The organism is Streptomyces sp. NPDC002888 (genome assembly GCF_042888465.1).
Lineage (GTDB): Bacteria > Actinomycetota > Actinomycetes > Streptomycetales > Streptomycetaceae > Streptomyces.
Genome location: NZ_JBIAPU010000001.1, coordinates 340,932 through 397,204 on the forward strand (window position 1 = coordinate 340,932; position 56,273 = coordinate 397,204).

Genomic DNA, 56,273 nt, shown 5'->3' on the forward strand with positions numbered 1-56,273 from the left:
CACCAGCCCTTCGTAGGCGTCGGGGCGGCGGTCGCGGTAGAAGGCCCACGTCTGCCGCACTTCCTCGATGAGGTCGAAGTCGAGGTCGCGGACGACGAGTTCCTCCGCCTTGTCGCCGGCGACGTCCCCGACGAACTGGCCGCGCGGGTCGACGAAGTAGCTCGTCCCGTAGAAGTCGTTGTCGCCGTACTCCTCGACGCCGACGCGGTTGATCGCGGCGATGAAGTACTCGTTGGCGACGGCCGCGGCGGGCTGTTCCAGGCGCCAGAGGTGGGAGGAGAGTCCGCGGTGGGTGGCGGAGGGGTTGTAGACGAGCTGGGCGCCGTTGATCCCGAGCTGCCGCCATCCTTCGGGGAAGTGCCGGTCGTAGCAGATGTACACGCCGACCTTCCCGACGGCGGTGTCGAAGACGGGCCAGCCGATGTTGCCCGGTCTGAAGTAGTACTTCTCCCAGAAGCCCTTGACCTGCGGGATGTGGTGCTTGCGGTACTTGCCGAGGTAGGAGCCGTCGGCGTCGATCACCGCGGCGGTGTTGTAGTAGAAGCCCGACTGTTCGATCTCGAACACCGGTACGACGACGACCATGCCGGTCTCCCGGGCGAGCTCCTGCATACGACGCACCGTGGGCCCGTCCGGGACCGGCTCGGCCCAGCGGTAGTGCTCCGGGTCCTGGACCTGGCAGAAGTAGGGCGCGTTGAAGACTTCCTGGAACCCGATGATCCTGGCCCCCTGGCGGGCCGCCTCGCGGGCGTGCTCCTCGTGCTTCGCCACCATGGACTCGGTGTCGCCGGTCCAGGTGGCCTGCACCAGAGCGGCACGAACGACGTTGGCCATGAGCTGCTCCTTCGACGGGACGCCAGAGCCTCTACGCCCGTAGAAAGCAGGCCGTAGAGGCACGAACGTAAGCCTCACCGGCAGCCTTGCCAAGACCATCGCCGTTAACCCGCTGAGTCGATCCCGTTTCACACTCCTGTGGGTGAGTGCTGGTGCGCGTGAGAGCTGTGCGCCGGGTGGGGCGTCAGGCGGCGTGGCCGGCGACCCGGAGGGCGTGGACCAGGTCCCAGTGACGCTCGTCCGAGACGCCGCGCGCGGCCTCCACCAGCAGCGGGACGAGGGTCTGCGGGTCGGCGTCGGCGCTGCGGGCCGCCTCCTCGGGGGTACGGACGCGGACGTACGCGTCGAGCAGCGCACGCACCTCACGCCGGCGCCCCTGCGCGGCCAGCCCCAGGACGGCCTCCCCGATCTCCGCCGCGGGCCGGGCGACGCCCTGGCGCAGGATCTGCTCCCCGTCGGACGTGCGCCCCGCCGCGGCCAGCGCGTCCGCCGCGGCGACGAGCCGGTCCGCGGGCAGTGAGGCCGCCTCCCAGAGCAGCGTCGCCCAGTCCGCGCCGAGACCGGCGTGCTGGAGCTGCGCCGCGAGCAGCGGGAAGCGGGCGGCCGGCCAGTACGCGATCTCCACCAGCAGCGCGTGCGCCTCACCGCTGCGGCTCTCCTCGCGCAGGCGGATCAGCCGCTCCACCGTCTCGGCGGTCTCCCGCCGCGCCGTGTCGTCCACCACCGGCTCGGTCTGCCGCCCCTGCAGCCCCACCGACTCGGCCGCCCCGGCGAACCTGGCTCCCCGCGGGGTACGGCCGGTCGCGGGAGAGGGCGCGGGCAGCGTCGGTACGGTGGCCTCCGGCGGTACGACGGACGCCACGGCGACGTCCTCCTCCACCGCCCCGGCGAAGCGGGCGCTGCCTCGGCGACGCTTGCGCTGCTTGGGGACGGGGGCGGGGGCGGGAGCCGGGGTCTCGGCCTGGGCGGGGACAGGGGCGGGAGTGTCGACAGTGGCCGCGGCAGAGGTTCCGTATCCAGAGGGGTCCTGGGCGCCGAAGCCGCGTACAGCCGCGTCTTGCGCGCCGAAATCACGTGCAGCCGGGTCCTGCGCGCCGTAACCGCCGTGCCCCTCTCCACCGCGAGCCTCGGCGGCACCGGCGGCCCAGGCCGCATGGGCTGCACCGGCGGCAGCGGCCGCACCCCCCGCGCTCCCGGCGGTCCCCCGCCGTATCGCATGTGTGTCCCACACCTGCCCTTCGCCCGTCCGGCGGTCCAACTCGGCCATGCGGGAGCGGAGTTCGGCGCAGCGGGCGGTCGCCCGGTCGTGGTCGTCGCGGGCCCAGGCGTGGTCGAGACGGATCGCGTCGGCGTGGTCCTGGGTCGTGGCGGCGGCGAGCATCCGCCCCAGTTCGGCCTGCCGTTCCACCGCGTATTTCTGCTCTCGGAGCATGACGTCGAGCCGGTCGCCGAGGGCGTCGCGGCCGCCGGGCCGGGCGTCGTACGCGATGAGCGCGGCGGCATGCAGGGAGCGGGCCCGTTCCTTCTCCTGGGTGGCCGCGTGGGGCCCGTACGCCATGGCGAGGTCCTGAAGCAGCGCCTCCATGACGTCCCAGGGCGGCACTTCACGCCCGCCGAGGCAGGCCTGCATCCCCTCGGGGTCGCGCTGCCAGAACACCCCGCACCAGCCGCCGCCCTGGTCCAGGCGCGCCAGCAGACCGTCCAGGTAGTTCGCGAACTCCCGTACTTCTCCCGGGAGTTGATCCACAGCCATCGCTCAACTCCCGCCAGACGGAGCACTCCGGTCCGTAGGCAACACCAGTCGTGTTACAGGCAGGCTACGGTCAGTTTTCAACGGGTGTGCAGGAGTCTCCTTGCGGGATCTTGACCCTTGCGGAAACACCTCACACGCCCGCCGGCACGCACAGCCCCGCCAGCTCGTCCATCGACAGGTCCAGGGCACGGGCCAGGGCCGCCACGGTGAAGAACGCCGGGGTCGGGGCGCGGCCGGTCTCGATCTTGCGGAGCGTCTCCGCGGAGATGCCCGCGCTCGCCGCGACGTCCACCATGCTGCGGCTGCCGCGCGCCTCGCGGAGCAGCCGCCCCAGCCGCTCGCCGCGTTCACGCTCTTCGGGGGTGAGAGGGGTGCGTACCATGCCACCATTCTAATACCGGTATAGTAATTGGCATGGTGGAGCTGAAGACGGACACATCGATTGACGCCATGTACGAGGCGGGCCAGATCGTCGCCAGGGCCCTGACGGCCGTACGCGAGGCCGCGGACGTGGGCGTTTCCCTACTGGAGCTGGACGAACTGGCGCACGACGTACTGCGCGCCGCGGGCGCGACCTCACCGTTCCTCGGCTACCGGCCCTCCTTCGCGCCCACAGCGTTCCCGGCCGTCCTCTGCGCCTCGGTGAACGACGCGATCGTGCACGGCATCCCCACCCGCTACCGCCTGCGCGACGGCGACCTCCTCTCCGCCGACTTCGGCGCCCAGCTCGGCGGCTGGGCCGGCGACTCGGCGATCAGCTTCACCGTCGGCCGTCCGCGCCCCGCCGACCTACGCCTCATCGAGACCGCCGAGCGCGCGCTCGCGGCGGGCATCGAGGCGGCGGTCGTCGGCAACCGCATCGGCGACATCGCCCACGCCATCGGCACCGTCTGCCGCGCCGCCGGCTACGGCATCCCGGACGGCTTCGGCGGCCACGGCATCGGCCGCCACATGCACGAGGACCCCGCGGTCCCGAACGAGGGCCGCCCCGGCCGGGGCCTCCGGCTGCGCCACGGCATGGTCCTCGCCATCGAACCCATGCTCATCGCCGGCGGCACGGACGGCTACCACGAAGCCCCCGACGGCTGGACCCTCAAGACAAACGACGGCTCCCGAGCGGCCCACGCGGAACACACAGTCGCGATCACGGATTCAGGCCCGCGCATTCTCACAGAGCGGTAGCCAGGCCCATCCAGGGGCGCGGGGCTGTGCACATATGCGGCTCCGCCGCGTGGGCGCGATCAACCACAACCAACCCGCACACGCCGAACCACGTCTACCACCCCCGCCCCGGGCGCCCCTGAACATGCCCAACCCCCCGCTTCATGCCAAGGTGAGTTAACGGGCCCAACCGGTGTAGCCCGCCACGGATAGGGCACCCGTCCGCACTGCAACGCAAGTCGATCGAACGGAACGCCATGACCAGCGGCTTCACCAGCCCGGAGGGCTACGGCGACCCCTTCGGCGAATTCCTGGCTCGCTTCTTCGGCGGCCCCCGCCCCGGACCCCGTCAGATCAACATCGGCCAGCTGCTCAGTCAGCCCGCGAGGGAGCTCGTACGCGGCGCCGCCCAGTATGCAGCCGAGCACGGCAGTCGCGATCTGGACACGGAACATCTGCTGCGGGCCGCCCTCGCCGCCGAGCCGACGCGCAGTCTGCTCAGCCGGGCGGGCGCGGACCCCGACTCGCTGGCGACGGAGATCGACGAGCGGTCCGGTCCGGCCCAGCACCCGCCGGGGGAGGTCCCGCCGCCCACCTCGCTGTCCCTGACGCCGGCCGCCAAGCGGGCCCTGCTGGACGCGCACGACCTGGCCCGCTCGCGGGGTGCCGGGCACATCGGCCCGGAGCACGTGCTGAGCGCCCTGGCCTCGAACCCGGACTCCGCGGCCGGGCACATCCTCAACTCGGCCCGGTTCGCGCCCACCGGCCTGCCGCCCGAGGCGCCGGAGACCCCGCAGGCGCGGGCCGAACGGCAGCGGCCCACCGGAACACCCACCCTCGACAAGTACGGCCGCGACCTGACCGAGCTGGCCCGCCAGGGCGGGATAGACCCGGTGATCGGCCGGGACGACGAGATCGAGCAGACGATCGAGGTGCTCTCCCGGCGCGGCAAGAACAACCCGGTGCTCATCGGGGACGCGGGCGTCGGCAAGACCGCCATCGTGGAGGGGCTCGCCCAGCGGATCGCGGACGGTGACGTGCCCGACGTCCTGACCGGCCGCCGTGTGGTCGCCCTGGACCTGACGGGCGTGGTCGCCGGCACCCGCTTCCGCGGGGACTTCGAGGAGCGGCTCAACAACATCGTCGGCGAGATCCGCGCCCACTCCGACCAGCTGATCGTCTTCATCGACGAGCTGCACACCGTCGTCGGCGCCGGGGGCGGCGGCGAGGGCGGTTCGATGGACGCGAGCAACATCCTCAAGCCGGCGCTGGCCCGCGGCGAGCTGCACATCGTCGGCGCCACCACGCTGGAGGAGTACCGACGGATAGAGAAGGACGCGGCGCTCGCCCGCCGTTTCCAGCCGATCCTGGTGCCCGAGCCGTCCGCCGGGGACGCCATCGAGATCCTGCGCGGTCTGCGCGACCGCTACGAGGCCCACCACCAGGTCCGCTACTCCGACGAGGCGCTGGTGGCCGCCGTGGAGCTGTCCGACCGCTATCTCACCGACCGGCGCCTGCCGGACAAGGCCATCGACCTGATCGACCAGGCCGGGGCGCGGGTGCGACTGGGCGCGAGTACGAAGGGCACCGACGTACGCGCCATGGAGCGCGAGCTGGAGCAGCTCGGCCGGGACAAGGACCAGGCCGCCGCGGACGAGCAGTACGAGCAGGCGTCCCAGCTGCGCGACCGGATCGTCGAGCTGAAGGAGCGGATCGCCCTGGCGGCGGGCACCGACGAGGCCGACGAGGGTCTGAACCTGGAGGTGACCGCGGAGGCGATCGCCGAGGTGGTCTCCCGGCAGACCGGCGTCCCCGTCAGCCGCCTCACCCAGGAGGAGAAGGAGCGCCTGCTGGAGCTGGAGGAGCATCTGCACCAGCGGGTCGTGGGCCAGGACGAGGCGGTCAGCGTGGTCGCCGACGCCGTGCTGCGCTCGCGCGCGGGGCTCTCCAGCCCGGACCGGCCGATCGGCAGCTTCCTCTTCCTCGGCCCGACCGGCGTCGGCAAGACCGAGCTGGCCCGCGCGCTCGCGGAGGCCCTGTTCAGCAGCGAGGACCGCATGGTGCGCCTGGACATGAGCGAGTACCAGGAGCGGCACACCGTCAGCCGCCTGGTCGGCGCCCCGCCCGGGTACGTCGGCCACGAGGAGGCCGGGCAGCTCACCGAGGTGGTGCGCAGGCACCCGTACTCGCTGCTGCTGCTCGACGAGGTGGAGAAGGCGCACCCTGACGTCTTCAACATCCTGCTCCAGGTCCTCGACGACGGGCGGCTCACCGACTCCCAGGGCCGCACGGTGGACTTCACCAACACCGTCATCGTCATGACCAGCAACCTCGGCTCGGAGGCGATCACCCGGCGCGGCGCCGGCATCGGGTTCGGGCCGGGCGGCGCCGAGGCCGACGAGGAGGCGCGGCGGGAGCAGATCCTGCGGCCGCTGCGGGAGCACTTCCGGCCGGAGTTCCTCAACCGCATCGACGAGATCGTGGTCTTCCGCCAGCTCACCGGCGACCAACTGCGGCAGATCACCGACCTGTTGCTGGAGAAGACGCGGCGGCTGGTGAACGCGCAGGGCATCACGGTCGAGTTCACGGGCGCGGCCGTCGACTGGCTCGCCGAGCGCGGCTACCAGCCCGAGTACGGCGCCCGCCCGCTGCGCCGCACCATCCAGCGCGAGGTCGACAACCAGATGTCCCGGCTGCTGCTCGACGGACGCGTGACGGAGGGCAGCCGGGTGACGGTCGACGTCGAGGACGGACGCCTGGCGTTCCGCACGGGCGAGGTGCGGCCGGCTCCCGAGCTGTGACGCGCCGGTAAGCCTTTTCCCGCAGCGCGCCGGTGGGCGCTCCCTCAGGAGCGCCCACCTTTGCACGACCGCCTACGACGCCGGATACACCACCATCGCCGAGCCGCCGCCGCGCCGTACCTTCTCCGCGGCGGCCAGCCACTTGCCGCCCGGCAGTCGCTGCACACCCGTGGTCGCGCCGATCTCGGGATTGAGCTTGAAGGAGTGCCCGATGGCCTCCAGCTGTTTCTGCAGCTCGCTTCCGTAGAGGCCGGGTTCGAGCTCGGTCTGGGCCGCGTTGCGCTGGCTGGCGCGCGGCGCGGCGATCGCGTCGACGAGCGGAAGCCTGCGGTCGAGGAACTGGGTCAGGGTCTGCAGCACGGTGGTGATGATGGTCGCGCCGCCCGGTGAACCCAGCGCCACGACCGGCTTGTGGTGCTGGTCGAGCACGATCGTCGGCGAGATCGACGACCGCGGCCGCTTGCCCGGGCCGGGCAGGTTCGGGTCGTGGACGGCCGGGTTGGCCGGGGCGAAGGAGAAGTCGGTCAGCTCGTTGTTGAGGATGAACCCGCGGCCGGGCACGGTGATGCCGCTGCCGCCGGTCTGCTCGATGGTGAGCGTGTAGGCGACGACGTTGCCCCACTTGTCGGCGACCGTGAGATGCGTGGTGTTCTCACCCTCGTACGTCGTCGGCGCCGCCGTGCCGCCCGTCGAGCAGGCCGCCGGATTGCGCGGGTCACCGGGCGCGAGGGGGCTGGTGAGGACCGCGTCGTCCTTGATGAGGCACGCCCGCGAGTCGGCGTACTTCTGCGACAGCAGTTCCTTCGTCGGTACGTCCTCGAAGGCCGGGTCGCCGACCCAGCGCCCACGGTCGGCGAACGCGATACGGCTGGCCTCGATGTAGCGGTGCAGGTACTGGACGTCGCTCGCCTTGGAGAGGTTCGTCCTCTCCAGGATGTTGAGCGCCTCGCCGACGGTGGTCCCGCCGGAGGAGGAGGGCGCGATGGAGTACACCCCGAGGCCGCGGTACGAGGTCTTCGTCGGCGCCTGGAGCTTTGCGCGGTAGGCCGCCAGATCCTTCGTGGACAGGTCGCCCGGGCGGGCGTTCCAGCCCGAGGCCGGGTCCACGGGCGGGTGGTTGACGGTGTCGACGACGTCCTCGCCGATGTCGCCGCGGTAGAGCGCGCCGACGCCCTTCCTGCCCAACTCGGCATAGGTGCGGGCGAGATCGGGGTTCTTGAAGGTGGAGCCGACGACCGGGAGCTGTCCGCCGGGCAGGAACAGCTCGGCGGTGTCCGGGAAGTAGCGGAACCGGGTCTCGTTCGCGGCCGTCTGCGTGCGGAAGGTGTCGTCGACGGTGAAGCCGTCGCGGGCGATCCGCTCGGCGGGCTCGAGGACCGTGCCGAGCTTTCTGCTGCCCCACTTGTCGAGGGCCGTCTGCCAGGTGGCGGGCGTGCCCGGGGTGCCGACGCTGAGGCCGCTGCTGACGGCGTCGGCGAAGGCGAGGGGCTTGCCGTTCTCGACGAAGAGGTCGGAGTCGGCGGTCAGCGGGGCGGTCTCGCGGCCGTCGATGGTGCGCACCGTACGGGACTTGGCGTCGTAGTAGACGAAGTAGCCGCCTCCGCCGATGCCGGACGAGTAGGGCTCGGTGACACCGAGCGCGGCGGCGGTGGCGACGGCCGCGTCGACGGCGTTGCCGCCCTTCCTGAGGACCTCGATGCCGGCGGCGGAGGCGTCCGCGTCGACGCTCGCGACCGCGCCGCCGTAGCCGACGGCCACGGGAACCTTCTGGGCGAGTGTGCTCGGGGCGGCGGGTGGCGCCGTCGCACCCACAGACACCACGGCGGCCGAGACCGCCAGGACCGACAGTTTGCGTGCGACGGGGCGACGCATCCGCACCTCCAGTGAGGGACCGTCAGCGCAGCTTAATCCAAGGCCCCGCACCCGTCAGGTATCTCGAACACGGGTTTGTGTCGCGCCCGCTACCATGCGCGCCCATGAACGACGACGTGCGCAACATCGTCCTGGGCGTGCTGGCCGCCGGTGTCAGTGCCGCGCTCGGCTGGCTGGCCCGCACCTACCTCTGGAAGCGGAAGCTGCGGCGCCAGCAGGCCTTCTTCGGGCTGCCGGACAACTCCGAGTCGCTGCTCGTGGTGAACCGTGAGGCGGGCGGCGCCGAGCTGTCGGTGATGCGCCACGACGTGTTCGCCCTGCTGGAGCTCTCCGCGCTCATCAAGGACTGCAACGCCCACGCCCAGGTCGTCGGTCACGACACGGCCCGTCAGGGCTTCGGCGACCGCACGGAGTTCTGCGTCGGAGGGCCGTCGTCGAACCGCCGTATGGCAGCGCACCTCTCCTCCCTGCTGCCCGGTGTCCGGGTGAACGTGGACGCCGAGCCCGGGCCGGACCGCGGCGCCTTCCAGATCGGCAGCGAGCGCTACCGGGTCGAGTCGGGCACCACCGAGTACGTAGTGCTGGCCCGGCTGACCGTGGGCCGGCGCCCCGGGGAGCGGCCGGTGTTCCTGTTCTGCGGGCAGCGCGCGATCACCAACCAGGCGGCGACCCGCTACCTCGCCCGCCACCACGAGCGGCTGGCCCGCAAGCACGGCAACAACTCCTTCGTCCTGCTGCTGAAGGTCGTCAACTCCGAGGCGTACGGTCCCGATGTCGTCGAACTCGTCGCCGACGTGACCCGGGCGGCCCAGGCGCCGCTGCCGGAGGACTCCTCTACTCCACGCACCTCACACCGCGACTCCTGATTATCTGCACAGAGCAACAATCGTTACTCCCACGTAACTTACCGACGGGTTACCTCCGGTAAAGGACCGAGGTTACCGTCTGGTCACTTTGCATTGACACGAGTGAGGAGTGACCCGTGGGACACCAGCACCGCAAGGCCCTGCGCACGACCGCCGTGGGCGCCGTCTCGGCGACCCTCATCGCCGGTGGCGTCCTCGGCGCCGCCCCCACCGCGCGGGCGGCGGGGAGCAGCGTGCGCTTCGTCGACATCACGGGCGCCGACGGCACCGTCCTCAAGGCGAACGTCGTCACACCGGCGGGCGCGGACGCCTCGCGCCGCTACCCGCTCGTCGTCCTGCCCACGAGCTGGGGCCTGCCCCAGGTCGAGTATTTCGCCCAGGCCAAGCAGCTGGCCGACTCCGGCTACGTGGTGCTCACGTACAACGTGCGCGGGTTCTGGCAGTCCGGCGGCGAGATAGAAGTCGCGGGGCCGCCCGACGTGGCGGACGCGTCCAAGGTCATCGACTGGGCGCTCGCCAACACCCCGTCCGACGACCGGCACATCGGCATGGCGGGCGTCTCCTACGGCGCCGGGATCAGCCTGCTCGCCGCCGCGCACGACAAGCGGATCAGGACGGTCGCCGCGCTCAGCGGCTGGGCGGACCTCATCGGCTCGATCTACTCCGGCCGCACCCAGAACGTCCAGGCCGCCGGACTGCTCGACGGCGCGAGCCTCGTCACCGGCCGGCAGAGCGCCGAACTCCGGCAGGTCTTCGACGACTTCTACTCCTCGAACCTGGCGAAGGAACAGGACATCGTCGACTGGGGGAAGAAACGTTCTGCCGGGACGTACCTGGACCAGCTCAACAAGAACGGCGCGGCCGTCATGCTGGCCAACGCCTGGGGCGACACGGTCTTCCCGCCCAACCAGTACGCCGACTTCTACGAGAAGCTGACCGTCCCGAAGAGACTGGAATTCCGCCCCGGCGACCACGCCACCGCCGAACTCACCGGACTCTTCGGCCTGCCCAACGACGTGTGGACGGACACCCGGCGCTGGCTCGACCATTACCTCAAGGGCACCGACAACGGCATCGACAGCGAGCTGCCGGTACGGCTCAAGCCCCGTTCCTCGGGCGGCTACGAAGGCTACCCGGACTGGAAGTCGGTCGGCGCCACCAGCCGGAAGATCGACCTGGCGGGCACGACGACCATCCACACCAACGTCGACTCGGGAGCGGACGGCGGGGTCATCTTCCTGTCCAGCATCCTCGACCAGGTGGCCCAACTGCCCCCGGTGGCCTCGATCCCGCTGCTCCCCCGCCGCTGGGCCGCCGTATGGCAGTCGGAGAAGTACGCCACCGCCCAACACGTGCGCGGCACTGCCGAGTTGCACACCACCCTCACTCCGACCAAGGAGAGCGGCACCCTCGTCGCGTACCTGTACGACGTGGGGCCGCTCGGCCTCGGCAAGCTGGTCAGCAACGCGCCGTACACCTTCCACGGGCGTACACCCGGAAAGCCGTTCGGTCTCGGCCTGGAGCTGAACTCCACGGCCTACGACGTCCCGGCAGGGCACCGACTCGCCCTGGTGGTCGACACGGTCGACCCGCTCTACATCGAGCACAACCCGTCCGGCGCGCAGCTGACCTTCTCCTCGCCGGCAAACGACCCGTCGTACGTGTCGATTCCGCTGCGCGAGCAGTGATCTCCGGCTGCCGCCGGTCGGGCCTGGCTCCGTGCGCTGCCACCCCCCTACGGTCTCGGGGCCGTGGGGGGCTTCCCCAACTGGCGGCGGGGTCCCGGTTTCGGCCACGGGCATGAACGACACATCGTAGTCGAGGACCGACACGACTGGTTTTCCCGGTGGGGGAACTCAGTGTTTGAGGATCTTGGAGAGGAAGTCCCTGGCGCGGTCGGTGTTCGGGTGGGTGAAGAACTCGTCGGGGGCCCGATCCTCAACGATTCGGCCGTCGGACATGAACACGACGCGGTTGGCGGCCGAACGGGCGAAGCCCATCTCATGGGTGACGACGACCATCGTCATGCCCTCCCTGGCGAGTTGGCGCATGACCTCGAGCACCTCGTTGATCATCTCCGGGTCGAGGGCGGAGGTGGGCTCGTCGAACAGCATCGCCTTGGGCTCCATGGCCAGGGCCCGGGCGATGGCCACGCGCTGCTGCTGGCCGCCGGAGAGCTGCGCCGGGAACTTGGCCGCCTGGTCGGCGAGGCCGACGCGGTCGAGGAGTTCGCGCGAACGCCGGTCGGCGTCCTCCTTCTTGCGGCCCCGGACCTTGACCTGGCCCAACGAGAGGTTCTGCAAAACCGTCTTGTGAGCGAAGAGGTTGAAGGCCTGGAAGACCATGCCGACCTCGGCACGCAGCCTCGCGAGCGCCTTGCCCTCCTCGGGCAGCGGCTGCCCGTCGAGGAGGATCGTGCCCGACTGGATGGTCTCCAGTCGGTTGATCGCCCGGCACAGCGTCGACTTCCCCGACCCCGAGGGGCCGATGACCACGACCACCTCCCCCTTTCCGACGGTGAGGTTGACGTCCTGGAGGACGTGCAACTCCCCGTAGTACTTGTTGACGTCACGCAGTTCGATCAACGGATCGACGACCATGCGCAGCCCTACTCACTCTCGGCAGCTGTGTCGTGGTTGCCGCAAACTATCCAGACCTGCGTGACTGAAATGCCCGACACGCACCTTTCGTTCATTAGCCGTATTTACACTGGACCCCGGGCCATAGGTTCATGATTCGGCGACCTCGGCGTACAGCTGCGACAGCTCGGGAGCGCCACTGCCGGCCCACTCCTGACCGGAGGCCACGACGTCGAACTCGCGGCCGGAGGAGAGCCGTACGACCGGCTGGCCGTCGCCCCGGATCTCCCAGGCGGCGCCGGGCACCGTGCGCACGATGACCGTGCCGAGGTACAGCCCCGCGTCATTGCCGAGCCAGGGCAGGAGCTCCTCGTCGCCCCGCCAGCGCGGCACCATCTGATCGAGCGCTTCCAACGAGGCGGGCGAATCGTCGAGTTGAACGCCGCTCTTCGACGCCTGGGAGCGCAGCAGCTCGCACTCGGACAGCAGTTCGGCGATGCCCTCGGGATCGAAGGAGCCGGGCTTCTCACTCCGGTGGCCCAGAAAAGGGATCTTCATACACCCAGCCTGTCATTCGCACCGGCGTACGCACCACAGGCGCGCGGGCGGTCATTTCGGGGCGATTTCATGTCGGGTCCACGCATGGTTCGTTGACCTGTCCTCGCCGCCTGCCTAGCTTCGGTGCGTCTTTTCGTCCCCACCGGTGAGCGGGAGGAGTCGACGGGTGCACCGATCTGTCCGGGGTACGGCGATGGTCCTGGCCCTGATCGCCACGGCCCTGGTACCGGCCTCCTCCACACCTGCCACCGCCCAGGACCACTCCACCCCACTCCCCCTAGAACACCTGCTCGACAACACCGCCGTCAGCGACGACACCGACCCCGACGAGGCGGACTTCGACGGCTCGGGCGCCTCCCTGTCGGCGGACGATCTCACGGCCGCGGGCTGGACGCCCGGCCGCACACTCACCGTGCAGGGCGCCCGGCTGACCTGGCCCCGGCGGGCGCCGGGCGAGCCTGACAACGTACGGGCCGACGGCCAGGCCGTACGCCTGACCGGACGCGGCGACGCGCTCGCGTTTCTGGTGGCGGGCACGGACGGCGGCGCGCAGGTGACCGGTGAGGGCACGGTCGTCTACGCCGACGGCTCCCGCTCCTCCTACCGACTCACCGGCCCCGACTGGCGCACCGGCCCGCTCGCGACCAAGGCGGTGGCCCTGCCGCACGTCAACACACCGGGCGGGCAACTCACCGAGAAGGCGCGGCTGTACGTCGTGACGGTGCCGATCGCCCGGGCGCGCGAGGTGGCCTCGGTACGGCTGCCGCACGCGGCCGGTCTGCATGTGTTCGCGCTGTCGGTGCGGGCCGGGGCGCGGGGCTGGGCGGGCAGCTGGACGACCGCGACGTCCGGGCAGCCGGCCGTGGGGCCGTGGACCGACCGCACGCTACGGCTGGTCGTGCACACGTCGGTGGGCGGGCCGCGGGTACGGCTGCGGTTCGACAACACCTTCGCGTCGGCGCCGGTGCGGATCGGGAGCGCGACGGTGGCGGTGCGGGCGGCGGGCGCGGCGGCGCGGGAGACGCCCGTGCCGCTGTCCTTCGGGGGTGCCCCGGGAGTCGAGGTTCCGGCGGGTGCGCAGGCGTTCACCGATCCGCTCGGCTTCCCGGTGCCCGCCGGGGCCGATCTGCTGGTGAGCTTCCACCTGCCCGGCACGGTGACGGCGGCGCCCGCGCACCGGCTCGCGGTGCAGCGGTCGTACGTCAGCGGGCCCGGCGACCACGCGGCCGACGCGGCCGCGACCGCGTACACCTCGACGATCACCGGCTGGCCGCTGCTGACCGGCGTCGACGTGGGCGGTGGGCCGGGGTCCGTGGTGCTGCTCGGCGACTCGATCACCGACGGCGACAAGTCCACGACGGACGCGAACCGGCGCTGGCCCGACGTGCTGGCCGCACGGCTGCTCGGCCGGAGCACGATGCCCCGCTACGGGGTCCTCAACCAGGGCGTCTCGGGCAACCGTGTGGTCATCGACCGTTACCCCGGGGACGGGGTCCTGCCGGACCAGGCCGGGGTGAGCGCGCTGCACCGCCTCGACCGGGACGTGTTCGCCCAGACGTCGGTGCGTACGGCGGTGGTGTTCGAGGGGATCAACGATCTGCTGTCGGGCAGAACGGCCGAGGAGGTCGTCGCCGGGCTCCGGGAGATCGCCGACCGGACCCGCGCCCGGGGTCTGCGGCTCCTGGCGGCGACGCTCCTGCCCTGCGAGGGCTGGGCGGGCTGCACCCCGGCCGTCGAGGCACAGCGGCTCGCCGTCAACGCCTGGATCCGGGACGCCTGCGTGTTCGACGGCGTCCTCGACTTCGACGCGGTGGTACGCGACCCCGACCGCCCGACGCGGATGCTTCCGGCGTACGACAGCGGCGACCATCTGCATCCGGGGGACGCGGGGTACGCGGCGCTCGGGGGGTCGGTGGATCTGCGGCTGTTGTGACGGTGCCGCCGCGGGGTCACACGTCCAGGTCGACGACCACCGGCGCGTGGTCCGAGGCGCCCTTGCCCTTGCGCTCCTCCCGGTCGACGTACGCGTCCTTGACCGCCTTCGCGAACGGCTCGTTGCCGTACACCAGGTCGATGCGCATGCCGCGGTTCTTGGGGAAACAGAGCTGGCGGTAGTCCCAGTACGTGAAGGGGTGCTCGTACTTGAGCGGGCGCGGGACCACGTCGGACAGGCCGGCCTCGCGCAGGGACGCCAGAGCGGCGCGCTCGGCCGGGGTGACGTGGGTGAGGCCCTCGAACGCCGCCACGTCGTGGACGTCGGCGTCCGTCGGCGCCACGTTGTAGTCGCCCAGGACCGCGAAGGGGCGCCCGCCGGCCGCGTCCCCGGCGACGGCGGCCTTCAGGGCCTCGAACCACTGGAGCTTGTAGGCGTAGTGGGGGTGGTCCACCTCGCGCCCGTTCGGCACGTACACCGACCAGACGCGGACCGGGCCGCAGGTCGCGGAGATCGCGCGGGGCTCCTGCGTCCCGTCGTAGCCGGGGTCGCCGGGCAGGCCCCTGACCACGTCGTCGAGGCCCACGCGGGAGAGCACCGCCACGCCGTTCCACCGGCCGGTCGCGTGGACCGCCGCCTCGTAGCCCAGCTCGCGCAGCTGGTCGAACGGGAACTGCTCCTCGGCGACCTTGGCCTCCTGCAGGCAGAGCACGTCGGTGCCGCTGCTCTCCAGCCAGGCCAGCAGCCTCGGAAGGCGGGCGGTGATCGAGTTCACGTTCCAGGTCGCGATGCGCATGCCTCACAACCTACCCGGCGGGTCTGACAACGCGGCCTGCCCGGGGTTGTCACACCTCTGCCGAGGCTCCGGGCGCCAGCCGCAGGTGCTCCGAGCCGCCGAGGGCGCCGATCTGGTTGTCGTAGATCGGGCGGGCGAGGTCGGTGAGAAGGGCGTCGTGGATGTCGTAGGCGCGCTGCGGCTTGACCTCGCGGACGTAGTCGATGACCTCGGAGATCTTGCTCCAGGGGGCCATGACCGGCAGCATCAGCGTCTCGACGGCGTGGTCGGGGACGGTGAGGGCGTCGCCGGGGTGGAAGACACGGCCGCCGTCGACGAGGAAGCCGACGTTGGTGATGCGCGGGATGTCCGGGTGGATGACGGCGTGGAGTTCGCCGTGGACCTGGATGTCGAAGCCCGCGGCGGTGAAGGTGTCCCCGTGGCCGACGGTGTGGACGCGGCCCGGGAAGGCCGCCGAGATCTTCTCCGCGACCGACCTCAGGGTCCAGATCTGCGCGGCCGGGTTGGCCTCCATGGCGGCCCGCAGCCGCTCCTCGTTGAAGTGGTCGGGGTGCTCGTGTGTGACGAGGACGGCGTCCGCGCCGACCGCGGCGTCCGCCTCGCTGAATCCCCCGGGGTCGAGGACGAGTGTCTGCCCGTCCTTCTCGAGGCGGATGCAGGCGTGCGACTTCTTCGTGAGCTTCATGGGGTCCATCCTGCCGCTCCCGTGCGGCGGTTGCTCACTCGCCTGGCTCACTCCGGACTCTCCTCGGGCTCACTCCTCGGGGGTGGTCTCCTCGCGGATGACCTGCTGGGCCACCTTGAACGCGCTGTTGGCCGCGGGCACGCCGCAGTAGACCGCCGCCTGGAGCAGCACTTCCTTGATCTCGGCGGGGGTCAGTCCGTTGCGCAGGGCGGCTCTGGTGTGGAAGCCGAGTTCCTCCAGGTGACCGCCCGCGACGAGCGCGGTGAGCGTGACGCAGCTGCGGGAACGCCGGTCGAGGCCGGGGCGGTCCCAGATCTCGCCCCAGGCGTAGCGGGTGACCAACTCCTGGAAGTCGCCCGAGAAGTCGTCGGCCTGCGCCAGCGCCCGGTCGACGTGCGCGTCCCCGAGCACCTCGCGCCGCACCTTGAGCCCGGCGTCGTACGGGTCGGGCCGCCCCATGACCTGGGCCGGTACGACGACGGCCGGGGCGATCTCGGCGATGGGCACCGGCTGCGGGGGCGCGGCGGCCAGGACCGGCTTGACCGGCGCCGCGGGGATCGCCATCTGGCCGGTGGTCGACTCGAACGCGGGCTGCCAGGCGGTGGAGAAGTGCCGGACCAGGAGGTCGGTGACGGCGGCGGGCTGCTCGACCGGGACGAGGTGGGAGGCGCCGGGGACGACGGCGAGCCGGGCGTCCGGGATGCCGGCGACCAGCGTACGGGCCTCGGCGGGGCCGGTGACCTGGTCGTCGGAGCCGACGAGGACGAGGGTCGGCACGCCGACCCGCGAGAGTTCGGGCCGCACGTCGAACGCGGCGAGCGCCTCGCAGGCGGCGATGTAGCAGCCGGGGTCGGTGGTGCGGACCATCTGCACGGCCCAGTCGGTGATCGCGGGCTGGGCGGCGGAGAACCCGGTGGTGAACCAGCGGTCGGGCGCCGTACGGGCGATCGGCTCGAGGCCGTTCGTACGGACGATCACGCCGCGCTGCCGGAACTCGTCGGCCGTGCCGAAGCGAGGGGAGGCGGCGATCAGTGCGAGGGAGGCGAGACGCTCGGGGTGGCGCAGGGCCAGCTCCACGCCGACCGCGCCGCCGAGGGCGCAGCCGGCGTAGCCGAAGCGGTGCATGCCGAGACTGTCGAGGGTGGCGAGGAGCCGTGCGGTGAGATCGCCGACCGAGCCCGCGGGGTATGCCGGGGCCCCGCCGTGACCCGGCAGGTCGAACCGGAAGATCCGCCACTGCTTGGCCAGCTCCGGGACCTGCCGGTCCCACATGTGCCATGTGGTACCCAGTGAGGGACCCAAGATCAGGACCGGAGCGTCTTCTGGCCCGTCAAAGCGGTATTGCAGGGGGTTCGGTGGTGTCTCACTCACGCCCCAGACCCTCTCACGTCTCACGAAATCTCACACGGTCATGGGAACCCGGCGGCTCCTTACCCTCTCGGCGCAGCACGTCCGGCACTGCCGAAACCCTCGGGGATCCAGATACGAGTTCTCTGGCGTGTACGCGTGGCCGTGGGGACAGTGCGTCCTCCTGGCTCGCGCGCGCTCCCAGTCCCTGCGCCGCAGAGCTTCCTTCTTCGGCACGGCTTCCAGGTGGTCCCGGTTGCAGCAAAGCGTAAAGTGCCGTCCCCAAGGATCGGCATGACGCACCTGGAAGCCCTCCGGAATCTCACCGACCAACAACCTGAACACCACACGGTGGACAAGCTGTGTCTTTCCCTCGTAGGAGACTTGGCCGTAGCCTGACTGCCCCTTCCCGTTGCAGCTACCGGTCCACAGCCAGCAGCCGGTCTCCGGGTCCACCTCGATCTTGGCTGCCATACGGCTGGGCAGGTCGCTCGGTCGGTGGGCCGCCTGACTCAGGCTTGCCCCTCAGTCGCAGCACCGTGCAGGCCATCCCACGTCGTGGCGGCTTCGCGAAGATCCTCTACGTCGGGCTTCACGTACCACTTTTTGGTGGTCCTCACATTCGTGTGTCCAGCCCACCGCGCAAGGATGTGATCCGGCACGCCGTTGTTGGCCAGGTACGTGAGGCACGACGAACGAGCGTCATAAAGACGAACTCGGCGGAGACCAAGGATCACCATGAGCCGGTACGCGCGTCGGCGGAGTTGCTTGATGGTGAAGGCTTCTCCGGTCTCGTGCACCAGGACGTAGCCGGACTCTGCGTATGCCTCACCCAGAGCCAGCTTCTCCTTGGCCTGGAGGGCCTTGAACGACCTGAGCGCAGCCAGCACCGGAGCCGGCAACGGGAGTTCCCGTTCACCGGCCAGAGACTTGGTGTCCTTCTCCACGACGTAGCGATTGCCCATCATGGTCCGCGTATTGGCTATGATGATCGTGGCATTGTCCAGGTCGACGTCTTCCCACCGAAGCCCACAGACTTCAGCCGGACGTAGACCAATGAGGGACAGCAGGAGCGGAGCGTAGAGCCGTTCCCCCTTGACGCCCTGAACGAATCTCTGAACCTCCTGGACGTTCCAGGGCTTCACCTCCTCTTTCTTCTTCCGTTCTTCCTTTCGCGCCCTTCGCGGAATGGTCACGTGCTGGGCCACGTTCATGGTCACCAGCCGACGCGTCACGGCTCGGTTGAGAGCGTCCTTCAGCCGAGCAAGGCTCATGTCCACGCTCGTCACTCCGAGCGGAGTTCCGGCCCTTCCACCGCGTACGCGCCCGTGCTTCAGAGCCCAGTGCATCCACCCTTCTACGTCCTCTTCAGTAAGCTCCTGAAGACGGATGTGGCCCAATTTCCCCCGTACCCGGTCCAGGGTGATGCGGTAGTTGTAAATAGTGGTTTCTTCCAAGTCGTCAGCCTTCATGGCCAGCCACTGGTCGAGCCATTCATTCAAGGTGACCTTATTCGGCGGTGCGAGCGTGCCTTCCTGGCGACGGTTGGTGATGCGGGCATACTCGGCCTTCGCTTCCTTCAGCGTGCCGAATGTACGAGTTATCTGCTTGCGCTTCCCGGTGGCGTGGTCGATGCCCACATCGACCACGAACCGGTACCGGATCTGCCCCTTCGCGTTCGGTGGCAACTTCTTGATCGGATCGGACAGGGTTACTCACTCTCCTTAGGCCATGAAAATTCCACATTGGCGGAGGGCCGCAACGCTTCAGGGAAGCGACGCCGCGGCCATCAAGGCACCAGCAGACGGTGACGTTCTCTACGGGTTTGCGGCGCCACTTACTGCATCCGCTACTGCTCCACCGCCAAGCGCAGCAGCATGCGAACGCCCTCAATAGTCGTCAGGATCGCCGGTTTGGCTAACCGACGATCGTGGTCTATGTTGCGGGCGCGCGCAGGGGTTCGTAGACGTAGCTCAGGAGACCAGCCAGTACGGCCGGAGAGCGGGCGTCGCGCCGTCCGTTACGAGCGCCGGGGGCTCGTAGCGGTGAGCCGGCAGTTTCGCCTGCCACGAGGTGTTCAGGAGCACCTGCAACCCGGGCGACGTTTCGGATTGGCTCGGGTTGTGCCGCCATGTGCGCGAGGATTTCTCGGTCCCGGTGGTAGCCGCGTTGTTGCAATCCTCGCCGAACAGCCCGGCCGTACGGACGCAGAGAGATAGCGCCGTGGAGATGGCGGCGTAGTCCTCTCGCTCCTGAGCGGGCCATGCGTTCCGGGCGCCAAGCGGTGAGGAGCGGTGATAAGGAGCGGCTCGGAGAGGGGCATTCCGCAGGTGGCACTCCTTGGATCGGGGCCTCGGCGAGGAGGCCGAGCAGTATGAGCTGAGGTACCGGCTGCCGCCATGGCCGACCTGTCTGTTGTCGGCCCGGAAGCCCGAAACTCCTTGCTGACCTGGTGTTTTCCCGGACCGTTGTACGTTGACATGGTCCCGGAGCAGGTTCCAGTCCCTTGGGGCTCTTTCTCGTCTGCCATGAGCTGAAGCCGTACCAGGCGTCCTCCGGCACGCCGAGTGGAACGCGCGCCAGACTTCCTGGGAAGTTGACTGATCACCACCCTGCCGCCAATGCTCAGTCGCTCGGAGGGATCTTGGGCAGGGATGTAGAACAGCTCCGGGCGGCAGCGATGCTGCACGACATCGGCTACACGCCCTCGCTGGCCACCACCGGGTTCCATCCGCTCGATGGTGCCCGGTACCTCCGCGATCACATAGCTGCGGACGAGAGGTTGGGGGCAGCGGCGACGGCGGCCTGGATAGCGGACACGTGCATAGGCAGGTGCCTCCGGGTGGGGGGTGCTTCTATCTGTTCGGTCAAGCTCTGCGGGCTTGGTCAGGCTGCTTGTTCGTGCCCGGGCTGGTAGGGGGTGCGGTGTTTGAGCATGGCTTGCAGGACGTCGACGCGGCGGCGGGTGAGGCAGATGAGGGCGGCGTTGTGGCGCTTGTTCTCCGCCCGTTTCTTGACGTAGTAGGCCCGCGATTCGGGGCTGCTCAGCGAGGCGAACGAGGCCAGGAACAGGGCCCGTTTGAGTGTCTTGTTGCCGCTGCGGGGCGGTCCTTCGCCGCGGATGGAGGTTCCCGAACGACGTGTGGTGGGGGTCAGTCCCGCGTAGGAGGCCAGGTGGGCGGCGGTGGGGAACGCGCTAGCGTCGCCGACCTCGGCCAGGATGCGGGCGCCGGTCCTGACCGCGACCCCGGGCATGGAGGTCAGGACCTTCGCGAGAGGGTGGGCCTGAAGCAGGGCCGTCATGCAGGTCTCCAGGATCTCGCGGCGCTTGAGGAGCACGGCGAGGGACTCGGCCAGACCGGAGATGATCTCGCCGGCCGAGCCGGTGCCGGGGACCTGGACGGTCTGCTCGGCCAGGGCGGCATGGATCTGTCCGGCCAGCTCCCGCGGGTTCCGCATCCGTGGGGCGGCGTCGGTCATGACCTCGATGAGCTCCTCGGTGCGGACTTGGGCGAGTTGGACCGGGGAGCCGAAGGTCTGCAGCAGGGCCAGGACCGCCGGGTGACGCAGCCGCGGTCCCAGGAAACGTTCCAGGGCCGGATGGATCGAGGTGAGCAGGCCGCGCAGCCGGTTGGAGGTGCGGGTGGCGTCCTGGGCGAGGTCGTCGTCGTAGCCCAGACCATGGTCAGTTCGGCCCGCACGCCCTCGGCGGGGTCGATGCTGTGCAGCAGGTGGGGCATGGTGCGGGCGGCATCGGCGATGATGTAGGCGTCGCGGGCGTCGGTCTTGCCGGTGCCGGGATGGCAGTCGGCCAGGCGGCGCATGGACAGGCCGGGCAGGTAGGCCACCTCGCATCCGCTGGCGCGCGCCACGGCCACCGCCAAGGTCCCCACGGACGCAGGCTGGTCGACCACGACCAGGACTTTCCCCCGCCGTCCCAGGCGGGCGAGCAGCTCCCGCAGCTGGGGCCCGCCGTCGGGCAGCGGCTTGTCGAAGACGGTACGGCCGTCGGCCAGCAGGGCCGTGCCGTGATGGGCGGACTTGCCCACGTCCAGGGCTCAGAACACATCGATCGAGGTGAAGTCGTTGCTGGTCACCGGGCTTTCCCTCCCCGGAGTCACCATCTGGCCCGCCCGGGCACCGGAGATCGGCAGCCACATCACGCAGCCCTGCCTGTCGGCGGACACGCTTCCATCAGCGACCATCCGGCGCCGTCAGGACCGGCGACAGCACCCCCGGATCATCAAGGACAGGGGCAACGAGTCATACCGGCCCCGAAGGCCACGAGCCCGAACCGGGCTCTACAACGAAGGTAATGGGCAAAGTGATGAGGACGGCCCCGTGACCGGGCACCGGGGGTCAGCGCTCGGGCTTGGAGGGCCGCTGCATCAGCGCGGCGGCGGCCTCGTCGAGGGTGACCTTCTCGTGCAGCAGGGCAGAGATCACTTCCGTGATCGGCATCTCAACGCCGTGGGCATGAGCGAGGGCGAGAACCGCCTCGGCGGATTTGACGCCTTCGGTGGTCTGCCGGGTGGCGGCCGTCGCCTGTTCGACGCTTAGGCCATGGCCGAGGTGGGTGCCGAAGGTGCGGTTACGGGAAAGCGGAGACGAGCAGGTGGTCACTAGGTCGCCGAGGCCGGCCAGACCGGCGAGGGTGGCCGGGTGGGCGCCCATGGCCACAGCAAGCCGGGTGGTCTCTGCCAGCCCGCGCGTGATGAGCATCGCCGAGGCGTTGTCGCCCAGGCCCATGCCTGAGGCGATGCCGACCGCCAGGGCGATGACGTTCTTCACGGCGCCGCCCAGCTCGCAGCCGGTCACGTCGGTGCTGGTGTAGGGCCGGAAGTAGGTGGTGTGGCATACCTGCTGGAAGCGACGGGCGGCGTCCTCGTCGGGGCAGGCGACGGTGGCAGCGGCGGGCTGGCCGTCCATGATCTCGCGGGCGAGGTTCGGGCCCGACAGCACTGCGACCCGGTTCGCGTTCACGCCGGTCACCTCGGTGATGACCTGGCTCGCCCGTTCCCCGGTGCCCAGTTCGATGCCCTTCATCAGCGACACGATCACGGTGTCGGGCCCGATGTGCGGCGTCCACGCGGCGAGGTTGGTCCGCAGGGACTGCGCGGGGATGGACAGCACAAGGTAGTCCGCGCCGCGAAGCGCGGCGGCCGGATCGGTCGTAGCCGTCAGGGAGGCGGGCAGCTCTACGTCCGGGAAGTAGCCGGGGTTGCGGTGAACCGTGTTGATCGCGTCGGCGATCTCGTCTCTGCGGGCGTGCACGGAGACGTCGGTACCGGCGTCGGCCAGGATCTTGGCGACTGCGGTACCCCAAGACCCGGCCGAGAACACCGCCGCACGGGCGGAACGGTGCTGGCTCACGGCGGGGTCCTCTCACCGGACGCGGGCCCGTCACCGGGATGGCGGCCGGGCCCGGACACCCTATCGGCCGTGCCAGGCCCGAGCCGAACACGCGTGGGGCGCCGCACGGTCAGCCGGACGGCTCGACGGCCCTTCCCGACCTGACGTCCGCCCGGCGGGGGATCAGAACAGTAGACGTCCTGGGACGTCCGGCCGATCACCGCTCGGCCCCCGCGCCCTACGTCATAGTCTGCTGAGCATGGATCTCACCGTTTGGGCCCGCGACCTGGCCAGGTCCCTCCTCGCGGAGCCCCTGCCTCGGCGCTGGGCACACTCTCAGGGCGTTGCCGCAAGGGCCCAGTCCCTGGCAGGGATCCTGGGCGACGATGCGGAACTCCTGTGGGCCGCGGCCATGCTGCACGACATCGGCTACACGCCGTCGCTCGCCACGACGGGGTTCCATCCGCTGGACGGCGCCCGCTACCTGCGCGACTGTTCGGCCGCGGACGAGCGCCTGGTACGGCTGGTCGCCAACCACTCGTACGCGCTGTTGGAGGCGGAAGAGCGCGGGCTGCGGGAAGAGCTGGAGGCCGAGTTCCCGATCCTCGACCACGCCGAACTGGTGGATGCTCTCGTGTACTGCGATATGACCACCACTCCGGATGGCACCCCCACCACCGTGGATGCCCGGCTGGCGGAGATCCTTACTCGGTATGACCGCGACAGCATCGTCGGCCGATTCATCCGCCGAGCCGATGAGGATCTCCGAGCTGCTGTACACAGAGTTGAGGCCCGGCTGATCTTGGCAGAGCGGTAAGGAAGGCCCGGCGCTCAGTCAACGTGAGGGAATGTGCCGTCCAGGTAGTGGGCGATCTGCTTCCGCATGGAGTGGTGGATGTCGTAGGAGTCCAGTTCGCCGGGCAGGACCCAGCGGACGCCATCGGCCTCGTCGTTGATCGTGGGCTCGCCTCCGACCGGCCGGCCGATCACGGTGACCTCGTACGCCTGCCGGATCTCCCCGTCCGTGTAGGCCACCACATGCTCAGGGACCGAGTACACGCCGAGGAGCCCGGTGGGTTCGGCGTCGATTCCGGTCTCTTCCTTGCATTCCCGGACTGCGCACTGCGACGGGGATTCCCCTATGTCCATGGCTCCCCCGGGCAGAGCCCACTGCCCCGTGTCGCGACGCCGCTGCAGGAGGATCGCCCCGTCCGCCTCCCGGACTACCAGCATGTTGCACGCCGGGATCAACGTGTTCGGCTTGGGTGCGTTCTCGTCGTACCAGTACTCCGTACGTCCCATCGCGGGCCGTGCTCCTCACATGGACTCGGGTGACCAGGGCTTTGCAGTCTCCCAGACCGCGTCGAAGCTGCCGGTGTAGTGGTCGAACCAGCCGTCTTCCTCCAGGCGCCGCAGCTCGAACAGGGGGTTTGCGCTGGCGGGCTGCCCCCAGACGTGCGGGTTGACCAGGAGCACGTCATCGAAGCGGAAGAGGCTGTTGTAGAGGGTCGTGTCGTGGAGGCGCACCTCGCACCCGGGCGTGCCGATCAGCTTGCGGTAGTAGGTGAGGGACGCCCTGATCTTTGCTGAGAGGGTGCCGCCGATGCCTTCTTCCTCGTCCCTGACGGCGACCGCCTTGCCCGATGGGTCACCGAAACAGAGGCGGACCTGAACGCCGGCGTCGGCGCGCTCGGCGAGCATCGCCGCAACGCGTGGGTTGGTCTGCGCGAAGAACGTGCCGCTGAACACCAGTACGTCGGTGTGTTCCTGAGCGGTCTTCAGGAGGCGGACCCAGGACTTCTGCGGGAAGCTCGCGCGGTTGGGGAAGGCAGCGACCAGTTCTGTCTGCTCGGTCGGCTGCCCCTGCGCCTCGTCTTCCTCGGGCGGCCACAGGTACGACATGTCCACACCGAGATGCTTCGCAACCGCCCATTGGTGCCGACGGAGTGGCTGCCGGCCGATGCTGATCCAGCGCTCCACCGTCTTGACATCAACTTGGCACGAGGCCGCGAGGTCCTCGGGGGTGACCTGTCGCTGGAGCATCACCGTACGCAACCGCTCGTTCACCATCGCATCCTCGCAGGACGTCCTGGGACGCGGCAAGATCTTGTGGGACGCCAGGACGTCCCACAAGGTCACTTTTAACAGGTAGTTCACGCTGCCTACCCTGGTCCCGTGCAGCGAATTGTGTTGTGGGACGTGGACCACACCCTTGTGGAAAACTCCGGTGTGAGCAAGGAGATCTACGCCAGCGCCTTCAAGGCACTAGCTGGGCGTGAGGCCGAATTGCCTGCTCCAACGGAGGGGCGTACGGATCGGGCGATCATGCGCGAGATGTTCATCCGGCACGGTTTGCCGGTTCCTGACTGGGAGCGGGCGCAGCAGGCACTGGAGGAAGCCGGCCGTTGCCGCGAGGCGGATCTGCGCCGGCGGGGTCATGTCCTGCCCGGTGTCCAGGACGCGTTGAAGGCACTCGCGGCGGACCCAGCTATCTGTTCCTCAGTCCTCACCGGCAACATTTCGGCCAATGCCCACGTCAAGCTGCGTGCGTTCGGGCTTGATGGCCTGCTCGACATGGCTGTTGGCGGGTACGGCGAGGACAGCGACGATCGAGCGCGTCTCGTCGACGCCGCCCGTGCCCGTATCCATGCCGCCCACGGCATCCCACTCGTCTCGCCGACCGTCCTGATCGGGGACACGCCCCGCGATGTGCGCGCCGCGCATGACGCCCAGGCACACTGCATCGCCGTCGCCTCCGGGATCCACTCGGTGGCAGAACTCCGCGCTGCTGGGGCCGACGCCGTCGTCCCTGATCTGACCGACACGGAGGGCTTGTTGACCCTCCTGCGGGAAGTCCTGACCTGAGTGGACAACAGAGCTCCGGGACCAGAGACCGGTGACCGGGTCAGGGGCGCAACGCGTAGCAGCGCAGCGTGTCCAGATCTTCGCTGTGGACCGAGGACCAGGACGCGGTCAGCAATTCGGCGTGCTGCGGGCTGATCCCGATGGATTTCCGTTCGTCCGGGAGGCGTTCAGCGAGCGGGGTGACGACCCAGAACGTCCCGCCGGGTGGGAGAAGGTATCGGACGCGGGCGAGGAAGGCCGCCTTGTCCTTGATGAAGGCGAACACCAAGCGGCAGGTGACGGCGGCGTAGCCCGCCTCCGGCAACGCTCGGATGTCCTCGGTCTCGAAGTCCAGCCGCTGAAAATGCGGACCGTCGGACGTGTCCTGCTCGGCCTGGGCGATCTTCAGCGCGGCGGAGGAACAGTCGATCGCTGTGGTGCGGAATCCCAGGTCACCATGTAGACACCGGGCAAGGACACCGTCGCCGCAGCCGACGTCGAGCGCGGGCCGGCCGTGGCCGGCGCCGAGGAACTGGCCGGTCAGCTGCTGCTCTTCGAGACTGAGGCGGCGGTAGCGGCGCCCTGATGCCCACAGCGGATCCCAGTACGTGGCCGGGTTGTTGATCGTCACGGATTCGCGGGCTCCTCGGTAACAGTCAGGGCAGCGGGGGCGACCGTCCTCATGTCCCGCACGGGTGAGTTCCAGAGCACAAGGAACGGGATGACCAGGGCCACGGTGATGAGCGTGAGGGTGAGGTGCAGCCCTAGCCACGTGCCGAGGCCGCCAGCGGCGAGGGCGGCGAAGGGTCGCAGGCTGAAGGCGAGCCACGCTCCGGTGGCCTGGGCCCGTCCTTGGAGTTCGTCGGGGGCGAGTTCCTGGCGGACCGCCCTCTGGAGTCCGCCGTGGCACACCGCAGCGCCGGTTTGGATGACCATGCCGATGCCGATGGTGATCTGCCCGCCAAGTCCGGGTCCGACGAGAACCAGAGGGATTTGGGCGAGTGGGTTGAGGGAGAGCGCTCCGAGCATCACCGGGCCTGGGCCCCAGCGTCGTTCCAGGGGCTGCCAGACCAGGGCGCCGAGGATGCCGCCGGCACCGCCGGCGCCCATGACGATGCCGAGGGCTGTCGGGCTCCAGTGCAGCTCGCGCAGCAAGTACAGCGACCAGAGGGCGCTACTGGCGGCCAGGACGAAGGAGGTGGCGGTGTTGGACAGCACGATGGACCGCACGACAGGGGTGCGCAGGGTGTAGGTGAGGCCCTCGCGGATCTCGGCCCATTGGCTGGTGCCGGCCTTTCGGGGTGGCGGCGGGTCTTCACGGTGCTTGATGCGCCACAAGAGCAGGGCGCTGGCCAGGTAGGAGGCGGCATCCACGGTGATGGCGCGGGCGGCGCCGAGCGCCACGACGAGGGCGCCGCCGGAGTTGGTGCCGATGAGGTCGGCCAGGGAGTTACCGGCGCCCATCTTGGCGTTGCCGTCCTTGATTCGTCCCGGGCCAAGGAGGGAGGGCAGGAAGCTGATGGACGCGTTACTGCCGATAACCTGCAGGGCGGCCACCGTGAAGGCGACCGCGTAGAGATGGATCAGGGTGATGCGGGCGAGAAACTGTGCGGTGGGAAGGGTCAGGAGGACAGCGGCGCAGAGCAGATCGCAGGTGATGATCAGGGGACGTTTGCGTCGGCGGTCGGCCAGGACCCCGGCGTGGAGGGACAGCAGCAGGGGTGGGAGTTTGGAGGCGAAGGCGATCAGCGCGACGTTGAAGGTGGAGGCGTGCAGTTCGACGACGGCCAAGACGGACAGCGCGATCGTGGTCACGCCGCTCCCGGTAACGCTGATGCCCTGGGCGACGGCATAGTGCCGGAAGTCTCTGTCTCGCCACAGGCTTCCTGGGGCGTGGGGTCCGGATCGGTGCGGCACGTTCTGCGAACTCCCCCTCGTAGGTATGGCTGTTACGTCCCCGCCATGCGGTGTCTCGTCCCGTGTTGGGCTCCCGCTGGCGACCGGGGCCGCACGGGTCAACGCGGCAGGAACCGTTCGACGCCTTCGCCGTGCAGCAGCTGGGTGATGTTCTCCACGAGGCCGCCGAGGTCATCGGCCGGTCCGGTGGCTGCGACGCGGATCGCGTCGCCGTGGGAGGGGTGGAAGACGGCAGCGTCGACTCTGATCCGGTGGGGTTTGTCGGTGTAGTAGGCGTGGACTGAGCAGGCGGTCTGGCAGTTGCCTTTGAGCTGGGCGAGGACGCCACGCTCGATGGCCAGCAGCCGGGCGGTGGCGGGGTCGTTGATGGCGTCGAGGAGGTGGGCGGCGATGGTGTCGCCCCTTCGCTGCTCTACGACGAGCATGCCCGCACCGGTGGCCGGGGCCAGCACCAAGGCCGGGATGAGCTGCGTGGCACGGTCCGCCTGGGACACCCGGCACAGTCCGGCATAGGAGACCACGAGGGCGTCGAGCGGCTTGTCGCCTTCGCCGGCATCGAGACGGGCGAGGCGGGGGATCAGGTTGCCGCGCACCGGCTGGACGGTGAGGTGGGGGTAGCGGGTGCGGAGTTGGGCGATGCGGCGGGGCGCGCTGGTGCCGAGGACGCTTCCGGATGGGAGGTCGTCCAGGGTGGCTGCGGGCTGTCCGGCCGGGAGGACGAGGGCGTCCCGGGCGTCTTCGCGGGGCAGGACGGCGCCGATGGTGGTGTCGGTGCCGCGCTCGTGGGGGCCGGGGAGGTCTTTGGCGCACGAGACGGTGACATCGACGCGTGCGGTGGCCAGCGCCCGGTCCAGCTCGCGTACCCAGGCGGCCTTGCCGCCGATCTCCGCGAGAGGTCCCTGGTGCAGGTCGCCGGCGGCTTTCATCGGGGTCACGTGGACGGCGACTTGAGGGAAGGCGTGTTCGAGTAGTCCGGCGACGTGGGCTGCTTGGACCAGGGCCAGGTCGGAGTCGCGGGTTCCGATGACGAGCTTGGGCGGGAGGTGGGTCACGGACGGATCCTGTGGTCGGGGAAGTGGGAGGTGAGGAGGGTGACGATCGTGGTGATGGCGAGGCCGGCCGCGATCACGCCGAGGCAGCCCAGCAGGTCGCGCAGCGTGCTCCACAGCGGGTCGGCGGCCCACTTGCTGGGCCGCCGCGCACCGGGCCGGGCGGTGGGCGGCGGGTGGTGGGTGTCAGTCGGGGGTGCTGGCGGCATGTGATTCGCCGTTGGCCGAGGGAGTCGGTAGCACCAGTGGCGCGGCGGTGCCGTACTGGTTGGCCTGCATGAGGTACATGCGCCGGTACTGGGAATCAGGCCGCGCCATGAGCTCCTGGTGGGAACCGCTCTCCACGAGGTGTCCCTCGTCCAGGACATAGACGATGTCGGCGTGCTGGACGCCGGCCATGCGGTGGCTGACCAGCACGACGGTCTTGCCTTCGTCGGCCAGGCGGCGGATGCGTTCGAAGGACTCGATCTCGGCCTCGGGGTCGAGGGCGGAGGTGGGCTCATCGGCGATGACGAGGCTCGCCTGCCGGTGCCGCAGCCGGGCTTGCCCGACCGTCTGCCACTGTCCCCCGGACAGTTCCTGGCCTCCGCGGAACTGCCGGGCCAGCAGGGTGCCGAGACCGCGGGGAAGAGCGTCGGCGAGCTTGTCGGCGCCAGAGTAGGCGGCAGCGCGGGCGATGTCGTCGTCCGCGTTGCGTTCCGGCTGGCCGATCTGGATGTTGGTCCGCAGGGTGAAGGGCCAGCGCTGGAAGCCCTGATCGAGAGCGGCCACGTGCCGGAAGATGTCCACCCGGTCGGCCTCGACGAGATCGGTCTGCCCCCACAGGATGCGGCCGGCCGTGGGCCGGTGCAGGCCGGCGAGGAGCTTCACCGCGGTGGACTTTCCGCTGCCGTTCGCGCCGACCAAGGCGATGACGGCACCGCGCGGGAAGGTCAGGGTTACCTCCTGCAGAGCGGGGGTGTCGCGGTCGGGGTAGGTGAACGACACGTTCTCGAAGGTGACCTGGTCGGGAAAGTCGCTCACGGGCTGGCCGCCCGTGGGGATGGCCCGGCGTTCGGCTTCGTCACGGAAGTGGTCGAGGTCGCGGACGTAGAGGGACTCCTCGTGCAGCCGCAGGATGTTGTCGACGAGGGCGCCGAGGCTTGCTGAGCCGGTACGGATCGCGAGCGCGGCCGTGGCCACGGTGGCGGCGCTCATGTGGCCGGTCAGCCACAGAACGCCCAGGCCGGCAAACGTGGCCGCCGACGCGAGGCCGGCCATGGCCGCGGCGATCAGTTCGGTGACTGCGCGGCCGTCGGCAAGGCGGGTCTGTTCGGCCTCGGCGGTCTGGCCCATCTCGTGGAAGTGATCGAGCAGGAAGGGGCCGACCTGGTGAACGCGGATCTCCGTGGCAGATTCCCGGGCGGTGATGAGGTTGTTGACCAGGCGCTTGGCCCGCTCGTGCTCGATCCACTGCATCCGGGAGGCGTAGCGGCGCCGGGCCACGTGCATGGCACCCCAGCCACGGGGCAGCGCGATGAGCAGCAGCAGGGGCAGCAGGACGGGGCTGAGGACCGTGACCACGCCGGCCGCGGCGACGAGGGAGAACACGCCGTTCACCACGGCAACGCAGACGCCGATCATGGTGCGGGAGGACTGGGCGCCGAAGTACGCGGAGTCCAGGAGCGTGCGGAACTCGCCGTCTTCGATGGCCTCGAGTTCCGCGCGGGCGGCGCCCTCCAGGAACTGTTCGGTGGCCAGCCTCTCGACTTTCGGTTCCAGCCGCCCGGTGCCCGCCGTCGATAGGCAGGCCAGGATGGTGCCGACCACGGCGATGATGCAGCCGACGATCAGGGCCGGCAGCGCGGCGTGCAGCCGGGAGACGTTGTCCCCGTCCTTGAGTAGGGCTTGGATCACCTGGTTGGTGACCAGCAGCCCGGCGGCTTGGGTGATGCTCTGGCCCACCTCGGCGATCCCGATGGTCAACAGGGCACGGCGGTCCGCCTGCCAGGCCAGGCGCAGGGTGCTGCCCACCAGCGTCGGCACCATCCGGGCGGCCTGCCCGAATTTGGTGTCCAGTCGCGCGTACTCGTGGCGCACCCAGCCGAAGTCGTAGCGCAGCGCCCCGCCGAAGAGCGCGACCTCGGACTCGGAGACGGTCTGTTCCGTCTTCCAGACCCGTTTAAGGAGCCGCTTCACCACGCCTCCGACACGGCCGAGCTGGATAGGACGTGGGACTTGCCGTCGATCAGAACGGCTGGCACACCAGTGAGGAGCGCGGCGTGCGCTGCCTTGATGCGGCGGGCGAGGCGGTGCGGCAGCCGCGCGAGGGCCTCCTCTACGGGGAGGAACTCGGCGGCGCCGATCTCCCCGTCCGCGAATCGCAGGGACTGTGTCTGCTGGTCGGTGAGGGGACCCACGTGGAACACCGTGACGACCATGGCCCGCCCGTACCGGGCAGCGGGGACCTGGTCCAGGACGAGGAACCGGCCGATCGGCACGCCGGTCAGGTCGAGTTCCTCGGCCAGTTCACGTTGCAGGCCCTCGATCTGCGTTTCGCCGGCCTCCACCATGCCGCCGGGCATGTCGAAGCCGTCCTTGTAGGTCGGGTCGACCACGAGAATCCGGCCGTCGGCATCGGTGATCAGGGCAGTGCAGGAGGCCATCGGCGCCTCGACCTGGGCCCAGTACGCCCGTTGCTCGTCGGTGACCACGCGGTCAGGGCTGCCGACAGTCTGTTCGGTGGTGTCAGGTTCGCCGGACATGAGAGTCCTCCTCCAGGGCCAGAAAGGCGGTGCAGGGCGTCGCGCCGGCAGGACTCCGGCACGAAGGTGCGCGTCACGTGCGGACGTCAGGGCAGGAGGGCCGCCATGCCCGTGTGGGGGATCTCGATCGCGGCCTGCGGCGGGCTCAGCGGAATTCCCCAGCGGGCTGCCGCCGTTCGGGCCGCGTACTCGGCCTGTTCGACTCCGGCGCGTCCGAGGCCGAGCAGCTCGCTCGCCTGCGCCGGGCTGACCAGCAGCCGACTGTAGGTGATGCCGGTCGCGATATCCGGTGCCGTCGGCCCCAGGGAGTCGATGCGTGCGATGTACCGTGCCCGGGCGTTCGCCCCGGTGCCTGGGCCGTAGACCGCACCGTCCGGATCGAGGAGGTAGCCGAGGTAGGCGGCATCGTGCAGGCGCAGAGCCGCCTCTTCGGCGGCTTCACGCAGTGCTGCCGCCTTCGGCCCGTCGTCGTCCGTTTCGACCGTTCCGCCTGGCAAGACGACATGGCCGTCGCGCGGATCCACGAGGACGACGACCCGGCCGAGCGGGTCGAAGGCCCACACCCACGCTTGTTTCACGGGAAGGCCGGCAGCGGGCTCCATGGCCGGGTGCCAGGCGATGTCCTGGTAGCCGATCGCAATGCGCGGGACGACGTCCAATCGCTGCAGTGCCTGTCCGAGCCCGATGGTCTCACCGTCCTCCAGCACGGCGGGTCCGGCACGGTCGATCCGGGCACGCAAGGCAGCGAGCATGCGTCGCCTCTCGATCGGGCGCATCCGGCGTGCGGCCTGCGTCGGCGGAAGGAAGTGGAACGAGGTGATCTCGTTCTCGGGCAAGCGAATCCGGGCGATGTCGCTCTCCTCCAGGACGTCACCGTCCCAGATGGAGACCGTTTCACCAGGAAAGCCATATACCGTTGCGTACTCCGGATTGGCTTTGCTGACCCAGTCGACTGCCAACAGTTGGTGTACGCGGACGGACAGCCCAAGCTCCTCGGTCACCTCTCGCACCGCCGCGTCCGAGGGCAGCTCCGGCTGGTCCACACCTCCGCCGGGCAACAGGAGCTTGCCCGGCCGGTACGCCGGATCGAGGACCAGGACTTTGCCCTCCGTATCGGTGAACAGCACCGCGGCGCCGCCCCAGAAGGCCGCGCGTGAGCGCGCATAGTCCTGCGGCGCCATCAGTCCTGCAGGTTCGCGCCCGTCGTCAGCAGGCATCGGGCCACCCCACCGTGCTCGCGCTCTGACCCCGCTGAATGCAGACCAGGGCTTGGCGTGTGTAACGCACCAGCTTCTCCGGCAGAGCCGAGAGCGACCACCATCGGAGCTCCGCACACTTGTCCGGTTCCGCGACGTACAGCCGCCCGGCGTACTGCGTGGCAGTGAAGAATATTTGGAGACGGCTCTCGCGAGTCTTGGGGTTGTGGTCATGGACGGTGTGCGCGAGCACCAGGTCTTCCTCGGCGAGGGCGATGCCCAGTTCCTCGCGAGCCTCACGGACCATGCCCGCGAGGAAGGATTCGCCCTCTTCGAGATGGCCCGCGGGGACGTGCCACCAGCCGTCGCACCAGGCGGTGCCAGCACGGAGGCCGAGCAGCACCCGGTCCTCCTGGACCAACACCAAGTGAAGCCCGATCACGGAGCGATACGGCAACGGATTCTCCGTGCCGGCATGTCGCAACGGGCGGAGGAGGGCTGACAGTGCCGGAAGCGAAGAGGCGGCTTCCCAGAGGCGGGACCGCTGGAGAGCATGCGCCTCCGTCGCGAGCCAGAGCGCCGGTTTGGTGGGCGCAGGAACGGAGAGGGTTCCGTCGCGCGGGCGAAGCGCAGAAGCGGACGCAAACGGCATTACAGAGCCTCCCGGGGCATGAAGAATCCACTCCACCTGCCGCCTGTGACCGCAGCGACCCGGGTGCCCGTTGCCGGACTCCGATGAGTCTATCTAGCCTGCGCAGTAAGGGCGTTGGGCGAGGCCGTGTTGTCGCAGCTTCCACTCGTTGTAGTAGTCCTCGGAGTCTTCGGCGCGTCCTATCCAACCAGCAAGAGGTGCCACGGCTGCAGTTCTGGCCAGGCGTGCGTTCCCTGCTGTCCGAAACAAGCTGCTCCTCAACGCCGTCCAGCACACCAACGTCTTGGTCCCTTCCAGGTCTTGCCTGGCCCTCGCCTCCGGTACCGCAGCTCGCCGCGTTGCAGAGGCCCCTAGGTACGCCCAGTGATCGGGAGGGTGTGCTTCCGGAGAACCACCACCCACGACCGGTTGAGCAACGACGTCCGTGCGCGGTCCCGCTGTTCGGGCGCTGCGCCCCGGTCGTTGTCAGTGCCCGGGCGGAGAATCAGCGGATGGCCCTCGAACTGACGGCGGCCGGCGAGTCCGAGATCCTCGCCGCCGCCTTACGCGCGTACCTGTCCGAGACCCGATTCGCCTTCACCGGTCTGACGGGAAAGGAGGCAACCCTGTGCATCACCCGCGCAGTGGCAGGGTGGGCGAAGGCGTCAGGCTGGCGGAGCAGATGGGAAGCGCCAATGCGCTACATCGACCCGCCTCGCCAGATGAACGGGGGCTGCCGCATCTACTGGTCGCCGCCCTGGTCCGCCTACCTGGATCTCCGCCTGGTTCGCAAGGAGGCCCCTCCGGTCGCCGTGGAGATCGACCGCGAGGACGACAGCACCGCCGTGGACAAGCTCCGCGACGAGGCCCTCCGGGGGCGCCCCGCACTGTGGATCCGCTGGCACGGTGCCCTGCGTGCCGAGCTCCCTGCCGGTGTCGCCCGCCTGCACCTACCGACGCGGTCCAGCCGCTCTCCCGTCCGGTACTCGCTGACTCCCGTCACCAGCGCAGCGGCGATCGCCCTCGGCGAGGCCGTCACCCCCGCGGACCGAGCGGACGCCCTGCACCGGGACCAGCAGCGGATAGCGGAGGAGAAGCATTCTGCCGCCCTCCCCCGGGACCTCGGTCCCATTCGGTGCTAGGGGGTTTCAGCACAATGATCCGAAAATTACGACCACAGTGCGCGTAGAGGAAAGCGCCGACGCGGGGCTCGACACGGCGACTTAATTGCACAGAACGTCGGCCTGGTGGCGCCACAGCATGCTCTGACCTTCCGCGTACGCGACAGTTCCCCGAGCAACGCCTCCGGGCATGGCCAGCGCGGGAAGTCACAGGGTAGGGATCGGTTCTTCCAAAGTGACCAAGGAGATCAAGCGATGCAGGCGTATCCGTCCTAGTAGCGGGCCTGGTTCCAGTGCCGACAAAAGGCCGTACCCGGGTGGGGTTGCGGCAGTAGGTTGTGCCGATGACCGAATCCCTGCCGCCCGGTGGCGCCGTGCTCGATGTGGACGAAGTGGAGGCCCGTTGGGCGGATGCCTGGCGTCCGGAACAAGTCGCTGAGCGGTTGGACGGGGTCGGCGCGCCCTGGTGCATCGCGGCAGGGTGGGCGCTGGATCTGTTTCGCGGGGAACAGTCTCGGCCGCACGGCGATCTGGAGATCGCGGTGCCCGCGGCCAGGTTCCCGGAGATTCGGCACCGCTTCCCCGAGTACGTGTTTGACCCGGTGGGTTCCGGGCGGGTCTGGTCAGGGGCGGGAGCCGAGGCGCTGGCGGCCACGCACCAGACCTGGCTGCGGGATCCAGCGAGCGGCCAGTTCCTGTTCGACGTCTTCCGCGAGCCGCACGAAGGCGAGACGTGGCTCTTCCGGCGGGACGAGAGGCTGCGGCTGCCGTACGACGCGATCATTGAGCGAACGGCGGACGGAGTCCCTTACCTGGTACCGGAGTTGGTGCTGCTGTTCAAAGCCAAGGCGACACGCCCCAAGGATCAGGCGGACTTCGCCGGAGTGTTGCCGCTGCTGGGACGGGCGCGGCGGGATGTCCTCAGTGGGTGGCTGACGCTCGTACATCCCGGGCATCCGTGGCTGGAGGAACTGGCGGGGTGAGTGGCGCGGGCCGCGACAGTGGATGGCCAAGGACCATCCCGCCTGCGAGGACTGGCTGACAGGGCACGTCCTGAAACGAGGTCGCCCGTGCTCACCACTCGCGCACGTTCTCCGAGCTCGGTGCCGCGGTGGCACGAGGCGCCTTCTCGCTAGCGGCCAGCGAGGAAGCAGCGAACCACTTCGTAAAGAGTGTCGGAGGTCGTCGCTCGATGCACGCCCGGCGTCACATCGGGCAGTGGCTGAGAGCTGACGAGTGCGGTACGGGTTCCAGCCATGTGGCCAGCGCCGATGTCGCACGACGAGTCGCCAACCATCCACGATGCGGGGAGGTCGAGATCGAGGTCGTGGGCGGCTTGGTGGAGCATTCCAGGAGCGGGCTTCCGGCATGAGCAGACCATGCGGTAGCGGGGCACCGTGCCGTCTGGATGGTGGGGGCAGGCGTAAATGCCGTCGAGCCGGACCCCATGACGGTCAAGGAGGGCGCGGAGTCGGTGGTGCATGGCGTCCAACGCTGCCGTGTCTAACAGCCCCCTCGCCAGCCCGCTCTGGTTCGTGACGACAACCAGGGCGAAGCCAGCGTGCTGGAGGGCGCGCAATGGCAAGCCGATATCCGGCTGTAGGACCAACTCATCGGGGTGGGAGGGATAGTGGCGCGGCTCGGTGAGGGTGCCGTCGCGGTCGAGGAACACCGCCCGTCGACACGTCCGACCAGAGCCTGTCGTCGGGGCGGAAGGCGCCGGTTCATCCTGTCTCACTGCTGCGGAAGCTCTCGAACAACTCGGCGGCGCGGGCTTCGATGGATTCGGCTGAGACGGTCGGCCGGTTGGGCAGGGCCTTGTCGAGAGCGGTCATGTCAGCGCAAGTGAAGTACTGGTAAGCGGCCGTGTCCGGGTTCGGTACCAGCTCTGCGAGCAGAGGCCGGCCGGTGGCCTCACGGTGCAAGCGGGCGCACCACTGCGCCACGTCTGCGAAGGACGTCGCGTAACCGCCACCGAAGTTGTAGACCCCAGCCGGCACCGGCGGCTGCTCGGCGAGCTGGACGATGGTGGCGGTGACTGTCTCGACGGGGATGTAATCGCGGGCGGCGGTCAGGGAGTCGTCGAAGACGCGGATCTGTCCAGTGCGAGCGGCTTGGCGCAGGAGCTGGGACAGGATCGAGGCCATCGGGCCTTTGTCGGCTTCATCGGGGCCGAAGACGTTGGTATAGCGCAGCCCCACCCAATCGAGGCCGGTGACGTGGCGGGCGCGCATCTGCTGGTCGAGGACGAGCTTGGAGGCGGCGTACGGGTTGAGCGGCCCGGAGCAGCGAGAGAAGTCAGAGTCCGCGCCCTCGGCGATCGGTGTGCGGTGGTGGAGGGTGCCGTATACGGAGTGCGAGGAGGCGTAGATCAGGCGGGCGCCGCCGGTGCGGCAAGCGTCGGCCAGCCGGAGCGGGCCGAGGGTGTTGGTCTCGTCCAGCTCAGGTCCGTGCGGAGCGCGGGTGTCGCTGATGCCGGCCTGGTGCACAACGGTGGCGTAGCGGCCGGCCGAGATCTCGCCGAGGAGAGCCGGGCAGGCGAAGTCGCCGCGCTGCCAGCGGGCCTTGCGGGCAAGGTGGTCGGTAGCTGGGCGCAAGTCGATGGCGGTGACCTGGTGTCCAGCGAGGCGGAAGGCGTCCACTGTGTGTCGGCCGATGAACCCGGCAGCCCCGGTGACCAATACGTTGCCTCCGGGGATCATCGGGGACCTGCCTGTTGGGTGAGCTGGTCGATGCGGTTGGTGGTGGAGTGACCGTCCAGGTAGGGCACCACGACGACCTCGCCGCCCCAGCTCTCCACGAAGTCGGCTTCGGTGATCCGCTGGCCCGCATAGTCGCCGCCCTTGACCCAAATGTCGGGGCGGAGCTCGGCCAGCACCTTCTCGGGGGTCTCCTCACCGAAGACGAGCACGCCGTCCACGCAGTCCAGCGCCTCCAGCAGCGCGGCGCGCTCGCGTTCACCGACGACTGGGCGGTCATGCCCCTTGAGCCGGCGGACGGAGTCGTCGCTGTTGATACACACCACCAGGACGTCTCCCAGGCGGCGAGCCTGGTGCAGGAGGGAGAGGTGTCCGGCGTGCAGCAGGTCGAAGCAGCCGCCTGCTCCCACGACTTTCCCGCCGCGCGCTCGTACCCGCGCGGCCAGCTCCAGTGGCGCCGACGGGCCATCGGACTGCGGGACGTACAGGCTGGCGGGGCCGCCTGCTTGGACGTAGCTGGTCGCAGCCTCGACGGCCGTGGCCACGGCGTGTGACGGCAGCCGTCCGGCACCGAGCATCACGGCTGCGGTGACCGCCAGCTGGTCACCGGCCCCACAGGTGTCCCCAGCGGCCGGGCGGCCCGGGACGACCAGGGGGTGGGAGTCAGGGCCTGCAATCAGGACCGCGCCGTTGCGCCCCTGAGTGACGGCGACCTGCTTGACCGGCCACGCGGCCAGAAGCCGCACGCCCCGCCCGACGTCGTCGCCGAGCTCCCGCGGCCCACTGTCCCCGGTCAGGGCCCGGGCTTCGTCCGCGTTCGGGACGGCCAGGGCCGTCCCCAGGACCGGCTCGGCCCCCTTGGGGTGCGGGTCCCACACCAGCGGGCAGCGGCGGGCCGCGTCGGTGAGGGCCTGGCGGAGTTCGTCGTGTGCGCCGATGCCACGCCCGTAGTCACACACCAGCACGGCCGCAGCCTCGTCCAGCCGGGCGCGGGCGATGTCCGCAAGCGGGCCGAGCCGCAGCGGGGTGGTGGCCGTGTCGAAGCGGAGCAGGGTGCGATCGGCGACGCGGATACGGGTCTTGACCGGGGTGGTGCCGGCGGCGGCCAGGTCGACGACCTCAACGCCTGCTTGGTCGAGCAGAGTGCGAACCCGGGCCCCAGCGGTGTCTTGTCCAAGACCGCACACCAGGGTGACGCGCCAGCCCGGCTCCCGGGCGGCCAGGACGGCGGCCAGTCCGGCGCCGCCCGGACGGTCGATGGCCTGCGTGTCGGCGATGACCGGTACAGGGGCCTCCGGTGAGAGGCGGTCGGCCGTGCCTGTGATGTCGCGGTCCAGCAGCACGTCACCAACCACCACGAGCCGGCGCATGCCGTCCAGCTGTTCATCGTTGGACGCGGCTGGCCCGGCGAGGTGAGCGTCGATGGCCGCGCAAAGAAGGTGCACGACCACCAGGTGGCACTCCTGGACAGTGGCGGTCTGCTCGGCGTCCACGCACACCGCCTGATCGCTGGCCTCGGCAAGCGGGTTCGGTGCGGGGCCGGTCAGCGCCCAGACGGTGAGGCCGAGTTCCCGGCCCGCCTGGGCTGCGGCGAGCACGTTGGGGCTGGCGCCGGAGGTGGAGATCAGGAGTAGGACGTCGCCGGGGCGACCGTGTGCGCGGACCTGCCGGGCGAAGACCTCCTGGGCGCCGTAGTCGTTGGCGATGGCGGTCACCGAAGAGGAATCTGCGTGCAGCGCGATGGCAGACATGGGCACCCGCTCGGCGCGGAAGCGGCCGACGAGTTCGGAGGTGAGGTGCTGGGCCTCGGCCGCCGAGCCGCCGTTGCCCGCGACGAGCAGTCGCCCGCCCGCGGGCAGTCGGCTGGCGAGGAGGCGGCCCCATGCCTGGAGGCGGGCGACATCAAGCAGGGGTAACGCAACGGCGAGCGCCTGTATGTGCGCGCGGCCCAGCTGGGGCACGATCAACTCCCTCGAAGGACAAAGTAGACAGCGTCGGGGCGGTTGCTGAGGTGCTGGCGCTCGCCGACCAGCGCCAGCACCCTGAGGGCTTAGGACGCGGCGGGCCGGTAGCGGGCAAACAGCGGGCCGTACGCGGTCAGTGCGCTGTCGCGCTCCAAGAGCGGATAGTTCAGGAGCTTGTCGACGATGCGATGTTCGGCGAGGAGGCGCTCGGCGTGCTGGAGCAGCACGGTGTCGCCGAGTTCGGTGAGGTGGACGCCGTCGCTCCACACGCCGCCTGCCTGATCGTCGGCGGGCAGGTGACGGGCGACAGCGGTGAACGGGGTCCACACGTCCAGGAACAGTGCGCCGTGAGCGGCGGCGGCCTTGCGGGCAGCCTCGTTGTAGAGGGCGAGTTCGGTGTTCATGGCGGCAACGGTCCCGGGGTCCTCGATCGGGCCGAAGGGGGTCTCGCTGATGACTACGATCTGGCGGGAGTAGCCGGTCAGCTGTTCCAGCATGGTGGTGATGTGCCGGGTGTACTCATCGAGGTCGACCGCCTCGGACAGCCGGTTTTGGAAACGACGCCAGACATCGTTGATGCCGCAGCCGAGGAACACGAGGTCGTAGTCGGTGCCGGTGGTCGCCCTGTCAGCTTCCACGAGGGAGGCGATGTCCCGGCTCGTGGCACCGCCCTCGCCGTGGTTGCGGATGTCGAAGCCGATGTGGGCGTGGGCGGCGCGCAGGGAGAGCGTGAGGCGGTGCACCCAGCCGCGCTGATGCCAGCCCTCGACGGTGACCTTGGAGCCGACCTCGGGCAGGTTGGCCTGGGTGGTCATCTGCGCGTTGAACGCTTCGAGGTGTTCCATGATGCTCGTCCCGAAGAACCCCACGGTCAGGGTGCGCCGGTCCTCGCTCGCGACGGGGGCGCCGTCGAAGTGGCGGCGCACTGCGGCCGGGACGCCGGCGGCGACCGTGTCGGGGGCGATGCTGTGGGCGACGACCGCGTTGGCCCCGACCAGGACGTTCGCCCCGATGCGGACGCCGCCTGTGACCGTGACCTTGTTCGACAGGGTTGCGCCCGGCTCGATGATGATCGGCGCGGCCTCGAATCCGGACGCCCACGGCACGAGCTGCCCGGTGGGCACGTTCGCGGCGGTGCGTACGCGGTGGTTGTGGTCGTGGAGGTCGACCATGTTTGACAGGGCCGCGCCGTCGCCGAGGCTGATGCCGGCCATGGCGGAGATGAAGGTGTGCTCCCCGATGGCGACGTCGTTGCCGATGGTGACGGTGGCGCCGCGGTGGACCTGGATGGTGGACCCGCGCCGGATGCAGACCCGGTCGCCGATTGTCAGGTGGGCGCCGTTGTCGAGCTCGATCACGAGGTCGTCGGGCAGGTCGCAGTCCTCGCCGAGGGTGAGCGCCGTGCCGTGCTGGGCGCGCAGCCGGTCGGCTGCCGGCAGTTCGGAAGGGGCAGGGGTGGTGCTGGTCATCGCGAATCGGTCCTGTTCGCTTGATGCGGATGATGGCCACGGGGCCGGCCCTCAACCTACCGGCCGTGAACGGGTGGTGTCGGACAGTCAGTTCGGCTGCTCCTTGAGTACGAGGAACGGGCCGATGGCGAGTGCGTCCAGGGGGCTGGCGGCGAAGGTGGCGACTGCGTCGCGGGGGGTGCACACGATCGGCTCGGCCTCGTGGTTGAACGAGGTGTTCAGCAGCGCGGGCGGCCGGCCGGTCTGCTCGGCGAACGAGGCGAGGAGGCGCGCGTACGGGTCAGCGTCGTCGCGGGCGACGGTCTGCGGGCGCAGCGTTCCGTCGGTGTGGACGGCGGCCGGGATCACCTGCTGCGCGGCCTCGGTCGCCTGCCGGGCGACGATCATGAACGGGTGGGGGACGCTCGTACCGATCAGGTCGGACGCGGCCTCCTCCAGGAGGGCAGGTGCGAGGGGCCGCCACGGTTCCCGGTGCTTAATGCGGTCGTTGATGTGGTCGCGGGCCCGGGTGTGGTGGGCATCGGCAAGGATGCTGCGCTGGCCGAGCGCGCGGGGTCCGACCTCCATGCGTCCCTGGAACCAGCCGACGGTGCGCCCGAGCGCCAGGTGCCCGGCCACCACGGCCGGAAGGTCGTCGCCATGGTCGCGGAAGGCCAGACCGTAGTCGGTGAGGGTCGCGCGGATAGTGGCCGGGTCGAACGCAGGGCCGAGAGCGGCGGTGGTCATCGCCTCACCGGGCAGCGTCAGGTCGCCGCGGCGCACCGCGACCTCAAGGGCGGCGCCGATGGCGCACCCGGCGTCCCCGGCGGCCGGCTGGACGAACAGCTCGTCCACGCCGCGCAGGGCGGCGAGGCGGCCGTTGGCGGAGCAGTTCAGGCCGACCCCGCCCGCGACACACAGACGCCGGGACCCGGTGAGCGTGAGGACTTCGCGGGCCAGCTCGGCCAGGCACTGCTCCAGCAGGTGCTGCGCCGAGGCGGCAAGGTCGGCGTGCTCGGGCCCAAAGCCCGTGTCGGGCACGACGCGTCCCCTGCTGTAGGTGCGGGCGCGACGGTGGGGCGGGATGCCGAGGCCGGTGTACGCGGCGGCGTACGCGGCCTTCAGACGCCGGTAGTAGCGCAGGTCGGTGTACTGGTCCTCGACCGGTTCGTCGGGGCGGATCCTGTAGCGGGACAGGTCCAGGTGGTAGCCCCCGGCCTGGGGCGTGAGGAAGTCCAGCTGGTAGCGGTTCGGGTTGCCGTAGCCGGCCAGGCCCATGAGCTTGCCGGAGCTGGTCCAGTCCCCGAGCCCGAGGTGTTCGGCGACCGTCTCGTAGAACCAGCCCAGGGACTGGGAGAAGGGGAACTGGCGCAGGACCTTCAGCCCGCCGGTGGTGCCGTGGGCGAGGGTGGCGGAAATGCCGTCGCCGGAACCGTCGACCACCAGCACGGCGGCCTCGTCGAACCCGGCAGGGTGGAACGCCGAGGCAGCGTGCGCGAGATGGTGCTCGATCACGGTGACCTGCCGGGGCCGGTGATGGCCGAACAGGCTGGGGTCGAGGAGTTCGGCGATCAGCTCCATGTCTGTACACGTGTCGCTCGGCTCGGGCCAGGCGGGGTTGAACGCGATGGCGATCTCGTCGACCTGGTCGAGGGTGATGCCGGCCTCGGACAGGCAGTACGCCGCGGCCACCGCGCAGGAGCGGGAGTCCTTGTGGTGCTTGCGGCGGGAGAACCGCTCCTCCTCGGCGAAGGCCACGATACGGCCGTCGATGACCAGACAGGCGGAGGCATCGTGGTAGTACGGGCCGCCCAGTCCCAGCACGGTTGCCAACGTGTGCTCCTTCTCGCAGTCGCCCAACACCCCGCGGCGCGAGGCGGGTCAGTCAGTGGTCAGGGGGCCGAGGGTGGCCTTGAAGACGGCGGGGACGTTGATGGTGTCCATGCAGCCGCCGACCCCGCCGCAGGCGACCTGGTGGGCGCACGGCGAGCACACCAGCGTCGAGCGCAGGGCGGTCACGTTCGTCACGTGCTTAGGGATGACCTCCGCGCCGTTGCTCGGCCCGAGCAGCAGCACGGCCGGCTTCTTGTGTGCGAGGGCGAGATGAAAGCCGAAGGAGTCCCCGGTGACCACCACGTCGACCAGGCCCGGCAGCGCGGCGGCCTCCTCCAGGCTGAGCGGCGCGTACGCCACCCGGGACTCGTCGGCGCCCCGCAGCCGCAGGTGCCGCACCAGGGCCTCGCACGCGTCGCGGTCGCTCGGGCCGCCGAGGACGGCCAGCTGCGCCCCGTGGTCGATGAGGGCGTCGGCGAGCTCGGCCCAATGCCGGGCCGGCCACAGCTTCGTCGGCAGCGACCCGCCAAGATTCAGGCACACCCTGGGACCGGTCCGCTCTCCGAGAAGCCCGGCCACACGCCGCCGGGCGGCCTCGGGCACTTCCAGGACGTACGGCTCGCCCGCGTACGGGTAGCCGGCGACGGCGAAGTACAGCTCCGTCCACGTCTGCTGGTTGCCGATCGTGCGGTAGTCGTTCCAGGTGTTCTGCCGGAAGAACTGCATCGCCGCCTCACCCATCGGATACAGGGCGTGGTGGGGGCCGCCGAAGGCGAGCCCCGCCTTGTGCCCGGCGTCGATGCGGTCGACCAGTGCCGCCGCGGATGGAGTCCGCTCGAAGGAGTACACCGCGTCGAAACGGCGCGACGGCAGCTGGGCGGCGGCCTCCCAGTCGTGGAGGAGGACTTCGTCCACGTACGGGTTCATCCGCAGGATCGGCGCGCACGCCTCGTCCACCAGCCAGGTGATGTGAGCGCCGGGCTTCTCGGCGCGAATCCGCGCGGGAAGCGGGGAGGCGATCAGCATGTCCCCCAGCAGGCCGAGCATCACGATCAGGACCCGGTGGTCGACGGGGTCGTGATGCGGGCAGCCGTGGCACGGCCGCCAGTGCCGGCAGGGCCTCTCGCCGGCGAAGTGCCGACAGTCCGGGCGGATCTCGAACGTGTCCACGGTGTGCACGGGGCCCAAGAAAGCGCCCCGCAAAGGGAGTTGCTCCGGACTCACACGCCACCCCCGGCTCCGACGGCCGCCAGAGCAACGCGCAGAACCTGCTCGTCGGCCCCGTCGCCCTGGTGCGCCTCCACCAGGGCGCGCGTGCGCGCCGCCACGGCGGCCGGGTCGCGGCCGTCGCGCAGCACGGCGGTGAAGATCTCGGTGAGCTCGTCGATCCCTGCCGCGTCCATCCCGGCCCAGGACACCTCCTGCAGGCCCAGGCGCAGCCCCGCCGGGGCGGTGATGTGCGGCAGCGGGATCGCGTTGACGACGATCCCCGCCTCGAACAGCCGGCGGGAGGCTTCCTCGGCGGCCAGCAGCGGGGCGATGTCGATCCACAGCTGATGGCAGTCGGTGAACCCGCCCTTCTCCCCGCACACCGCGAACCCGCGCTCGGCCAACCCCGCTCCCATACGGCGGGCATTGGCGACGGTGGCCGCCGCGTACACGGTGCCGCGGGCGTCCATCTCAGCGGCGGCCACGGCCAGGGCGACGACGTCGGCCGGATGGTGATGGGAGACGAAGTGCGAGGCGTGCTCATCCAGCCGGGCCGCGAGCTGGGCGTCGTTGGTGGCCAGCAGTCCCTTGTGCGGGCCCGGGTAGGTCTTGTGGGTGGAGCCGCCGAGGCTGTCCGCGCCCTCCGCGAGCGGGTTCTGCCACGCGCCGCCCGCGATCAAGCCCAGCGTGTGGGAGGCGTCGTAGTGGATCAACGTGTCGGGGCCGACCACCTCGCGCAGCCCGGACAAGTCCACGGGGAACAGGCACATGAACGCGTCCAGATACACCAATTCGGGCTGCGGCTGGCCACCCAGCAGACGGGCGAGGGCGTCCAGGTCGAGGGTGGACGTGGCCGGGTCGACCGGCAGATCTTCCATCTGCAGGCCCAGCCGGGTGCCGATGAAGCGGGTCGAGCCGTGCCCGCCGTCGCGCTCCGCCAAATTGAACGCCCTCGCTCCGTGGCGGCCCAGCGCGGAGAGCGCCACCGTCAGCGCCGAAACCCCCGACACCGGCTTGAGGTTCACGTGGCGCGCGCCCAGCTGCGCGCTGAGCCGCCCGGCCGCGGCACGCTCGATATCGACCAGATCCTGCCGTCCCGGCCACGCCCAGTTCTCGCCTCCGCCGTCGGGGCCGGGAAAGGCGTATCGCACGGCGGCCTCCGTCAGGTGCGGCACCCGGGCGGCCAGCGACAGCCCATTCTCGCTCGGCACCAGATGCAGCCGGTGGCGGGCAGAGTCGTGGTGGGCTGCCGCCTGCCGCAAGGCGGTAAGCGCGTCGGGTGGGGTGCGGGTCACGAAGCGATCTCCTGACGGTCGAGGACGAGCGGCACCGCAGTGAGTGGGGCCTTTGCCGGTCGGTAGCGGATCCGGCTGGGCGGCCCACCGGGCAGCCGCGGCACGCCCTGGTGAAGGACCGAGGCCATGACGGTGAGAGCCATCAACTCGGCGAGCGGCCGGCCCAGGCAGGCGTGCGCGCCGCCGCCGAACGCCCACAGCCGCGCCCCGCGGGCCTCGCCGTCCAGGAACCGCCGCGGCCGGAACGTATGCGGCTGCGGGAAGACCTCGGGGTCGAAGTGCCCGGCCGACGTGGAGTACGCCACCCGGGTACCGGCCGGGATCCGGTAGCCGCCCAGGTCCACCGGGCACACCGTCTCCCGCAACGAGAGCAGGTTCGGCGAGTGCAGTCGCTGAGCCTCGGCGAGAACCGCCCGCAAAACGGGCACGGCATCCCGCCGCGCCAGCACCTCCGGCGTAGCCACGGCCACGTGCGCCTCCGTCTGCGCGAGCACCGCGTGCTGCTGGTTGCCGGCCAACTCGACCAGGCACCAGGTGATCAGGCTCGCCGTCGTCTCCCTCGCCGCGATCAGCAGCGCCAACAGGTGATCCGGCAGCGGGCCCACCGCCTGTGACGCATCCGCGAACGCGGCCACCAGACCTGCCAACGCCGAGTCCGTACCAGGCTCGGCGACAGCCGCAGCCGCCCGGCGGGTGAACAGGGCGTACAACCGCCGACGGGCTGCACGCCCCGCCCAGTACCGGCCGGTCATGAACCGGTCCCGTCCCGGCGGAGCGCCGGACCCGGCGACGAACGGCTCGAACACGGCGGCGAACACGGCCGAGTCCGCCGTCTCGGGAGCGATGCCGAGCAGTACCCGAGCGCTCAAAGAGCCGGTGAGCGCCCGCACCTCCGTGTACAGATCTCCCACGCCATGCTGCGCCCACCGGGCTGCCACCGGGTCCGTCACCTCCAGCAGGGCTGGCAAGTAGCCAGGCAGCGCCCGGCCCGACAGCGCCGGCCGCAGCCTGCGCCGGGCCTCTGCGTGCCCCTCACCAGTGAGGTTGAACAGGGCGCGGCCGAACAGGTCATGCACCAGCGGGGTGTTGAGCACCTCCAGACAACCGCGCTCGCCGGCGAACAGCTCAACCAGCCCCGCCCAGGTGCCCACCAGCACCGTCTCTTGCCCGTCGACCGCCATCCGAAAGACCGGCCCGTGCCGACGATGTCCTTCCTCCAGGGCCCCCAGCGGGTCCAGGTCGAAACTCCGCACCGTGTGGTGCGGGGGTAACCCGCAGGCCGCCGCGGCGGCCTGCTCAGACACCCGACCGCTCCAGAACGTCCAACTGCCGGGCCGCGCGGGCGGTGACGGCCGCGTGGTCAATCCCGGCCACCTCCAGTGGCGGCTTGCACGCGCAGTCCTCGGGCAGGTCGTCCGCCTCGCCCGTCTCTCCGAACCGCATCAGCGCGTCCACCACCCGATCCGCGCAGACAGGGCAGGCATCCGGGAACACCGACTCGAAGTCCGTCCCCCTCAGGTTCACACACGCCACCCGCACCGCGAGCCGCTCATGGACCCGGCGGATCGCCTCCACCACGGTCCACAGGTTCGGCGGCACGTACTGCCCGGCCTGCCACAGCTCCCACGCCACCGTGTTCCGCGACACCCGTGTCGGGCACAGCGTCATCCCCTGGACCCCGAGCCCGGTCAGGTAGTCGACCGACTGCACCACGTCGGTCACCGCCTCGCCGTCGGTCAGGAACGGCGGCTTGACCATCAGGTAGATCTTCGGATCCACTCCCAGGCCGGCCATCACCATCAGCGCGCGTTCGAAGGAGACCTGGGAGATCCGGGTGTTCACCAGCGTCTCGCGCACCAGCGCGTCTGCGGACTGCAAACCGATCCCGATCTCCAGCCGCACCTCGCCCAGGGCCTGGACGAACGGGGTCAGCGCTCGCTCGGTGACGAACTGCGGCAGCGACTCCACCACCAGCCGCTTCACCCCGGCCGCCGCGACCAGCCGGGCGATCTCCACCTGGACGTTCCGCGGGATCTCCCGTGGCGCGAAGAAGCTGCCGTCGTTGTAGAGGGAGAGCACCTCGTACGACGGCTCGCACTCGGTCCGTTCCAGGGTGTGACGTACCTGATCCAGCAGACTCTCGCGCGAAGTCCCGCCGTGGATGCCGTAGTTGTTCAGATTGGTGAAAGGACACATCGTGCAGGTCGGCACCGAGCAGCCGCCCGACATGACGATGACCTTCTTACGGCCGACAACGTCACCGTGCGGCAACCGGATCATGTCGTAGTCGACGAACCGAGGCTCCGCCGGCTTCTGCGTCCCCGAAGTGCGTAACTGTAAGGACAGATCACCGATCCGGCGACGCAGGTCCTTCACCGTCACCGGCGAGTCAAGCGCGTGCTCAGGCATGAGGAGCCCCCTTGATCCCCGGTCGATCAATCGGGTCTGCCCGCGGACCGGAAGCGCGGCGCAGCCGTCACGAATCCTCAGAAGAGCCGAAGACTCAATGCTTGGGAAGACGGCCTCGAACCGCCAGCCCATTGGGTGTGAACCGGACAGACGACAACACTGCGATACGCAACGCCCGCGCATCCGAATGTGGAGGACGCCGATGGCCTAGGAGTTGTAGCGATGGAGGAACACACGCTCGCCTTGAGGGTGAAGAAGGCACCGGCACACTCCACGAGTGAGCAGAGCGGATTCCCCTGGGTAGCCGACGGTCCGCCGTGGGCGGCGTGGACAGCATCACGGGGCCTCCCAGGGGACGACGAATCAATCCACTTGCCGCCTATGACCGCGACGACCCGGGTGCCCGTTGCCGGACTCCGGCGAGTCTATCTGGCTTGTGCGGCAAGGGCCATGTGACGAAAACCGCCTGGCCCATCGGCGCACCGCTGCTGACCGCCGCCGTGGCCAGCGTCCGCGTCTGGCACATCGGCGGCACGAGCCGTACATCCTCAAGCACTACAGCGACCCTGCCCGTGCCGCCAACGAGGCCGCCGCTCTCGCCCTCCTCACGCACCACCGGGTCCCGAGCCCCCGCCTGCTGCACGCTGACATCGAAATGCAGCCGGCCTGGACCGCCCAGAGCGTCGTCCAGGCCGAGCCCGTCCCCGCCGACCGGTTCCTGGATGAACTCGCCGGTCCCCTCGCCGCAGTCCATGCCATCCCCGGAACGCACTTCGGGCGCCTCGCCGGAGCCACCCGCCACCACACCTGGCGCGACTACCTCCACGACCGCCTGAACCTGTACACAGCCACGGCACCCGATCTCGTTACCGTCGCAGCAGCCCTCCGCCAAGACCTCGACCGAGTGAATCTCGACATCGAGCACCGGCTGCTCCACCACGACCTTCAGCTCGGACACCTCGTCCGCGTCCCAGAGGGCCCACGTGTACTGCTGGACTGGGAACTCGCCGCTTTCGGCGACCCGACGTCCGACCTTGCCCGCCTCGCCGTACGTCTACGCCTGCTCTCACCTCAGCGCGCGCTCACCCATGGGCCCGCTCCAGCCGACCAGTGACGCCTGGAGCTGTACTGGCGTCTCCACCTCCTCGCCGATGCAGCTCTGGCCACCAACCCCGAAGTCCAGGCACACGCCCTGGCCCTCACCACCGGCACCATCACATGATGTGAAACCGCGGGCTCGCCACCGGCCGTCGAGGCCGAAACGAGCCGCCTCGTAGCACACCGCGGGGCAGAATCCCGATGACCGTCCACGAAGGGGATGATCCGAGTGCGACCCAGCCAACAGATGCGCGACCTCGGCATCGTCCAGTACGGCGCCCCCATCCTGGCCGAGCCCGGCCGCTCCTTTGGACTCCCGGACGAGCGGAAGCAGGCCGACGCCGTCGTCGGTCAACTCCTCGACGCCATGGAACGCATCCGCCGCGCACACGACTTCTCCGGCAAGGGCCTGGGCCTGGCCGCCCCGCAAATCGGCATCGACCGGGCCGCAGCCGTCGTCACGCCGCCCGGCGCCGACCCGATCATGCTCCTCAACCCTCGTATCACTTCCGCATCCGACGAGATGGACGAGAAGTTCGAAGGCTGCCTGTCGTTCTTCGACGTACGGGCCCTGGTTCCCAGGCCCCTGCGGATCACCGTCGAGACGGTGACGCTGGACGGCAGCACCACGACCACGGTCTACGAACGGGGCGAAGCCCGGCTCATCGCGCACGAGATCGATCACCTTGACGGTCTTCTGCTGCTGACTCGGATACGGCCCGGAATGACCCCGATCCCCGTCGAGGAGTACCGCAAGACGGCCGAAGCGACCGGCCGGGCCTGGTCATATGAGTAGAAGAGGCAGGGCATCACCGTGGGCAGGCACGCCCGTCCCGGACCGCCGGACCAGCCGTCCCGCGCGGCCCCTAGCATCGACCCCGACGACCCACTCGCTCCCTACCACCGGCGCAGGTGTGCACCGATGGACGTCTACCGCCGACACCGGCCCGTCGGCGGCGGGGCCACCCACGTGCGGCCGGAGGAACCGCGGGTCCTGGAGCCCTGGGACGGCTTCGCATACGTGCCCAAAGGCACCGCGCCGAACCTCGCGGCCGCTCAAGCCTAGGCGGCCGGCGGACCGGCGCCGGGCGGGTAGGTCACCGGCTCGATCGGCCCAGGCAGAGCTGGGATCTCGGCGACAATCGCCTCGCTTCAGACACAAATCCGGACCATGGAAACGTTGAGGATTGGCCCGGCTGCAACAACCCGGCCGAACTGCGCATTCGGCTCGATGTGGCTCTCGAGGAGAACGTGGAACTACTCGCAAAGCTCGCCGAGCCCCTAGCCGAGAACGAAGCCAGGATCCACGCCACATGCACCGAGTAGCTCGTCCGCAAGGAGTGCCTGTGCTACGAATCATGAGGCGTGGAGAATTGGAAGATGGGCTGGATAGTGTCGAGGTACGCCGACGAGGAAGGCAGGCCAGTTGCATGGCGGACGAGATCGTTGTCGCACAGACGACCATCGACGACGAGGACAAAGCGATGGTCCTGGCGCGAGGCGCAGTCGAGAACCATCTGGCCGCCGGTGCCCACATTGACCCGCCGTTGACCGCGGTCTACTGGTGGAAGGGAAGGATCGAAACCACCCGCGAATGGCGGATCTCATACAAGACGTCCTCCGATCGTCTGCCGGAGCTTGAGACTTGGGTGGCCCAGGAACACACCTATGAGGTTCCGGAGTGGGTCGTCCTGCCAATTGTTGGCGGGTCCGACGCCTACCTGTCGTGGGTGGCCGACGAATCGACCGCAAAGTAGGCCGGAGGATGAGCGTCCGGTTGCTTTGATGACGCCGGGATTGTCGCCGACCGGGCCGACGTCCGCGTCTGAGCCACGGCATCGGGCGGCAATGCGGCCTCCCATTTTGCTAACCCCAGGGTTCGGAAGGAGTCCTACACCGGCGTGGTGGACTGCCACTCTCGATCGAGGATCGCGTGCACTACGGAGTCCCGCCATCTGCCAGCTTTCAAAACGTGCTCGCGGATCACTCCTTCCTCAATCATCCCGACAGCCGCCATCGTCTTGGCCGAAGCGTCGTTAAGAGGAGACCGCGCTCCCCAAATGCGGTGAAGGCCCAAATCGTCGAAGCCGACGCTGAGCAGCAACCGCACCATGTCCACGCCGTATCCGACGCCCCAGGCATCTGGACGCAGCGCGAAGCCTGTGGTGGCTGCTCGCTGCTGATGCGGATCGGCAGCGAGACGGCCGAACCCGATCAGCTCGTTCGTGTCCCGTTCGATGACGGCGAGAGCGTATTCGATGCGCGGAGTCGCCCTCGCCGAGGCGATCGACCTGGCCACCATCTGGGTCACCTCTTCACGGCTACGCGGTTCGAACGACAGGTGCTCCGTAGCTTCGGGGCTGCCGTAGATGGCCAGCACCGCATCCACGTCCTCATGGGCGAGTTCACGCACTGCAAGGCGTGGGCCAGAACGTCCGACCGGATGCATGGAATACATCACATGATCCCTTTCCAGCTCCAGGGACGCGGCTCGGCACGGCCGCGCAGGCAGTCGACGCGGTACTGTGCCTCGGCTTGCCACACCGGGCGCGTTGCGGCGTGCTGGGCCGCGTAGGTGGTCATGCGCAACTCACGGGCTTCAGCGAGGAGGTCATACCCCTCCCACTGCGTGACGTCTATGCCGTACGCAGCACAGAACTCGGCATACTCCGCTGCGGTGACAGTACCGGTCGTGGACACCTTGACCGCGATGGACACCAGATCCCATTCTGGCGGCCCGACGGAGGCCCGCTCGAAGTCCAGCAGTACCGGCCCATCCGTCGTACGTACGACGTTGCCCACCCACGCATCACCGTGTACGACACACTCGGGCAGGCCCTGGGGCCGGCGCTCCCACTGCTCGCGAAGTTCCGCATGCCGGTCCCGTAACCAGGCGCGATCGTCCGCCGACAGCGACGTGGCCGCCTGGATCCGCTCAGACACCCGGACGAACGGGTCCAGCCGGTCGAGCGGCAGGTCCGGGACCGGCAATGGGTGAAGTTGCTTCAGCAGCGTCACGACGTTCATGACGTTGGCGATCTCGTGCGGCGGGAGCTCGGCCCAAAAGGTCACGGGCTGGCCTCCGGCCTCGATGGGCTGCTCAAACGGCAACGCTCGCACGGCCGACACTCCGTTGTCGGCGAGCCACCGGGCCACGAGGACCTCACGCAAGGCTGCCTTCCACTGGCCAGCGCGGGCGATACGGACGATTACATTGCTGGCGAGACGCCAGATCTCATTCTCGGCGAGGCGGACAGGCTCGGCGCCTGCGGGGTCGAAGTCTGCAAGAGCGCAGGCTTCTTCTAATACGGCACGGGCGGGTACAGCCGAGATCGTCATATCAGCAAGGTAGTCGTGAACCGCTTGTGCTGGTGAGGGTTGCAACGCCTGACCAGCCTGGCGCCGGACTGCCTACTCGCCCTTGGGCTCGCCTGCGGCCAGCCTCGGGCCGATCCGGGCACACCGAGCGGCGTAAGCCTGAAGATGCAGACTCTCGAATTCGGCTCGGTCCCAGTCCTCTGGCCTCACCTCCCCGTCCGGCCAGATGTACGCCAAGCCGTGGTCGCCGGTCGAGAGGCTCACCTCCCGCAAGTCGTATCGGTTGTCCTCGAACGAGTCGAGCAGCGTCCATTCCTGGTCGGTCAGGTCGGTGAGCAGGAGGCCAGCCGCGGCGGTTCCGGGCGCGGCAACAAGTCCGGGATAGACCCGGCCTTCGAGCGCAGCAGCACGCCACCCCGGTGCAGAAGCAAGAATGTGGGCCGGTACTCGCCCCAACAGAGCTTCGAGGACAGCAGCGAACTGGAGCGTGCCGTAAACGAACAGCCCGCCAGACGCATCGGAGAGGCGATCGAGACGGCTGGAAGGCTGGACCAAGGTCATGCCTGCAAGGTAGTCGTGATCCGGCGGCGCGGGTATGCCGCCTCCTCCATGTGACAACGGGGGTCGCACTGTGGACTGGCCGCACGTGACTCGCCCGGGATGGGCGTCCGGTCCGGGAAGCCGGCATCGCAGGGCCAGCCGCTCGGTGGTACAGCTACAGGGTCTCGCCGGGGATGGACAGGTACGTCTCGCGGAGCGCGCTCAGCACGGGGTGAACAGTCGGCAGTTCCTTGTCGTCGATCGCCGACAGGGCGCGTACCCCGATGCTGGTGTTCGTCGCGAAGGCCGCCGCCATGCGCTTGGCCTGGTCGAGAGTCACGGGGACAGTGCGGTGCTCAACGACGTTGGTGTGCTTCTGGAGGAGGGCCATCGTCACGCCGGGTAGCACAGGTGCCTGCGGCCACACCACGGTCCCGTTGCCATCGATGAAGGCAACGTTCCAGGTGCCGCCCTCGCTCACGAGACCGTCGCGGCCGACGAACAGCGCGTCGCCGAACCCCGCGCGCTGTGCTGTCCCACGGGCGTGCAGGGCACCGAAGAGACCCACGTGCTTCACCTCGGGCAGGTCGCGCTCGTACGGCACGCTCATGGCGCGCAGCGGTTCCGGGGGCAGAGCGCCGGCACCCCGCACGGACACCATGATGTGCGGCTCGTCAGCGTTGGCCGGGTGCCCCATCTCCACCTTTGGGTCGTAGATCGTGACGCGGGCGACGCACGGGCTGCTCTGCCCCTCCAGGGCCCGGCGGACGTACTCGCGAACGAGCGTGGTTTCCAGATCCGCGCCCCACACGGTCTTGCAATCCCGTACGAGCCGTTCCATGTGCAGGGAGAGGCCCCGGATGGCGCCATCTCCATCGATGCGCATAGACGTGAAGTGACCGAAGTTGGTCAGGGCCAGGGGGAGCAAGTCGTCTGCGGACACCGGCTTTCCATCAAGAGTTGCCATGCGGCCCAGCATGTCAGGACCGTCCGCTTCTGCGGCAACCCCGGTCACTCGCCGTCTCCGAGCTGGTCACCAACGCCGTCGAGCACCGGACCGGAGACGTGGGACCCCCCTCCACCACCACGGACAGCGAGTTGCGGATCGAGGTCACTGACGACATCCCGACTCCAGCCGATCTGCGCTCCTCATCACTCCTTCTCTGCCCAGTAGTTCTCCAGCATCTCGCCAGGCCACGCGGGCTCGTGAACCGGGCCGCGCGGACCCATCTCGATGAAGAACGGAGACAGGTCGTAAATCTTGGTGCCGACCACGGCGTCCAGGTCGGTCACCCGCAGACGGAGGCCGTCGACTCCCATCAGGCGGGGGAATGACTGTGCGAGCTGATTGGGGCGCCGGTGGTTGCGGTGGGCGAAGGTGCCTGTTGCCGGCCATTGCGGGTTTCCGCGCGGGCTGCGAGCGTGGTACTCGACGTCGCTCGGGGACGCTTGGTCGAAGTGCCAAACGACCACCAGATGAGAGAACTCTTCCAGCCCCTGCACAGAGTCGAGGGGAAACTCATCCTCATCGAGCTGAATTACCGACTCGACGCCACCCCAATAGTCATCGGCGACCTCCGTACGGCCCGCGACAACCTTCCCGATCGGCTTGATCTCCAAAGCCATGGCCCAGCCTTTCGACTCCGTCTCAACGACACTTGCGATCAATCTACTTGGGCCAGATATGCGGACGCACGGGCATCGAGTACGCCCACCGCGGGGATGCCGCGCTTCCGGTAGGGCGACAGAAGTCGTCGCATCTCGACGACCCTCTGCCGCGCACGGCCGGAGTAGATCCCGTCCTCCATCGCGTCCAGGACGCTGGTCCATGTCGCGCAGGCTTCTTCGACGCCACCTTGTGCGATTTGCGTCGCGCCCATGTACCCGAGGGTCACCGCGTGCGTCCGCCGGAACGCAGTTCCACGCGTGCGCACGGAGCGCCGGAACTCCTTGATCGCCCTCTGGTGATCACCGAGATCCCGCAGCGTGCATGCGGTCTCGTGTGCCAACGACGCCTCACCGAAGAAGAACGTGCGGTCCGGCTCCCTGATGCCGTCATGGGCGTTCGACAGATTGTCCTCCGCTCGCAGCAGGGCCCGGACCGCCTCTTGGTTGTGGTCATTCGCAGCGAGAGTCCGCGCGTGCACTACACCCAAGAGAGCACGTTCCCGGGGCGTGGCGGCTGCGTACCGCTCGCCGTGCACCGAAGCCTGCGCGATCTGAAGGGCTTCTCGTCGGAAACCAAGGTCGAGTGCCTGGTGCGCCATGGCCCGCAGTATGTGTCCGATCAGGGGTGCGTCGCCGGAGCGCGCTGCCAGCTTCACCGCGGTATTGAAGCGCTGGAGCGCGATCGCATGCTCGCTGTTGTCGAAGCCCATCCAACCCGATAGATACGCCAGTTCGGCGGAGGCCGCGAACATGGCGCGCCGGGTCTCATCGTCAGCGAACCTGCCCCGGAGGAAGTTGTGGGCCTCATTCCGCAGGTACTCGTCGACCGCGCGCCGGCCGTGCCCGCCGCCACGCCGCTGGTCCATGCGCGAGAACGCTAGGGTCAGCTCCCGTACGGTCTCGACGTCTCCCCGGCCGACGCGCTTGCCCGTCGACGGCTCTTCGGCTGGTGGCCGCGACATGGCGTCCCACCACGTCTCGTCCGGCAGGATCAGGGCCGCCGCGGAGTACACTCCGCCTGCCAGCAGGCGGCGCCGGTCCGGGTCCACGCCACTCCCTATGTCGTTCAGCGTGATCAACGGATCGACGCGCCAGTCCAGCGCCCCCTGCGCTGGTGAGGTGGAAGCTGCGAACCCGATCTCTTGTGGCGTGATCTCACGCTTCAAGCGACGGGACAGCGCCTGGCACAAGATAACCGGTGCGATTCCCGTCGGCTGGGTGCCTCCCACCCACATGCTCACGTGGGAGCGCCCGATCTTGGAGTTTTCCCGGACCTCGCCTCTCAGTGTCTCCTCGGCGACTCGGTTGTACGCCGCGGCAGCCTGGGCCCGTGACCAGCGAGCTTCCTCCAGCAGTGCGGCTAGCTTCTCGTTCCGCTCGCGCGCCATCCTTGCGCCCCCACCAGTGAACTCGATCTTTGACCACGTTGACCGACCTGCGCTCTCTGGAAGCCCAAGGCCAGCCACAGCTCCAACGCTAGACTCAACTAGCCGCCCACGTTCGACATGTGGCAGAAAGTCACCTCACGGGGCAACCTCTGGTCATTCAAGGCGGCCGGGCTCAGGTCGGTGGGAGAGGAGCCGGGCGCGGCCCTCTTGATGTCTCAGGCCGGACGCTTGACCATGACGGCGTACAGCGGGGAGTCGTCGGACGGTTTGGCCTCGTCCTGCTTCTCATAGCCCCACTTCTCGTACAGAGCCTGCGCACGCGCTCGCCAGAACACGGCAAACCATCGAGGCCACGGGCACCAGAGCGCCCGAGGTCGTGAGCTGGATCGAGGAGTCCCGTCGATGGACGTTCGGATGCGTGGAGTCGACGAGGAACACTCTACGGCGGAGGTCCTTGCCACCGTGAGCTGATAACTACGCTTGCCCTCATGGCGACTAACAGCGTGAGCGTTCGCACCCTTGACGGCCTGCACCTGGCGGGCACCCTGGTACGTCCCCAGAAACCGACACCGTCGGCCGTGGTGCTTGTGCACGGCGGAGGCGTCACCCGTGAAGAAGGCGGCTTCTTCACGCGGCTTGCAGACGGCCTTGCTGACGCCGGTATCGCCTCACTCCGGTTTGACCTACGCGGCCATGGCGAGAGTGAAGGACGGCAGGAAGAGCTAACGCTCTCGACAATCCTCAACGACATTCGCATCATGCTTACGCACGTCCACAAAGCGACTCAGGCCGAACAAATCACGTTGCTAGGCGCGAGTTTCGGCGGCGGAATCTGCGCCTACTACGCCGCAAAGCGGCCGAACGAAGTTACTCGGCTCGTGCTGTTCAATCCGCAGCTGGACTACAAGCGGCGGACTATCGACAGTCGGCCGTACTGGACAGATGACGTCATCAGCGAGGAAGCTGCCCAGGAACTCACCGAGCGCGGCGCACTTCAGTTCACGCCAACGCTCCGCCACGGGCGGCCCATTCTCAACGAGGTGTTTTGGCTTAATCCCCATGAAGCACTCGGGGAGGTTCAAGCACCAACGCTCGTCGTGCACGGCACGGCTGACACGCTCGTTCCGTACGAGTCCTCGCGCGTTGCTGTCGAGCATTTCACGGCACCGGTTGAGCTCGTGCCCGTTGAGGGCTCGCAGCACGGTTTCGCTGTCCATGATGACCCGCAATACTTGAACCCCAAGAGCCAGGGATACCAAGCCTTCGTCATCCGCACCGTGATCGAGTGGCTCAGGCAGTAAGCAACTCACGGAATTCGCGAACCGCAGGCCGGCTACGCCACCTATCAAGGGTCAGAAGTACCTC

At 69.4% G+C, this 56,273-nt stretch carries 53 protein-coding genes and 2 pseudogenes (2 of these 55 cut by a window edge); 15 read left to right on the forward strand and 40 right to left on the reverse strand.

The annotated features are described in order from the left end of the window. The 3 genes from ACFYWX_RS01470 to ACFYWX_RS01480 all read right to left on the reverse strand — a co-directional run. On the reverse strand, positions 1-834 hold the 5' portion of the coding sequence (locus ACFYWX_RS01470) for a nitrilase-related carbon-nitrogen hydrolase (RefSeq protein ID WP_389421981.1). 9 nt of this gene lie to the left of the window's left edge; only the first 834 of its 843 coding nucleotides appear in the window; its start codon is at positions 832-834; its stop codon lies beyond the left edge, outside the window. 184 nt (positions 835-1,018) lie between these two features. Beyond that, positions 1,019-2,587 (reverse strand): hypothetical protein, encoded by a 1,569-nt coding sequence (locus ACFYWX_RS01475; RefSeq protein ID WP_389421982.1) that lies wholly within the window; start codon positions 2,585-2,587, stop codon positions 1,019-1,021. Positions 2,588-2,717: 130 nt separating this feature from the next. Further along, positions 2,718-2,969, reverse strand: coding sequence for a helix-turn-helix domain-containing protein (locus tag ACFYWX_RS01480; RefSeq protein WP_389421983.1), 252 nt, complete (start codon positions 2,967-2,969; stop codon positions 2,718-2,720). Positions 2,970-3,001: 32 nt separating this feature from the next. On the opposite strand from ACFYWX_RS01480, the gene map reads away from it, so the two are divergent. Then, on the forward strand, positions 3,002-3,769 hold the full coding sequence (gene map, locus ACFYWX_RS01485) for a type I methionyl aminopeptidase (protein WP_389421984.1): 768 nt from the start codon (positions 3,002-3,004) through the stop codon (positions 3,767-3,769). A 236-nt stretch (positions 3,770-4,005) separates the two neighbouring features. Continuing rightward, complete coding sequence (locus tag ACFYWX_RS01490) at positions 4,006-6,549, forward strand: ATP-dependent Clp protease ATP-binding subunit (protein ID WP_389421985.1); 2,544 nt, start codon at positions 4,006-4,008, stop codon at positions 6,547-6,549. A 72-nt stretch (positions 6,550-6,621) separates the two neighbouring features. Here ACFYWX_RS01490 and ggt read toward each other — a convergent pair whose 3' ends face one another. After that, positions 6,622-8,421 (reverse strand): gamma-glutamyltransferase, encoded by a 1,800-nt coding sequence (ggt, locus tag ACFYWX_RS01495; RefSeq protein WP_389421986.1) that lies wholly within the window; start codon positions 8,419-8,421, stop codon positions 6,622-6,624. Between the two features lie 104 nt (positions 8,422-8,525). Here ggt and ACFYWX_RS01500 point away from each other — a divergent pair, with 104 nt between their 5' ends. Both ACFYWX_RS01500 and ACFYWX_RS01505 read left to right on the forward strand, forming a co-directional pair. Then, on the forward strand, positions 8,526-9,287 hold the full coding sequence (locus ACFYWX_RS01500) for a hypothetical protein (RefSeq protein WP_389421987.1): 762 nt from the start codon (positions 8,526-8,528) through the stop codon (positions 9,285-9,287). Between the two features lie 116 nt (positions 9,288-9,403). Next, positions 9,404-10,975 carry a CocE/NonD family hydrolase gene (locus ACFYWX_RS01505; protein WP_389421988.1) on the forward strand — a complete coding sequence of 524 codons (1,572 nt, stop codon included), beginning with the start codon at positions 9,404-9,406 and terminating at the stop codon, positions 10,973-10,975. 168 nt (positions 10,976-11,143) lie between these two features. Here ACFYWX_RS01505 and ACFYWX_RS01510 read toward each other — a convergent pair whose 3' ends face one another. Further along, entirely contained in the window at positions 11,144-11,887 is a 744-nt protein-coding gene (locus ACFYWX_RS01510; RefSeq protein WP_389421989.1) for an amino acid ABC transporter ATP-binding protein, read from the reverse strand. Between the two features lie 129 nt (positions 11,888-12,016). Beyond that, positions 12,017-12,424, reverse strand: a complete 408-nt coding sequence (locus ACFYWX_RS01515; RefSeq protein ID WP_389421990.1) for a DUF6278 family protein — start codon at positions 12,422-12,424, stop codon at positions 12,017-12,019. Between the two features lie 193 nt (positions 12,425-12,617). On the opposite strand from ACFYWX_RS01515, the gene ACFYWX_RS01520 reads away from it, so the two are divergent. Then, positions 12,618-14,357, forward strand: coding sequence for an SGNH/GDSL hydrolase family protein (locus ACFYWX_RS01520; protein WP_389422162.1), 1,740 nt, complete (start codon positions 12,618-12,620; stop codon positions 14,355-14,357). A gap of 16 nt (positions 14,358-14,373) precedes the next feature. Here the strand turns inward: ACFYWX_RS01520 and ACFYWX_RS01525 are convergent, their stop codons facing one another. The 5 genes from ACFYWX_RS01525 to ACFYWX_RS01545 form a co-directional block, all read right to left on the reverse strand. Then, the gene (locus ACFYWX_RS01525) at positions 14,374-15,153 is read right to left on the reverse strand and encodes an exodeoxyribonuclease III (protein WP_389421991.1); all 780 of its coding nucleotides are present in this window, start codon (positions 15,151-15,153) and stop codon (positions 14,374-14,376) included. Between the two features lie 49 nt (positions 15,154-15,202). Next, positions 15,203-15,838 (reverse strand): MBL fold metallo-hydrolase, encoded by a 636-nt coding sequence (locus tag ACFYWX_RS01530; RefSeq protein ID WP_389421992.1) that lies wholly within the window; start codon positions 15,836-15,838, stop codon positions 15,203-15,205. Between the two features lie 69 nt (positions 15,839-15,907). Further along, the gene (gene pcaC / locus ACFYWX_RS01535) at positions 15,908-17,209 is read right to left on the reverse strand and encodes a 4-carboxymuconolactone decarboxylase (RefSeq protein ID WP_389421993.1); all 1,302 of its coding nucleotides are present in this window, start codon (positions 17,207-17,209) and stop codon (positions 15,908-15,910) included. Positions 17,210-17,239: 30 nt separating this feature from the next. Next, a complete protein-coding gene (locus ACFYWX_RS01540) occupies positions 17,240-17,659 on the reverse strand; it encodes an HNH endonuclease signature motif containing protein (RefSeq protein WP_107446672.1) in 420 nt (139 codons plus the stop codon). Between the two features lie 38 nt (positions 17,660-17,697). Then, the gene (locus ACFYWX_RS01545) at positions 17,698-18,873 is read right to left on the reverse strand and encodes a tyrosine-type recombinase/integrase (protein ID WP_254076169.1); all 1,176 of its coding nucleotides are present in this window, start codon (positions 18,871-18,873) and stop codon (positions 17,698-17,700) included. 926 nt (positions 18,874-19,799) lie between these two features. Here ACFYWX_RS01545 and ACFYWX_RS01550 point away from each other — a divergent pair. Further along, positions 19,800-19,970 (forward strand): annotated as a pseudogene (locus ACFYWX_RS01550) (HD domain-containing protein); the annotation flags it as partial. A gap of 101 nt (positions 19,971-20,071) precedes the next feature. Here the strand turns inward: ACFYWX_RS01550 and ACFYWX_RS01555 are convergent. The 3 genes and pseudogenes from ACFYWX_RS01555 to ACFYWX_RS01565 all read right to left on the reverse strand — a co-directional run bounded on the left by ACFYWX_RS01555 (position 20,072) and on the right by ACFYWX_RS01565 (position 22,558). Beyond that, a pseudogene (locus tag ACFYWX_RS01555) lies at positions 20,072-21,240 on the reverse strand (IS110 family transposase). 3 nt (positions 21,241-21,243) lie between these two features. Further along, positions 21,244-21,372 (reverse strand): hypothetical protein, encoded by a 129-nt coding sequence (locus ACFYWX_RS01560; protein WP_307047397.1) that lies wholly within the window; start codon positions 21,370-21,372, stop codon positions 21,244-21,246. A gap of 172 nt (positions 21,373-21,544) precedes the next feature. Beyond that, positions 21,545-22,558, reverse strand: a complete 1,014-nt coding sequence (locus tag ACFYWX_RS01565; RefSeq protein ID WP_307047395.1) for an NAD(P)H-dependent glycerol-3-phosphate dehydrogenase — start codon at positions 22,556-22,558, stop codon at positions 21,545-21,547. A 238-nt stretch (positions 22,559-22,796) separates the two neighbouring features. Here ACFYWX_RS01565 and ACFYWX_RS01570 point away from each other — a divergent pair, with 238 nt between their 5' ends. After that, a complete protein-coding gene (locus tag ACFYWX_RS01570) occupies positions 22,797-23,354 on the forward strand; it encodes an HD domain-containing protein (RefSeq protein ID WP_389421994.1) in 558 nt (185 codons plus the stop codon). A 14-nt stretch (positions 23,355-23,368) separates the two neighbouring features. Here ACFYWX_RS01570 and ACFYWX_RS01575 read toward each other — a convergent pair whose 3' ends face one another. Next, on the reverse strand, positions 23,369-23,839 hold the full coding sequence (locus ACFYWX_RS01575; RefSeq protein ID WP_389421995.1) for an NUDIX hydrolase: 471 nt from the start codon (positions 23,837-23,839) through the stop codon (positions 23,369-23,371). Positions 23,840-23,854: 15 nt separating this feature from the next. Next, positions 23,855-24,604 (reverse strand): XRE family transcriptional regulator, encoded by a 750-nt coding sequence (locus tag ACFYWX_RS01580; protein ID WP_319300563.1) that lies wholly within the window; start codon positions 24,602-24,604, stop codon positions 23,855-23,857. A gap of 108 nt (positions 24,605-24,712) precedes the next feature. On the opposite strand from ACFYWX_RS01580, the gene ACFYWX_RS01585 reads away from it, so the two are divergent. Next, on the forward strand, positions 24,713-25,402 hold the full coding sequence (locus ACFYWX_RS01585; RefSeq protein WP_307047390.1) for an HAD family hydrolase: 690 nt from the start codon (positions 24,713-24,715) through the stop codon (positions 25,400-25,402). A gap of 40 nt (positions 25,403-25,442) precedes the next feature. Here the strand turns inward: ACFYWX_RS01585 and ACFYWX_RS01590 are convergent, their stop codons facing one another. From ACFYWX_RS01590 to ACFYWX_RS01625, 8 genes are all read right to left on the reverse strand, one after another. Then, positions 25,443-26,012 (reverse strand): class I SAM-dependent methyltransferase, encoded by a 570-nt coding sequence (locus ACFYWX_RS01590; protein ID WP_389421996.1) that lies wholly within the window; start codon positions 26,010-26,012, stop codon positions 25,443-25,445. After that, positions 26,009-27,298 carry an MFS transporter gene (locus tag ACFYWX_RS01595; protein ID WP_389421997.1) on the reverse strand — a complete coding sequence of 430 codons (1,290 nt, stop codon included), beginning with the start codon at positions 27,296-27,298 and terminating at the stop codon, positions 26,009-26,011. Before ACFYWX_RS01595 ends, ACFYWX_RS01590 begins: the two co-directional genes overlap by 4 nt. A gap of 98 nt (positions 27,299-27,396) precedes the next feature. Further along, positions 27,397-28,350: a hydroxymethylbilane synthase gene (hemC, locus tag ACFYWX_RS01600; protein ID WP_389421998.1), complete on the reverse strand. Its 954-nt coding sequence runs from the start codon at positions 28,348-28,350 to the stop codon at positions 27,397-27,399. Continuing rightward, positions 28,347-28,556: a hypothetical protein gene (locus ACFYWX_RS01605; RefSeq protein ID WP_389421999.1), complete on the reverse strand. Its 210-nt coding sequence runs from the start codon at positions 28,554-28,556 to the stop codon at positions 28,347-28,349. Before ACFYWX_RS01605 ends, hemC begins: the two co-directional genes overlap by 4 nt. Then, positions 28,534-30,525: an ATP-binding cassette domain-containing protein gene (locus tag ACFYWX_RS01610; protein ID WP_389422000.1), complete on the reverse strand. Its 1,992-nt coding sequence runs from the start codon at positions 30,523-30,525 to the stop codon at positions 28,534-28,536. Before ACFYWX_RS01610 ends, ACFYWX_RS01605 begins: the two co-directional genes overlap by 23 nt. Then, entirely contained in the window at positions 30,522-31,091 is a 570-nt protein-coding gene (locus ACFYWX_RS01615; RefSeq protein ID WP_307047299.1) for an NUDIX hydrolase, read from the reverse strand. Before ACFYWX_RS01615 ends, ACFYWX_RS01610 begins: the two co-directional genes overlap by 4 nt. Positions 31,092-31,177: 86 nt before the next feature. Next, positions 31,178-32,308: an NUDIX domain-containing protein gene (locus tag ACFYWX_RS01620; protein WP_389422001.1), complete on the reverse strand. Its 1,131-nt coding sequence runs from the start codon at positions 32,306-32,308 to the stop codon at positions 31,178-31,180. Then, positions 32,298-32,729 carry an NUDIX domain-containing protein gene (locus ACFYWX_RS01625; RefSeq protein ID WP_389422002.1) on the reverse strand — a complete coding sequence of 144 codons (432 nt, stop codon included), beginning with the start codon at positions 32,727-32,729 and terminating at the stop codon, positions 32,298-32,300. The genes ACFYWX_RS01620 and ACFYWX_RS01625 overlap by 11 nt, the downstream gene beginning before the upstream one ends. Before the next feature lie 701 nt (positions 32,730-33,430). On the opposite strand from ACFYWX_RS01625, the gene ACFYWX_RS01630 reads away from it, so the two are divergent. Then, on the forward strand, positions 33,431-34,060 hold the full coding sequence (locus ACFYWX_RS01630) for a hypothetical protein (protein ID WP_389422003.1): 630 nt from the start codon (positions 33,431-33,433) through the stop codon (positions 34,058-34,060). 323 nt (positions 34,061-34,383) lie between these two features. After that, positions 34,384-35,022 carry a nucleotidyltransferase domain-containing protein gene (locus ACFYWX_RS01635; protein ID WP_389422004.1) on the forward strand — a complete coding sequence of 213 codons (639 nt, stop codon included), beginning with the start codon at positions 34,384-34,386 and terminating at the stop codon, positions 35,020-35,022. A gap of 149 nt (positions 35,023-35,171) precedes the next feature. Here the strand turns inward: ACFYWX_RS01635 and ACFYWX_RS01640 are convergent, their stop codons facing one another. The 9 genes from ACFYWX_RS01640 to ACFYWX_RS01680 form a co-directional block, all read right to left on the reverse strand. Then, complete coding sequence (locus ACFYWX_RS01640) at positions 35,172-35,777, reverse strand: D-glycero-alpha-D-manno-heptose-1,7-bisphosphate 7-phosphatase (RefSeq protein WP_389422005.1); 606 nt, start codon at positions 35,775-35,777, stop codon at positions 35,172-35,174. Then, positions 35,764-36,741, reverse strand: coding sequence for an NAD-dependent epimerase/dehydratase family protein (locus ACFYWX_RS01645; RefSeq protein ID WP_389422006.1), 978 nt, complete (start codon positions 36,739-36,741; stop codon positions 35,764-35,766). Before ACFYWX_RS01645 ends, ACFYWX_RS01640 begins: the two co-directional genes overlap by 14 nt. Beyond that, entirely contained in the window at positions 36,738-38,699 is a 1,962-nt protein-coding gene (gene rfaE2 / locus ACFYWX_RS01650; protein WP_389422007.1) for a D-glycero-beta-D-manno-heptose 1-phosphate adenylyltransferase, read from the reverse strand. Before rfaE2 ends, ACFYWX_RS01645 begins: the two co-directional genes overlap by 4 nt. Positions 38,700-38,788: 89 nt before the next feature. Beyond that, complete coding sequence (locus ACFYWX_RS01655) at positions 38,789-40,171, reverse strand: GDSL-type esterase/lipase family protein (RefSeq protein WP_389422008.1); 1,383 nt, start codon at positions 40,169-40,171, stop codon at positions 38,789-38,791. A gap of 87 nt (positions 40,172-40,258) precedes the next feature. Further along, entirely contained in the window at positions 40,259-41,974 is a 1,716-nt protein-coding gene (locus tag ACFYWX_RS01660; protein ID WP_389422163.1) for a carbamoyltransferase, read from the reverse strand. Positions 41,975-42,031: 57 nt separating this feature from the next. After that, entirely contained in the window at positions 42,032-43,162 is a 1,131-nt protein-coding gene (locus tag ACFYWX_RS01665) for a glycosyltransferase family 9 protein (protein WP_307047284.1), read from the reverse strand. 41 nt (positions 43,163-43,203) lie between these two features. Then, positions 43,204-44,487, reverse strand: coding sequence for a hypothetical protein (locus tag ACFYWX_RS01670; RefSeq protein WP_389422009.1), 1,284 nt, complete (start codon positions 44,485-44,487; stop codon positions 43,204-43,206). Beyond that, on the reverse strand, positions 44,484-45,791 hold the full coding sequence (locus ACFYWX_RS01675; protein WP_307047279.1) for a cytochrome P450: 1,308 nt from the start codon (positions 45,789-45,791) through the stop codon (positions 44,484-44,486). The genes ACFYWX_RS01670 and ACFYWX_RS01675 overlap by 4 nt, the downstream gene beginning before the upstream one ends. Continuing rightward, positions 45,784-46,896: a radical SAM protein gene (locus ACFYWX_RS01680; protein WP_389422010.1), complete on the reverse strand. Its 1,113-nt coding sequence runs from the start codon at positions 46,894-46,896 to the stop codon at positions 45,784-45,786. Before ACFYWX_RS01680 ends, ACFYWX_RS01675 begins: the two co-directional genes overlap by 8 nt. Before the next feature lie 436 nt (positions 46,897-47,332). Between ACFYWX_RS01680 and ACFYWX_RS01685 the strand changes: the two genes are divergently transcribed. The 4 genes from ACFYWX_RS01685 (at position 47,333) to cutA (ending at position 49,751) form a co-directional block, all read left to right on the forward strand. Then, positions 47,333-48,010: a phosphotransferase gene (locus ACFYWX_RS01685; protein ID WP_319670621.1), complete on the forward strand. Its 678-nt coding sequence runs from the start codon at positions 47,333-47,335 to the stop codon at positions 48,008-48,010. 204 nt (positions 48,011-48,214) lie between these two features. Further along, complete coding sequence (locus ACFYWX_RS01690) at positions 48,215-48,790, forward strand: peptide deformylase (RefSeq protein WP_307047272.1); 576 nt, start codon at positions 48,215-48,217, stop codon at positions 48,788-48,790. Between the two features lie 18 nt (positions 48,791-48,808). Then, on the forward strand, positions 48,809-49,060 hold the full coding sequence (locus tag ACFYWX_RS01695) for a DUF6087 family protein (RefSeq protein WP_389422011.1): 252 nt from the start codon (positions 48,809-48,811) through the stop codon (positions 49,058-49,060). Positions 49,061-49,424: 364 nt separating this feature from the next. Then, positions 49,425-49,751 carry a divalent-cation tolerance protein CutA gene (cutA, locus tag ACFYWX_RS01700; protein WP_107446646.1) on the forward strand — a complete coding sequence of 109 codons (327 nt, stop codon included), beginning with the start codon at positions 49,425-49,427 and terminating at the stop codon, positions 49,749-49,751. Between the two features lie 134 nt (positions 49,752-49,885). On the opposite strand, the gene ACFYWX_RS01705 is transcribed toward cutA, so the two are convergent. The 6 genes from ACFYWX_RS01705 to ACFYWX_RS01730 all read right to left on the reverse strand — a co-directional run bounded on the left by ACFYWX_RS01705 (position 49,886) and on the right by ACFYWX_RS01730 (position 54,908). Next, positions 49,886-50,443, reverse strand: coding sequence for a GNAT family N-acetyltransferase (locus ACFYWX_RS01705; protein ID WP_107449325.1), 558 nt, complete (start codon positions 50,441-50,443; stop codon positions 49,886-49,888). Positions 50,444-50,451: 8 nt separating this feature from the next. Next, complete coding sequence (locus ACFYWX_RS01710; RefSeq protein WP_107446645.1) at positions 50,452-51,333, reverse strand: phosphotransferase family protein; 882 nt, start codon at positions 51,331-51,333, stop codon at positions 50,452-50,454. A gap of 72 nt (positions 51,334-51,405) precedes the next feature. After that, entirely contained in the window at positions 51,406-51,873 is a 468-nt protein-coding gene (locus ACFYWX_RS01715) for a gamma-glutamylcyclotransferase family protein (RefSeq protein WP_307047268.1), read from the reverse strand. A gap of 154 nt (positions 51,874-52,027) precedes the next feature. Further along, positions 52,028-52,819: an aminotransferase class IV family protein gene (locus ACFYWX_RS01720; protein WP_389422012.1), complete on the reverse strand. Its 792-nt coding sequence runs from the start codon at positions 52,817-52,819 to the stop codon at positions 52,028-52,030. Positions 52,820-53,004: 185 nt separating this feature from the next. Next, the gene (locus tag ACFYWX_RS01725; RefSeq protein ID WP_389422013.1) at positions 53,005-53,478 is read right to left on the reverse strand and encodes a TrmO family methyltransferase; all 474 of its coding nucleotides are present in this window, start codon (positions 53,476-53,478) and stop codon (positions 53,005-53,007) included. Positions 53,479-53,516: 38 nt separating this feature from the next. Next, positions 53,517-54,908: a Tat pathway signal protein gene (locus tag ACFYWX_RS01730; RefSeq protein ID WP_107446641.1), complete on the reverse strand. Its 1,392-nt coding sequence runs from the start codon at positions 54,906-54,908 to the stop codon at positions 53,517-53,519. A gap of 488 nt (positions 54,909-55,396) precedes the next feature. On the opposite strand from ACFYWX_RS01730, the gene ACFYWX_RS01735 reads away from it, so the two are divergent. Next, the gene (locus tag ACFYWX_RS01735) at positions 55,397-56,209 is read left to right on the forward strand and encodes an alpha/beta hydrolase (protein WP_389422014.1); all 813 of its coding nucleotides are present in this window, start codon (positions 55,397-55,399) and stop codon (positions 56,207-56,209) included. On the opposite strand, the gene ACFYWX_RS01740 is transcribed toward ACFYWX_RS01735, so the two are convergent. Further along, positions 56,199-56,273, reverse strand: the 3' portion of a protein-coding gene (locus ACFYWX_RS01740; RefSeq protein WP_389422015.1) for a helix-turn-helix domain-containing protein. 1,383 nt of this gene lie beyond the right edge of the window; the window shows 75 of its 1,458 coding nt (coding positions 1,384-1,458); its start codon lies beyond the right edge, outside the window; the stop codon is at positions 56,199-56,201. The two genes, ACFYWX_RS01735 and ACFYWX_RS01740, sit on opposite strands and share 11 nt — an antisense overlap.

What these genes read in the sequence shown, in the direction of transcription:
- ACFYWX_RS01500 (WP_389421987.1), top strand. Translation starts at nt 8,526, where the DNA reads ATGAACGACGACGTGCGCAACATCGTCCTGGGCGTGCTGGCCGCCGGT.
- ACFYWX_RS01615 (WP_307047299.1), bottom strand. Translation starts at nt 31,091, where the DNA reads ATGTCCGGCGAACCTGACACCACCGAACAGACTGTCGGCAGCCCTGAC.
- ACFYWX_RS01710 (WP_107446645.1), bottom strand. Translation starts at nt 51,333, where the DNA reads ATGACGATCTCGGCTGTACCCGCCCGTGCCGTATTAGAAGAAGCCTGC.
- ACFYWX_RS01680 (WP_389422010.1), bottom strand. Translation starts at nt 46,896, where the DNA reads ATGCCTGAGCACGCGCTTGACTCGCCGGTGACGGTGAAGGACCTGCGT.
- ACFYWX_RS01645 (WP_389422006.1), bottom strand. Translation starts at nt 36,741, where the DNA reads ATGATCCCCGGAGGCAACGTATTGGTCACCGGGGCTGCCGGGTTCATC.
- ACFYWX_RS01635 (WP_389422004.1), top strand. Translation starts at nt 34,384, where the DNA reads ATGACCGAATCCCTGCCGCCCGGTGGCGCCGTGCTCGATGTGGACGAA.
- ACFYWX_RS01510 (WP_389421989.1), bottom strand. Translation starts at nt 11,887, where the DNA reads ATGGTCGTCGATCCGTTGATCGAACTGCGTGACGTCAACAAGTACTAC.
- ACFYWX_RS01515 (WP_389421990.1), bottom strand. Translation starts at nt 12,424, where the DNA reads ATGAAGATCCCTTTTCTGGGCCACCGGAGTGAGAAGCCCGGCTCCTTC.
- ACFYWX_RS01490 (WP_389421985.1), top strand. Translation starts at nt 4,006, where the DNA reads ATGACCAGCGGCTTCACCAGCCCGGAGGGCTACGGCGACCCCTTCGGC.
- ACFYWX_RS01655 (WP_389422008.1), bottom strand. Translation starts at nt 40,171, where the DNA reads ATGACCAGCACCACCCCTGCCCCTTCCGAACTGCCGGCAGCCGACCGG.
- ACFYWX_RS01730 (WP_107446641.1), bottom strand. Translation starts at nt 54,908, where the DNA reads ATGGCGCGCGAGCGGAACGAGAAGCTAGCCGCACTGCTGGAGGAAGCT.
- ACFYWX_RS01630 (WP_389422003.1), top strand. Translation starts at nt 33,431, where the DNA reads ATGGCCCTCGAACTGACGGCGGCCGGCGAGTCCGAGATCCTCGCCGCC.
- ACFYWX_RS01605 (WP_389421999.1), bottom strand. Translation starts at nt 28,556, where the DNA reads ATGCCGCCAGCACCCCCGACTGACACCCACCACCCGCCGCCCACCGCC.
- map (WP_389421984.1), top strand. Translation starts at nt 3,002, where the DNA reads ATGGTGGAGCTGAAGACGGACACATCGATTGACGCCATGTACGAGGCG.
- cutA (WP_107446646.1), top strand. Translation starts at nt 49,425, where the DNA reads ATGGCGGACGAGATCGTTGTCGCACAGACGACCATCGACGACGAGGAC.
- ACFYWX_RS01480 (WP_389421983.1), bottom strand. Translation starts at nt 2,969, where the DNA reads ATGGTACGCACCCCTCTCACCCCCGAAGAGCGTGAACGCGGCGAGCGG.
- ACFYWX_RS01540 (WP_107446672.1), bottom strand. Translation starts at nt 17,659, where the DNA reads ATGGCAGCCAAGATCGAGGTGGACCCGGAGACCGGCTGCTGGCTGTGG.
- ACFYWX_RS01570 (WP_389421994.1), top strand. Translation starts at nt 22,797, where the DNA reads ATGGATCTCACCGTTTGGGCCCGCGACCTGGCCAGGTCCCTCCTCGCG.
- ACFYWX_RS01620 (WP_389422001.1), bottom strand. Translation starts at nt 32,308, where the DNA reads ATGCCTGCTGACGACGGGCGCGAACCTGCAGGACTGATGGCGCCGCAG.
- ACFYWX_RS01575 (WP_389421995.1), bottom strand. Translation starts at nt 23,839, where the DNA reads ATGGGACGTACGGAGTACTGGTACGACGAGAACGCACCCAAGCCGAAC.
- ggt (WP_389421986.1), bottom strand. Translation starts at nt 8,421, where the DNA reads ATGCGTCGCCCCGTCGCACGCAAACTGTCGGTCCTGGCGGTCTCGGCC.
- ACFYWX_RS01530 (WP_389421992.1), bottom strand. Translation starts at nt 15,838, where the DNA reads ATGAAGCTCACGAAGAAGTCGCACGCCTGCATCCGCCTCGAGAAGGAC.
- ACFYWX_RS01525 (WP_389421991.1), bottom strand. Translation starts at nt 15,153, where the DNA reads ATGCGCATCGCGACCTGGAACGTGAACTCGATCACCGCCCGCCTTCCG.
- ACFYWX_RS01475 (WP_389421982.1), bottom strand. Translation starts at nt 2,587, where the DNA reads ATGGCTGTGGATCAACTCCCGGGAGAAGTACGGGAGTTCGCGAACTAC.
- ACFYWX_RS01735 (WP_389422014.1), top strand. Translation starts at nt 55,397, where the DNA reads ATGGCGACTAACAGCGTGAGCGTTCGCACCCTTGACGGCCTGCACCTG.
- ACFYWX_RS01705 (WP_107449325.1), bottom strand. Translation starts at nt 50,443, where the DNA reads ATGCATCCGGTCGGACGTTCTGGCCCACGCCTTGCAGTGCGTGAACTC.
- ACFYWX_RS01725 (WP_389422013.1), bottom strand. Translation starts at nt 53,478, where the DNA reads ATGGCTTTGGAGATCAAGCCGATCGGGAAGGTTGTCGCGGGCCGTACG.
- ACFYWX_RS01720 (WP_389422012.1), bottom strand. Translation starts at nt 52,819, where the DNA reads ATGGCAACTCTTGATGGAAAGCCGGTGTCCGCAGACGACTTGCTCCCC.
- ACFYWX_RS01520 (WP_389422162.1), top strand. Translation starts at nt 12,618, where the DNA reads ATGGTCCTGGCCCTGATCGCCACGGCCCTGGTACCGGCCTCCTCCACA.
- ACFYWX_RS01690 (WP_307047272.1), top strand. Translation starts at nt 48,215, where the DNA reads ATGATCCGAGTGCGACCCAGCCAACAGATGCGCGACCTCGGCATCGTC.
- ACFYWX_RS01715 (WP_307047268.1), bottom strand. Translation starts at nt 51,873, where the DNA reads ATGACCTTGGTCCAGCCTTCCAGCCGTCTCGATCGCCTCTCCGATGCG.